The organism is Rhodococcus sp. P1Y (assembly GCF_003641205.1).
Classification (GTDB): Bacteria; Actinomycetota; Actinomycetes; order Mycobacteriales; family Mycobacteriaceae; genus Rhodococcoides.
This window is the reverse complement of sequence record NZ_CP032762.1, coordinates 3,275,632-3,333,302: the sequence shown is the minus strand read 5'-3', so window position 1 is coordinate 3,333,302 and position 57,671 is coordinate 3,275,632. Positions and strand designations below refer to the sequence as shown.

Below are 57,671 nucleotides of genomic sequence, written 5' to 3'. Positions count from 1 at the left end.
AGCGCAAACCGAAGTGTTTCCGCTGACGATGTTCGCGTTGGGAGGGCTCCTGCTGTTCCCTGCCTCGAACGACCTGCTCACGATGTTCGTTGCGCTCGAGGTGTTCTCGCTTCCGCTGTACCTGTTGTGTGGCCTTGCGCGACGACGACGGCTGCTGTCGCAGGAAGCTGCGATGAAGTACTTCCTCCTCGGCGCATTCTCGTCAGCGTTCTTCTTGTTCGGAACCGCGATGCTCTACGGCTACTCGGGCTCACTCGAACTGGGTGTCATCGGGGATGCAGTTGCGCGCGGATCCGGATCCGATGTGCTGGCGGTGCTCGGTACTGCACTCGTCGGCGTCGGACTTCTGTTCAAGGTAGGTGCCGTTCCGTTCCACTCATGGATCCCGGACGTGTACCAGGGCGCACCGACTCCGATCACGGCGTTCATGGCAGCGGCGACCAAGATCGCCGCGTTCGGAGCGATGCTGAGGCTGTTCTACGTCGCACTGGACGGTCTCGACGAATACTGGCGCCCCGCGCTGTGGGCGGTCGCCATCGCCACGATGCTGTTCGGTGCCGTTCTTGCTGTCTCCCAAACCGACATCAAGCGGATGCTCGCGTATTCGTCGATCACCCACACCGGATTCATTCTGACCGGGCTCGTTGCGCTGGACGGCGATGGTCTTGCGGCGACGCTCTTCTATCTGTTCGTGTACGGCTTTGCCACCGTATCGGCATTCGCGATCGTCACGCTCGTACGCGACGACGATGGCGAAGTGACCGATGTCGCCCGATGGGCAGGCATCGGCCGGACGTCGCCCCTCGTCGCGGCGTCGTTCGCTCTTCTCCTGCTGTCCTTCGCCGGCATCCCTCTGACGAGTGGGTTCATCGGCAAGTTCGCCGTATTCCGAGCCGCAGCAGAGGGCGGCGCGACCCCACTGGTCATCGTCGGGGTGCTCAGCAGCGCGATCGCAGCCGTCTTCTACGTGCGGGTGATCGTCGTGATGTTCTTCTCCGACGCCGCCGACACACCCCGGGTCGTGCGCCCCGGATGGGCGACATCGACGGCCGTGGCCGTCGGGGTCGTGACGACGATCGCGTTCGGCATCTTCCCCGGACCGCTGCTCGATCTGGTCGGCGACGCCGCGGTGTTCGTTCGGTGATCTGCGTCCACCGGACGGCATGAACGTTTCCGACCGAACAGTCTCATCGTCTGGTTGAATGAGCTATCAACACACTGCGTGTCAGCATTTTCGGGGAGTTCAGAGGACCAACCATGAATGCGCTGCGGGAGTGGTGGTCACAGCAGACCGACTACTCCTGGAACGTGAGGTACGCACAGTCGCATCCGGTCCTTCGACACAGTCGGATCGCCGTCGGACTGTGCTGTTGGGCCTACGGCTTGATCTGCGTGGTGGCCTTGGCGACGCCGGTGATGCCGCAAGGCTGGGCGTACCGGATCGTCGTCGGAGTATTCGCACTGACGACGGTTGCCGTCGGATACGCATGGGTGAAGGGTCCATGGCCCGGACACAAGCGGTCACTGTTGTTCATCGCGTACGGAGAAATCGGTGTCTCCTGCGTATTGTTCTGCCTGGACGATCCCTCTGTTGCGTTGCTGTGCGCCTCACTCCTCGGCGTGATGGGCAACTACGTCGCGGCGTTCCACGACTCCAAGGCGTTCGTTGCGCATCAGTTGTGGGCGCTGGGGACCTGCGGATACCTGTACGTCGAATCGCTGACCGACACCGACATTCCCTTCACCCAAGCCACGGCGTACCTCATCGTCTTGATCATGGTCCTCGTGGCGTCGCCGGTTCTGACGCAGGCCTACCTCACTTTCCTGCGACGCGATGCGGCCGTCGCGCACTTCGATCCCCTGACGGGGCTTCGTAATCGTCGCGGCCTGGAGTCGGCGATCGACACGATTCCCGGTGAGACGCACATGGTCACGGTGCTCGTAGCTGATCTCGACAATTTCAAGTCCGTCAACGACAACCACGGACACAGTTACGGCGACGATGTCTTGCGACGAACTGCTGTGACGCTCAACCGCACCTTTCCGGCACCTGCAGTGACAGCTCGAACGGGCGGTGAAGAATTCGTGGTGGTGACAACTGCCTCCCTGTCCTCGGCGTCCACGGATGCCGAGAGACTGCGGACAGCCATACCGGGGTGCAATCCCGTCGGACGAACGACGACCAGCATCGGCGTGGTGCACCGCCGACTGGATTGCGGAACCATCCGCGACGTCCTGGACGAGATGCTCGACGATGCCGATGCTGCAATGTACGAAGCGAAACGCCGGGGCGGGGATTCGGTCGTGATCGAGAGCGTCGACGACGCCCCTGTGCATCCCCCTCGACGCGATAGCCCATGATGATGGAATGAGTTCGAACGATCTATTCGGTGGTCCGAAAAAGCTGCTGACCGTAGTCGCCGTGATCGTCGCCGTCGCGATCCTCGCTGCGCTCGCCACACTCCTGGTCAGGCACCTCCTCGGTCCACCCGAGGGACCGTCACCCTACGAGACCACCTCGACGTCGCTGCCGTCGACCGCCCCCACTCCGACGCCCTGAACTTCGACCCCAACGGCCCCGAATATATATGACGTACACAACACCGAAGAACACGGTGGGCTGCTCACGAGCTGGGAAAGCTCGCTTCGTTGTGTCCGTTATTTGGTTCTAACGACTCCGATCACGGATCATACGAACGTGACTTATCCCAGCGGCGCTCCGAAGACGACCGTTGTCGTGCCTACGTACAACGAACGCGAGAACCTACCGAAGTTGGTGGGCTTGCTCTCAGACCTGAAGGTACCGAACCTTCACGTACTCGTCGTGGACGACAATTCGCCCGACGGCACCGGAAAGATCGCCGACGAGTTGGCCGAGACAGGCCCGATCCCGGTGACGGTTCTGCACCGCACCGAGAAGAACGGGCTGGGTCGTGCGTACGTCGCGGGAATGACCCGCGCGCTGGACGAGGGGGCCGACATCGTCGTTCAGATGGACGCCGACCTTTCCCATCCGGCCGACGTCATCCCGGTCATGATCACGGCACTCACCGAAACCGACGCCGCTGTCGTGCTCGGTTCTCGGTACGTAACCGGCGGTGCAGTCGCAAGCGACTGGCCGTGGCACCGCAAGGCCCTGTCGGCTTGGGCAAACTTCTACGTCAACACCATTCTTCGCCTGCGGGTGAAGGACGCCACCGCCGGCTTCAAGGCGTGGCACGCATCGACACTGCGGGCGATCGACGTCGGATCGGTCGAGAGCAACGGCTACGCATTCCAGGTCGAAATGAATCACCGCACGGTTCGCCGTGGTTTGACCATCGCCGAGGTCCCCATTCGCTTCGAGGAACGAAACGACGGCGAGTCAAAGATGAGCCTGTCCGTCCAACTCGAATCCGCAGCGGTTCCATGGAAGCTGCTGTTCGGCCGTCGGCGCTGATTCATCTCAGGTGAGGTGGGTGCCGAGACGGGTGTGAAGGTCTCTATGCGGCCTTGATCGACGCCGCATAGATGTCCACGTACTCCTGGCCCGACAACTCCATCAGCGCGTACATGACCTCGTCGGTGGCAGATCGCACGACCGCGCGGGAAGACGCGTGCTCGTGATACCTCGAAAAATCGATCGGCTCGCCGAACTTCACGACTATCTTGGCCGGCCGCCACATCCTGGTGCCGACGGGGTTGAACTTCTCGGTTCCGAACATCACCACCGGAACGACAGGGGCACCGGTCTCGAGCGCAACGCGAGCCATACCCGTCTTGCCCTTGTACAGTCGGCCGTCGGGCGACCGAGTCCCCTCGGGGTAGATCGCCCAGATCCCGTTGTCGGCGAGTATCTTCCGTGCGGCGTCGAGGGCCGAGTCACCCGCACCACCACCCGACCGGTCCACAGGAACCTGGCCTGCGCTGGAGTAGAACCACCGGATCAGTGCGCCCTTGAGCCCGCCGCCGGAGAAGTATTCACTCTTTGCGATGAATGTGACGCGTCGTTTGGCCACCAACACGAGAAAGAACGAGTCGACGACGGTGAGGTGGTTACCGGCGATGATGACCGGCCCGGTAGCAGGCAGATGTTCGGCACCCTCCACCCGAGGACGCCCCATGAGAGCAAGAATCGGGCCGATCAACACGTATTTGAAGATCCAGTACCACATGGCGCGATACTAGCCGACCAGCGACTTCACCGACGCCGGCAGTTGACGCGCGCTCTTGTACGGACCGACTACCGCAGCCCCGAACGGTCGGGTCAACAGAACCCGCGCTACCTCACGGACATCCTCGACAGCCACCTGGTCGATCCGAGTCAACGTGTCGGAGATGTCCCGATGATTGGCATAATTCAGTTCGCTTCGCCCGATGCGATTCATCCGTGAACCCGAATCCTCCAATCCCAGAACGAGACCGCCCCGCAGCGATCCCTTTGCTCTCGCACATTCGTCCTCGGTGATGCCATCGGAGGCGACCTGTGCGAGTACCTCGCGGATCACGGTCGTGACCTCGGCAAGGTTCTCCGGCTGGCACCCCGCGTACACCGAGAAAGCACCGGAGTCGGCAAACGTGTCGACCGAGGAATACACCGAATAGGCCAACCCTCGCTCTTCACGAATTTCCTGGAAAAGCCGTGAAGACAATCCTCCGCCGACAGCCGCGTTGAGAATCGACAGGGCCTGGCGATGTCCCTCGTGCCGACCGAACGCGCGGACACCGAGCGACAGGTGCGCCTGTTCACTGTCCCGCGACACGAATCTGAGCTCCGGTCGGTCGCGAAGTGCCACAGCGCCTTCGCGCCTCGGGACCGGGTGGACACCCTTACGAAGATGTCCAGCGAACGCACGTTTGACCAGTGCAACGACGTGTTTGTGATCGATGTTGCCGGCAACCGCGACAACCATGCGTTCGGGTGTGTATCTACGGTTGTGAAACGACCGCAGTTGAGCGCGCGTCATCGACTCGATCGAATCGACCGTGCCGATGATCGGCCTACCGATGGGGTGGTCGCCGAACATGGCTTCGAGGAACAGGTCTCCGAGAAGATCCTCCGGGTCGTCGTCGCGCATCGATATTTCTTCGAGCACCACCTGACGCTCGACGTCCACGTCACCGGTACGGCATCGACCGCGAAGGACGACGTCGCTGACCAGATCGACGGCCAGGTCCAGATCTTCGTCGAGAACGTGGGCGTAGAAGCAGGTGCTCTCCTTGGATGTGAAGGCATTCAGTTCACCGCCGACGCCGTCCATCACCTGAGCGATCTCGAGAGCGCTTCGTGTCGGCGTCGATTTGAAGAGCAGATGCTCGAGAAAATGCGCAGCACCCGCGACACTGGGCCCCTCGTCACGAGATCCCACTCCAACCCAGACACCGACCGAGGCCGATCGGACACCGGGAACGAACTCGGTAACCACGCGAAGACCACCGGGCAGAGTGGTGCGCTGAACGCCCAGATTCTGCCCGGTGGGATCCGAAACAGCAGAACGGTACGTTCCGTAGGAACGTACCGTTCTGCCTTGATTCTTCTTATTCAGCGGTGGCCTCGACAGGTGCATCGGCAGAGTCGGAAGAACCTGCGGCAGCAGCACTCTCGTCCTCGACCGGGACAAGGCTGATCTTGCCGCGGTTGTCGATGTCGGCGATTTCGACGCGCAACTTGGATCCGACGCTGACTACGTCTTCGACCTTGTTGATGCGCTTGCCGTTCCCGAGCTTGGAGATGTGCACCAGTCCGTCGCGACCGGGGAGAAGCGAGACGAATGCACCGAAAGCCGTTGTCTTGACGACGGTTCCGAGGAAACGCTCGCCGACCTTGGGCAGCTGCGGGTTGGCGATGGCGTTGATCATGTCGATCGCGGCCTGTGCGGACGGGCCGTCCGCTGCACCGACGTAGACAGTGCCGTCATCTTCGATCGAGATGTTGGCACCGGTCTGCTCGGTGATGGAGTTGATCATCTTGCCCTTGGGTCCGATGACCTCGCCGATCTTGTCGACCGGCACCTTGATCGCGGTGACGCGAGGAGCGTAGGGGCTCATCTCGTCGGGGGTGTCGATGGCCTCGGCCATGACCTCGAGGATCGTGGTGCGTGCGTCCTTGGCCTGAGCCAGAGCGCCCGCAAGAACCTTGGAGGGAATGCCGTCGAGCTTCGTGTCGAGCTGCAGAGCCGTGACGAAGTCCTTGGTGCCCGCAACCTTGAAGTCCATGTCGCCGAATGCATCCTCGGCACCGAGGATATCGGTGAGTGCAACGTAACGGGTCTCACCGTCGATCTCGTCGGAGACGAGGCCCATCGCGATACCAGCGACTGGAGCACGCAGCGGCACACCGGCATTGAGCAGGGACAGCGTCGATGCGCAGACCGAGCCCATCGAGGTGGAGCCGTTCGAGCTCAATGCCTCGGAGACCTGTCGGATCGCGTACGGGAACTCGGCCTGGCTCGGCAGAACAGGCAGCAGGGCGCGCTCGGCGAGTGCGCCGTGGCCGATCTCGCGACGCTTCGGCGAACCGACGCGGCCCGTCTCACCGGTGGAGTACGGCGGGAAGTTGTAATGGTGCATGTAGCGCTTGGACGTCTCGGGTCCGAGCGAGTCGACCTGCTGCGCCATCTTGACCATGTCGAGCGTCGTGACACCGAGGATCTGGGTCTCGCCACGCTCGAACAATGCAGAGCCGTGGGTGCGCGGGATGATCGCGACCTCGGCCGACAGCGAACGGATGTCGGTAACACCGCGCCCGTCGATACGGAAGTGGTCGGTCAGGATGCGCTGGCGAACGGACTTCTTGGTCAGAGCGCGGAACGCAGCTCCGATCTCCTTCTCGCGTCCGGTGAACTGGTCTGCGACCTGTTCGAGCACCTGAGCCTTGACCTCGTCGAGCTTGCTCTCGCGCTCGGCCTTGCCTGCGATCGTCAGTGCTTCGTTCAGCGGGATCTTCGCGGCATTCTCGACAGCCTCGAAGACATCCGTCTGGTACGCCGGAAACACCGGGTAGTCACCGGTGGGCTTGGCGGCCTTGGCTGCCAACTCCTGCTGAGCAGTGCACAGTGCTGCGATGAAGGGCTTCGACGCTTCGAGGCCCTCGGCGACGATGGACTCGTTGGGGGCCTGAGCACCGTTCTCGATGAGCTCGATGACGTTCTCGGTTGCTTCTGCCTCGACCATCATGATCGCGACATCCGCGTCGGCACCCGAACCGGAGACGATGCGGCCTGCGACGACCATGTTGAACACAGCCTTCTCGAGCTGCTCGACGGTGGGGAACGCAACCCACTGCTTGTCGATGAGCGCGACGCGAACGCCACCGATCGGGCCCGAGAACGGAAGTCCCGCAATCTGGGTCGAAGCCGATGCAGCGTTGATCGCAACGACGTCGTACAGATCGGCCGGGTTGAGGCTGAGGACCGTGATGACGACCTGGATCTCGTTGCGGAGTCCGTCGACGAACGTCGGGCGCAGCGGCCGGTCGATGAGGCGGCACGTCAGGATGGCGTCGGTGGACGGGCGACCTTCGCGGCGAAAGAACGATCCGGGGATGCGTCCTGCTGCGTACATACGCTCTTCGACGTCGACCGTCAGCGGAAAGAAGTCGAATCCCTCGCGGGGGTGCTTGCCTGCGGTCGTAGCCGACAGCAACATGGTGTCTTCGTCGAGATAGGCGGCGACTGCGCCTGCGGCCTGCTGAGCAAGGCGACCGGTCTCGAACCGGATGCTGCGCTTGCCGTAGGTGCCGTTGTCGATCACGGCTGTTGCTTCGTAGACGCCTTCTTCGGCTTCTACGGTTGTGGTTTCGGTCATTCTTTTTTTCTCGTCCTCTCGTCTTTGCCACCCTCGCCGATGATTCCGCGCGCTGGCGAGCAGCGGCCTACGATCGAAGCCCTACGGACGCTCGTGCGTTCTCGTAGAGCCACTACCGAAGACCGACACCGCGACAGCGTCGGCGAGTGCGGCGATGTGCGAGCACCCATGTGCTCGCATGTCTTGCTGACTGTCCAAACACAGAAAGCCAACGAGGAACAGTCTAAGCACTGCCTCGTTGGCTACTGCACTATTTCGTCGACCGCCCGGGGTGCGGGCGCGTCGGCACCGCTACTAGCGACGCAGTCCCAGACGCTCGATGAGCGAACGGTACCGAGTGACGTCCACCTTGGCGATGTACTTCAGCAGGCGGCGACGACGTCCGACCAGCAGCAGCAGGCCGCGGCGGGAGTGGTGGTCGTGCTTGTGCTTCTTGAGGTGCTCGGTGAGGTCCACGATGCGCTTGGTGAGCATCGCAACCTGAGCCTCGGGTGAACCGGTGTCGGTCGGGTGCAAGCCGTACTCGCCGAGAACGGTCTTCTTCTGTTCGGTGGTCAATGCCACTGGTACTACTCCTGATCACTGACGTCCGCGGGAAAGGAAAGCGGTGCAGCCACCACGGACCGCAGCGTGCACCGAGGAGTCAGCCTATCAGGAAGGTAGATCGGCGAGAACCGCGCGTGCGCGCTCCGAGTCTCGACCCATTTCCTCGATCAGCGCGTCGATCGAGTCGAACTTCTCCATGCCGCGAAGCCGTTCTACGAAATCGACGGCAACGTGCTGCCCGTACAGATCGCCGTCACTGTCGAGTACGAATGCTTCGACCGTTCGGGTGCGTCCCGAGAATGTCGGGTTGGTACCGACCGACACCGCGGCGCGGTGCCGCTCCCCCGGCGTGACGGTTCCCATGATCGGGCCAGGGCCCAGCACCGTGAACCATGCTGCGTACACACCGTCCGCCGGAATCGCGGAGTACATCGGCGGCGCTACGTTCGCCGTCGGATAGCCGAGCTGGCGCCCCCTGCCGTCCCCATGGACGACGACGCCTTCCACACGATGCGGGCGCCCGAGCGCGGCATCGGCTGCCGCGACGTCGCCCGCGTCGACACACGAGCGGATGTACGTGGAGGAGAACGTCACCGCGTGCTCCGCGAGCAAGTTGACGCCATCGACAGCGAAGCCGGCACGATCACCGATCTTGCGGAGGAGATCGACGTTACCGAGGGCCTTCTTGCCGTAGGTGAAGTTCTCGCCGACGACCACTTCGGCTACGTGCAACCGCTCGACCAAGATCTCGTGGACGTAGCGCTCCGGCGTCAGCTTCATCAATTCGGGCGTGAACGGCATCACACAGAACACGTCGATGCCGAGTTCCTCGGCCAGTTCGGCTCGGCGGGTCAGCGTGGTCAGCTGGGCCGGATGCGTCCCGGGGCGCACGACCTCCATCGGGTGCGGGTCGAACGTCATCAACACGCTCGGTATCCCGCGCTCCTTCGCCGATGTCACCGCACGGGTGATCAGCTGGGCATGACCGCGGTGCACACCATCGAATACGCCGATCGTGAGAACACAACGACCCCAGTCGGCAGGCACATCGTCGAGACCTCGCCATCTCTGCACGAGAGGAAGCCTACGGCCCACGCGCGCGGCGGTCACTTCCGGATCGGTGTGTCATGACGAACAGCTGTGGACAAACCTCCGAACACTCTGCCAATATTTCGGGGTGCCTAACTTATTTTTTCGCTTCATCGTAGTAGTGCTGGTCGGCGCTGCAACGGTGAGCGGATGCGCGAGGGCGGTCGGTGACGACGAACCGGACCTCGTCGACGACGGGCGACCACTCGTTCTCACCACGTTCACGGTTCTCGCGGATATGGCACGCAACGTCGCGGGCGATCACCTCCGGGTCGAATCGATCACCAAGGTCGGCGCCGAAATTCACGGGTACGAACCGACTCCCGGTGACCTGCGCACAGCAGAACAGGCCGAACTGATCCTCGACAACGGTCTCGGTCTCGAAGCCTGGTTCGAGAAGTTCGTCGAGCGGGTGCCTGCACCTCACGCCGTTGTCAGCGACGGCGTCGAGCCAGTCTTCATTCGGGGCGACGCCTATGCGGGCAAGACCAATCCGCACGCGTGGATGTCGCCCGCGGTTGCCGAGACCTACGTCGACAACATCGCCTCCGCGTTCGCGCGCCTCGATCCGAACAACGCCGGAAGCTACCGCTCCAACGCCGACGAGTACAAAGCCCGGATCACGGCAGTAGGAGCCGGCTTGAAAGCCGACCTCGACAGGTTGCCCGCCAACCAACGGGCTCTTGTGTCGTGTGAGGGCGCGTTCAGTTACCTGGCACGCGACTTCGATCTGCAGGAGGCATACCTGTGGCCGGTCAACGCCGAACAGGAAGGAACACCGAAACAGGTCGTCGCAGCCATCGACTTCGTGAAACAGAACGACGTCCCCGCGGTCTTCTGTGAATCCACCGTCTCGGACAAGGCACAGCGGCAGGTTGCCGAGGACACCGGCGCCCGGTTCGGTGGCACGCTGTTCGTCGATTCGCTGAGCGATGCGAACGGCCCTGTTCCGACGTATCTCGACCTGCTGACCTACGACGCCCGAACCATCGCCGACGCACTCCTGGGAGAGCACAGATGAACACGAGAATTCCCGCTTTGGAAGTCTCAGGTGTAGGCGTTGCCTACCGCGACGTCACAGCATTGATCGACGCCTCGCTGACCCTGGAATCCGGTCGAGTGTGCGGCCTCGTCGGCATGAACGGATCGGGAAAGTCGACGCTGTTCAAAGCGATCATGGGCGAGGTCCGACCGGACTCGGGATCGATCCGAATCTTCGGCGGCCCGTCGGCGGCGGCCCGCAAGCACGGCACGGTGAGTTACGTTCCGCAGAGCGAGTCCGTCGATTGGACCTTTCCGGTCAGCGTCCGCGACGTGGTGATGATGGGCCGATACGGAAAACAGAACTGGATGCGAACCCCACGCGCCTCCGACCGTGACGCCGTCGCCCGCGCGCTGGACCGCGTCGACCTCACCGAACTGGCCGATCGGCAGATCGGTCAGTTGTCCGGCGGCCAGCGCAAACGAGCATTCGTCGCACGAGCGATTGCCCAGGAAGCGTCGTTGCTTCTGCTGGACGAGCCGTTCGCCGGAGTCGACAAACGAACAGAAGCGACGATCACCAGGTTGCTTCGCGAACTGACTGCAGCGGGCGCGTCGGTCCTGGTCTCCACACATGATCTGCACGCGCTGCCCGACCTGTGCGACGAAGCAGTCCTTCTCCAGCAGCGAGTATTGATGCACGGCAGTCCCGCCGACGTCCTGCGGCCCGAGAACCTGGCGCTCGCCTTCGGTATCGACCCACTACGAACTACTGAAGCGAGCTGACCGATGTACATCGTCGACTTCTTCGTCGAACCACTGCAGTACACATTCATCCAGCGAGCCCTGCTCGTCACAGTCGTCGCCTCTGTCGTGTGCGCCGTGCTCAGTTGCTGGCTCGTGCTCATCGGCTGGTCACTGATGGGTGACGCCGTGTCGCACGCCGTCCTGCCGGGTGTCGCACTGTCCTACTTGCTCGGTGCACCGTTCGCGATCGGCGCGCTGCTGTTCGCACTGGTTGCGGTCGGTGCGATCGGGGTCGTGCGCAACACCACACTCGTCAAGGAGGACGCCGCCATCGGCGTGGTGTTCACGACGCTGTTCGCGCTGGGAGTGGTCCTGATCTCGAAGTTTCCGAGCCAGATCGATCTCAACCACATTCTGTTCGGGAATCTGCTCGGTGTCTCCCAGAGCGACATGTGGCAGGTCGTCGCACTCGGTGGCCTCGCACTTCTGATCATGATCGCGAAGCGACGCGACTTCACTTTGTTCGCATTCGATCGCACCCAGGCGCGAGCAGTCGGCATCTCGCCGACGTTCTTGTCCGGCCTCATGCTGACGCTGCTGGCTCTGACCACGGTGGTTGCGTTGCAGGCCGTAGGCGTGATTCTCGTTGTGGCCATGTTGATCACCCCGGGAGCGACGGCCTACCTTCTCACCCAACGATTCGGGCGCATGCTCGTCCTCGCCCCCGCAATCGGCGTCGGGTGCGCCGTGGTGGGGATCTACGTGAGCTTCTACCTCGACGTCTCCTCGGGAGGAACCGTCGTGCTGTCGCAGGGTCTGGTGTTCACGCTCGCCTATCTGTTCAGCCCCACTCAGGGCATCGTGACGCGCGCAGTGCGCAGGCGCGACAGAGCAGCCGTGTGACGACGAGCTGACGTGTCATTTCCGGTTGGATTGCCTAAGCTATCGGCGTGGTGGAACGTACAGACGACCGATCGGCGGCGGAGGTCTCCTTGTCGGCCGTTGCGCAGGACTACCTGAAGGTCATCTGGACCGCGAGCGAGTGGAGCGAGGACTCGGTCAGTACCAAGATGCTCTCCGAACGCATAGGCGTGTCCGCGTCGACCGTGTCCGAGGCCATCCGCAAACTCGCCGATCAGGGCATGGTCGACCACGCACGGTACGGCGCGATCTCCCTGACCGATCGCGGGCGCAGCGCCGCCATCGCCATGGTGCGACGCCACCGTCTCATCGAGACGTTCCTCGTCCGCGAACTCGGCTACGGCTGGGACGAGGTCCACGACGAAGCCGAGATCCTCGAGCACGCCGTGTCGGACCTCATGATGTCAAGGATCGACGCCAAACTGGGCTTCCCCGAACGCGATCCGCACGGGGATCCCATTCCTTCGGTCGATGGCGACATCACCTCACCCGAGGCGACCCGGCTCAGTGACTACGTCGACGGCCAGTGCGGACGCATCGCGCGCATCTCTGATTCCGACCCGGCAATGCTTCGGTACTTCGATTCGGTGGGCATTGCGCTCGACCTGAATATCACGGTGCTGGAAAGACGCGATTACGCTGGGACCGTCGCCATCGAACTCGGCCACTCCGAGCGCAGTTCGCTCGATCTCGGCCAGCGTGCAGCGGAAGCCATTTGGATGGTGCCCTCGCGCGTCACAGGCCTCGAAGTGTCGCAGGCCTGACCACCATCACCGAACTTGCGCGCTTTCCCTTCTCCTGGAGAAGGGCAATCGTATGGCCCGTGGGATCGATCGCCGCGTACACGCCTGGTAAACCGACCGGGTCCAGCCACCGTCCCTGACTGATCGCCTCGGCCTCGTCTGCGTCCACTTGCCTGTGCGCGAACGCCGTACGAGCGGCCTCGTCGATGTCGAGACTCACGGCGGGGTCGTCAGCCAACTCCGCGAGCGTACGGGCATGCTCCAGCGTGAACGGACCGACCCGGGTACGGCGCAACACGGTCAGGTGCCCGCCGACGCCGAGCGCTGCTCCCAGATCCCGGGCAAGTGCGCGAATGTAGGTGCCGGACGAACAGTCGACCTCCACGTCGAGATCCACGAATCCGGGATCCGTCACGTCGCGACGCGCGGTCACGTCGAATCGGGTGACGGTCACGCGGCGCGCAGGGATCGTGAATTCCTCACCGGCCCGGACCAAGCGGTGCGCGCGCTGACCGTCCACCTTGATGGCGCTGACGCTGGAGGGAACCTGCTCGATGTCCCCGGTGAGGAGAGCCACCTGCTGGGCGATCGCCGCGTCGTCGACGCCGAGTGCCGAATGGTCGGCCACCGTCTCGCCGTCGGCGTCGTCAGTGGTGGTAGTACGCCCCAGCCGAATCGTCGCGGTGTACGCCTTGGTGGTGAGGGCGAGCAACCCCAGCATCTTGGTGGCCCGCTCGATCCCCAGAACCAGAACGCCGGTGGCCATCGGATCGAGAGTTCCTGCGTGACCCACCTTGCGAGTCCCGAGGAGTTTGCGGCACGACGCTACAACATCGTGACTCGTCACCCCGGAGTCCTTGTCGACGATCAGCAACCCGGCGCCGACGAGGCCGGAGGACAACTTTCCACGTGCAGACACGAAAGGTCATTCTGCCTGAAACCGCTACGTCACTGCGATGGCGGTGACGATCAAACCGTCCGATACGAGCCAGCGACCGTCGAACGAGGACAACGGCGACCCCGACACGACATCACCCGGCACCAGAAGTTCGGAGTGAAAAGTTCCAGAGATGTCGGCGCCCGTTCCCGTCCGCTCGAACGTGATGTGGGCATCCTCGAACCCGAGCCATCTTCCCGTCAACGGCTCCCACGCCTTGTACGTCGCCTCTTTGGCACAGAACAAGAGTCGGTCGTAGTGCACGTCCGAGCCTGCGGTCGCAAGCCAGTCGCGTTCGGCCTGCAGGCTCACGGCGTCGAGCACGCCATCCGGCAGTGCGCCGTGCGGTTCCGCGTCGATACCGACCGATCTGACCTGCATCGCATACCCGAGAACGGCACCTCGGTAGCCGTCGCAATGTGTCAGCGAACCGACGACTCCCTTGGGCCACTGCGGGGCGCCGGATGTGCCACGCATGATCGGGGCCTGCTCGACGCCCAGTTTGTCCATGGCGATGCGCGCACAGTGCCGGGCCGACGTGAATTCTCGCTTACGCTTGTCCACCGCTTTGGCCACGAGGGGTGCCTCGAGTGGATGCGGCTGCAAACCGGGCGGATCCTCGAACAGTTCCGCAGCCACCACTCCATTCGGCAGAATCGACTCGATCACTTGTCCGCCCTCATCTTCTCGACTTCGGCTTCCATCTCGGGTGTGACGGTGAAGTGGCCACCCCATTTGTTCAACGTTCCTTCGGGGTACTCCGGAACGGGAAGAATCTGGCGAAGAACGTTAGCCGGCAATCCTCGCCGCTGCCATTCCCGGGGATATCCGACGGACACTTCCTCGAAGCGAACACCGTCGTAATAGGTGGTTCGAGGAATGTGAAGGTGACCGTAGACCGAGCAGATCGCGTTGTACTTGGTGTGCCAGTCGGCCGTCTTCGTCGAGCCGCACCACAGCGCGAACTCGGGGTAGAACAGGACGTCGGTCGGCTGACGAACCATCGGGAAGTGGTTGATCAACACCGTCGGTATCGACAAGTCGAGGGCATCGAGCCGTGTTTTCGTGCTGTCGATCCGTGCGTTACACCAAGCGTCACGGGTGGCGTAGGGCTGCGGCGACAGGAGGAACTCGTCGGTCGCGACGACATTCTTGTCCCTGGCAATCTTCAGGCCATGCTCCTTGTCGATCGCACCCCGGGGAAGAAACGAGTAGTCGTAGAGCAAGAACATCGGAACGAGCGTTGCCGGCCCGCCTTCGCCCTCCCAGAGAAGGTAGGGGTCTTCCGGGGTCACGACGTCGATCTCGCGACACAGGTTCACCAGGTACTCGTATCTGGGTACACCGTGAATCTGCACCGGGTCCTTGGCAGTCGTCCACAGTTCGTGATTTCCCGGCACCCAGATGACCCGTTCGAAACGGGTTCGCAGCAGCTCGAGCGCCCACTTGATGTCGTCCGTCTTCTCCGAGACGTCACCGGCGACAATGAGCCAGTCTTCGGGCGATTCGGGATGGATATCCTCGGTGACCGGTCGGTTGCCTCGGTGCCCGACGTGAATATCGCTGACTGCCCAGAGCTTGGCTGACACTCGCTGCCGTCCTTCCGTTCGATTGTTTTCCGGTCCAACTGTCATCCCAACGCCCCATCTTCTCCCGCGATTCCCCGGGCTGCATTCGCAGGGTGGGCCACAGGCAGTGCACAATCGAAAAGATGAGCAACCTCTCGGCCTCCGACAGAAACGGGTTGCGCGCAGGCGCAGTCATCACCGTGATGGCCGCCTTCCTGGCCGGCATAGCTTCGGACAATTTCTGGTCTGGCTTCGTGATCACCGCAATCGTCTGCGCAGTCGCTCTACTGGCCGCGCATGTTCTCTCGCGCGCGGTCATCTCGCGCAGAAATCGTTGAGTCGCACACAACGTCCGTATCTGCTGGTCTAGAGTCACCGATGTGCCGCATTCACGGATTCGCGTCAAGGACGCCGCCGCTCTCCTCGGTGTGAGTGACGACACGGTTCGACGCTGGATCGACAGCGGCGCGCTGCCTGCAGACAAGGACGACGCAGGCAGGAAAGTCATCGACGGTGCCGAACTCGCACAGTTCGCCCGCGCGCACGCCTCCCCACCCCCCGACCCGACCGGCAGCGGCAGCTCAGCACGCAACCGGCTCGTGGGTCTGGTCACCAAGGTCACCTCGGACACGGTCATGAGCGAGGTCGAGATGCAGTGCGGACCGTTCACCGTCGTGTCGCTGATGAGCACCGAATCCGTCCGCAATCTCGGCCTGGAGCCGGGGACAATCTCCGTCGCTGTTGTGAAAGCAACCACCGTCATCGTCGAGGCACCCTGATGCCCGGCATCGTGAATCTGTGAGGACCGCCCTTGAAACGATCACTCGCCCCGGCCCTCGTCGCACTGGTAGCACCTGCTGCTCTCCTGGCCGGATGTTCCAGCCCGGAGAATCCCACCAGTTCGACCGATACGGCTGCTACCGCCGCACACTCGGACGTCACCGGTTCCATCACAGTGTTCGCGGCCGCTTCCCTGAAGGCGACATTCACCGAACTCGCGGAAAGCTTCGAGGCCGAGAACCCCGGCACCTCGGTCGAATTCAACTTCGCGAGTTCCTCCGACCTCGTCACGCAGCTCGCCCAGGGGGCGCCTGCGGATGTCTTCGCGTCCGCCGACACCAACAACATGACCAAGGCAGTCGACGGTGACCTCATCGAGGGCGAACCCGTGAACTTCGCGACCAACACACTGACGATCGTCACTGCGCCGGGCAATCCCAAGAACATCGGCTCCTTCGCCGATCTCGCAAACCCCGACGTCCTGACGGTGATCTGTGCGCCGCAGGTGCCGTGCGGTAGCGCGACCAAGAAGGTCGAAGAGTCGACCGCTGTCACGATTCCGGCGGTCAGCGAGGAGTCCGCAGTCACCGACGTTTTAGGCAAGGTCACCTCGGGCCAGGCCGACGCGGGACTCGTCTACGTGACCGACGCAGCAGGCGTCGGCGACCAGGTGACGGCCGTGCCGTTCACCGAGTCGTCCACGGCCGTCAACACCTATCCGATCGCAGTGTTGAAAAGCAGCGAAAATGCAGCTACCGCATCGGCGTTCGAGACCCTCGTCACCAGCGACGCCGGTCGTCGGGTACTGGCGGACGCCGGATTCGCTGCGCCGTGACCTTGTCTCGTACCGGGAACGACGTCCGAATCGGCTTGCCGACCTGGATGTTCGTTCCCGCGGCGATCGGAGCATTGTTCGTCGTTCTCCCCCTCGTCGCGATTCTCCTGAAAATCGATTGGTCCAACTTCGTTTCGCTCGTCACCTCCGAATCTTCGCGAACAGCATTGCTGTTGAGTCTGAAGACAGCTGCGACGAGCACTGTTCTGTGCGTGATCTTCGGAGTCCCGATGGCGCTGGTGCTCGCACGCACAGAGTTCCCCGGACTGTCCGTTCTCCGTGCACTTGTACTGCTCCCCCTCGTTCTGCCGCCGGTAGTCGGCGGAATCGCGTTGCTCTACACATTCGGTCGACTCGGATTGCTCGGCGAATACCTCGACGCATGGGGAATCTCGATTGCATTCTCGACGACAGCGGTCGTACTTGCGCAGACCTTCGTCTCGATCCCCTTCCTCGTCGTCAGTCTCGAGGGCGCGCTGCGCACCTCGGGCCGCGACTACGAGACGATTGCCGCGACTCTCGGAGCCAGACCCACCACCGTCCTGCGGCGGATCACCATTCCATTGGTACTTCCCGGTCTCGTCTCCGGCGCTGTGCTCGCATTCGCCCGCGCTCTCGGTGAATTCGGCGCAACCCTGACATTCGCGGGATCGTTGGAAGGCAAGACTCGCACGCTACCGCTGGAGATCTACCTGCAACGCGAAACCGATGCCGATGCCGCTGTTGCGCTGTCGCTGCTTCTCATCGTGGTCGCCGCGATCATCGTCGTCGCGGCGCGAGGTCGACGGGTCGGCGGCGCCCTGTGAGTTCGATATCTCTCCGTGCCGAAATCACGCAGCGTGGAGTGAATTTCGAGTTCGAGGCGGCGGACGGCGAAACGGTTGCCGTTCTCGGTCCGAACGGCACCGGAAAGACGACTCTTCTCTCGCTTGTTGCGGGCCTGCTCAGGCCGGACACCGGACGCGTCGTCCTCGGACACGACGTCGTCACCGACACCGCCACAGGAACTTTCGTTCCGCCTCACGCACGCGGCGTCGCCAGTCTGACGCAGAAGGCACTGCTGTTTCCTCACCTGTCCGCCGAGGCGAACGTCTCGTTCGCACCGCGCAGCCGCGGAATCGGCAGGCGTGACGCCCGCACTGCGGCACGGACGTGGCTCGAGGCGGTGGGCGCTCTCGAGCTCGCCGACCGGCGGCCGAACAAACTGTCGGGCGGACAAGCGCAGCGCGTCGCCATCGCTCGAGCTTTGGCGGCCGACCCGCGAGTCCTTCTGCTCGACGAACCGATGGCCGCACTCGACATCGACACCGCACCCGCGGTACGACGCCTTCTGCGCACGGTGCTGCGTGAACAGCGACGCACAGCCGTCATCGTCACCCACGACCTGCTCGACGCTCTCGCTCTGGCGGACACCGTCATCGTCGTCGACGAAGGCAGAATCGTCGAGCGCGGCCCGACGACCGAGGTTCTCACCGCGCCGCGCAGTGCATTCGCCGCACGAATCGCAGGCGTCAACCTCGTCGCCGGGACCGCGGACGGCGCCTGCTCGGTGACAACGAGCTGGGACACGATGGTGCACGGCCACGGCGAACCCGTCACAGGCAGCGCGGTCGCTGTGTTCGCACCGTCCTCGGTCGCGGTCCACCTCGACGCCCCGCACGCCAGCCCACGCAACATCTTTTCCGTCACGATCGCCGAGATGGACGTACAGGGCGCAACCGTTCGTCTACGCGCGGCGAAGAATCCGGACGGCAGCCCGGGTATCGCAGCCGACGTCACTCCTGCCGCTGTCGCCGACCTGTTACTCGAACCGGGCATGGAGGTGTACTTCGTCGTCAAGAGTCAGGAGGTGACGATTCACCCGTCTTCGAGATGACGGATGCGCGTGGATCAGACGGTCCCACGCTGAATGTCAGCACCGACGAGAGCCCATTTTCCCGACAGCGTCCGTGCGACGACAGCGATCATGCGCAGTGCGACGAAGATGCCGAGTCCGAACCAGATTCCGCGCAGACCCCAGTCGAACGCAAGGGCCATCCAAATCGACGGAAGAAATCCGACCAACGCGCATACCAGCGTGGCAGTGCGGAGGAACGCGGCGTCGCCGGCTCCGAGCAGTACACCATCGAGTGCGAAGACGACACCCGCGATGGGAACGATCGCCACGAACACCCACCAGATCGAGTGCATGGCCTCGATTACCGACTGGTCCGTGTTGAACAGACCAGGAATCACCGAGTAGCCACCTGCGAACACCGCGGCGATAACGACAGCGAACACCGTCGACCAGATCGTCAGGCGCCACCCGAGGCGCGTCGCACCGCCGACGTCGGATCTACCGAGCGCTGCCCCCACCAGTGTTTGTGCCGCGATCGCGAGCGAGTCGAGGGTGAGCGACACAAGGTTCCACATATGCAGCACTACTTGGTTCGCCGCCACCGACGCAGCACCGAATCTCGAGGCCACGGCCGCCGCGGAGAGGAAGCACGCTTGAAATGCAAGACTGCGTAGGACGAGGTCGCGGCCGAGCACCAGCTGCGCACGCATCACCGTCCACGAAGGCCGCAGAGGTACACCTGCTCGAACAACTGCACCGACGAAGAACGCGCCCGCGACACACTGCCCGACTACGTTCGCGATTGCCGAACCCACCAGCCCTAGGTCGGGAAAGCCGACGAGGCCGTGCACGAGTACCGGACAGAGCAGCGCCGAAAGGCCAAGTCCTGTCAGCACGTAACGCAAAGGTCTGACCGTGTCCTGAACCCCTCGCATCCACCCGTTACCTGCAAGAGAGATCAGAATGAACGGGACGCCGACGACTGCAACACGGAACCACTCGGTTGCCGCGTCCGCGATGTCTCCCCCGCCACCGATCAACGACAGGATGGGCCCGCACAGGATCTGCATGACGCCGATGATCACGACACCGATCCCGAGGGCCAGCCATGTGGCCTGTACGCCTTCCCGCACTGCGTCCCGTTCCCGGCCTGCCCCATGTAGCCGAGCAGCTCGCGCGGTCGTACCGTACGACAGGAATGTCAGCTGAGTGCTGACCTGGGCCAGAACCAGACCTCCGACAGCCAGCCCGGCGAGCGGTAGTGCACCGAGGCGACCTACGACCGCAGCATCGAACAGTAGGTAGAGCGGTTCCGCCGCGAGAACGCCGAGAGCGGGCAGCGCAAGTCCGACTATCCGGCGTGGCGACGCCTCCTCGGTTGCGCTCGTCTCAGCCGAGGGCATCGATCAGGGCATCGACGACATCGGCTTTCGTTCCGTGAGCGGTGTATCCGGCGGCATTGCGGTGACCGCCGCCATCGAGACGCGATGCCACCGCCGCTACGTCGACGGCGGTCTTGGACCGAAGGGACACTGTCCACTCGTCACCGGATTGTTGTTTGAACACAGCAGCAATCTCTGCCTCGGACGTAGTGCGAACGATATCGATCACGCTCTCGATCTCCTCCGAACGCAACCCGGCCGAGTCCCCTCTGAGGATCGCTGCGTAGACGAGCCCGCGGCCGCCAACAGCTTCCGGGACGAGCGTCGCCGAACCGAGTACGGACCCGAGCATCGGCAACCATCCGAAGGGATGATTGTCCAGTAGCTTGCGCGCGATTGCGGCACCGTCGATACCGGTCGCGAGGAGCCTTTCGGCGAGAAGGTGTGATCCGGGGCGTACCCACCGGAACGAACCGGTGTCGGTGACCAACCCAGCGAACAGACAATGTGCAAGATCGGCGTCCACCGGAACATTCCAGGCGTCGAGCAACCGCACGATGACCGCGGTTGTCGACTCCGCATCGGCATCGACGATGTTCAGGGTGCCGAAATGTGTGTTCGAACGATGGTGATCGATCACGAGGCACGCATCGGCCGCGTCGATGCGGTCCGCAAGGGTGCCGAGTCGACCGCGACTTCCGGCGTCGACCGTCACCACCAGGTCTACGACGCCCCGAACGTCGTCCGGGGCAGCGAGTAGATCCCGGCCCGGCAGCTCGTTCATCGACTCCGGGAGTTCACGGGGACTCGCGAACGCGACCTGCACCGACACCCCGCGTCGTCGAAGGACGAGAGCAATTGCCAGGCCGCTGCCGATGGTGTCGGCATCCGGTTGCACGTGGCACAGAACGGTCGCCGTCCTGGCCGACTCCAGAAGTTCGATCGCAGCCGCGAACGCGTCGTTCACGGAAGTCGGCGCCGTCGTCGTCACGTCGATCAGTCCACGTCGGTGGACTCGGAGTCCGAAACCGTCTCGCGCGGCGCCTTGTACGGATCCGGATCTCCCGCAGGCTTTGCCGAGGCGGCCACGCGTGCGACCTCACTGTCTGCCTGGCGAGCACGTTCGAGCAGTTCCTCCATATGACGAGCCGTGTCGGGCACGGTATCGGTCACGAACGTCAACGTCGGCGTGAACCGAACGCCCGTTCCCGCGCCGACCTTGGACCGCAACACTCCCTTGGCCTTCTCCAGACCGGCAGCCGCTGCCTGCAGGTCGGGTGCAGTATCGAGGTCCTCGCCCATCACGGTGTAGAACACCGTTGCATCGTGAAGGTCCGCTGTGACCTTGCAGTCGGTGACTGTCACGAACGCCAGCCGCGGATCCTTGATCTCGTGATCGATGGCCGTCGCAACGATGGCGGCAATTCTCTTGGAGAGTCTGCGAGCTCTCGCCTGGTCCACCATGAACTTCACCCTCCTCACACGCGGTGCCGAGTCAGTCCTCGGGACCGAAAATTCGTCTTCTTACTGCCAACAATTCCAGATCATGCCGCTCGGCGACGTGCCGCTCGCATTCGTCGAGCTTGTCGTGTAGGCCGTCGACGTCCGATCCCACCGCGGCAATACCGAACAACGACCGACGAAAGCGGCTCTGCTCACCCGTCTCGGCAGCCGATACACCGAACCGCGCAAGCGCAGACAGGACGGGCTCGACGGTGGAACGCTTGTCGGCGAGCGATCGAACGTCACCCAGCAACACATCGAGCTCGAGGGCACCCAGGTACACGAGACCATCCTTCGCATCGGTGAGGATCGAACACCTCGACGGCGGCGGTACCGATCGGTACCGCCGCCGTCGATGAGTTCGAACAGCAACTACTCAGTCGCGCGGCTTCTCACGGAGCTCGTACGCCTCGATGACGTCGCCGACCTTGATATCCGAGTACGTGACGGTGAGACCGCACTCGTATCCTTCGCGAACCTCGACCGCGTCGTCCTTCTCGCGGCGAAGCGAGGAGATCGTGACGGTCTCGGCAACCACTGTGTTGTCACGCAGTAGTCGCGCCTTGGCATTGCGACGGATCGTACCGGAGGTGACGAGGCAACCGGCGATGTTTCCGACCTTGGAGGAACGGAACAGAGCACGGATCTCGGCCTGGCCGAGAGCGACCTCTTCGTAGACCGGCTTGAGCATGCCCTTGAGGGCCTTCTCGATCTCGTCGATCGCCTGGTAGATCACCGAGTAGTACCGGATGTCGACGCCCTCGCGGTTGGCGAGCTCGGTGGCTTTGCCCTCCGCGCGAACGTTGAAGCCGATGATGATCGCATTGGATGCCGACGCCAGGTTGACGTTGGTCTCCGTGACGCCACCGACACCGCGGTCGATGACGCGCAACTCGACCTCGTCGTCGATCTGGATACCGAGCAGAGCCTCTTCGAGCGCTTCGACGGTTCCCGAGTTGTCACCCTTGAGGATCAAGTTCAGCTGCGAAGTCTCCTTCAGAGCTGCATCGAGATCATCGAGGCTGATGCGCTTGCGACTCTTCGCGGCGAGCGCGTTGCGCTTGCGTGCGTTGCGTCGATCGGCGATCTGGCGGGCGATCCGGTCCTCGTCGACCACGAGCAGGTTGTCGCCTGCACCCGGTACCGAAGTGAAACCGATGACCTGCACCGGACGCGACGGCAGCGCTTCGGTGACGTCTTCGCCATGCTCGTCGACCATTCGACGAACTCGTCCGTAGGCGTCTCCGGCGACGATCGAGTCACCGACTCGCAGCGTTCCGCGGGCGATGAGCACAGTGGCCACTGGTCCACGACCGCGGTCGAGGTGAGCCTCGATGGCAACACCCTGAGCGTCCATGTCCGGGTTGGCGCGCAGATCCAACGAGGCATCCGCGGTCAACAGCACCGCTTCGAGAAGGGCATCGATGTTGGTGCCCTGCTTGGCGGAGATGTCGACGAACATCGTGTCGCCGCCGTACTCCTCGGCCACGAGACCGTATTCGGTCAGCTGCTGCCGGATCTTGTCCGGGTTCGCGCCTTCCTTGTCGATCTTGTTGACCGCAACCACGATCGGAACGTCAGCTGCCTGAGCGTGGTTGATCGCTTCCACCGTCTGCGGCATGACGCCGTCGTCCGCGGCAACGACCAGGATCGCGAGGTCGGTGGCCTTGGCACCACGAGCACGCATGGCCGTGAAGGCCTCGTGACCGGGGGTGTCGATGAACGTCACGAGACGCTCATTGCCCTCGAGCTCGGTCAGCACCTGGTAAGCACCGATGTGCTGGGTGATGCCACCTGCTTCGCCTTCGCGAACTGCAGTGTTGCGGATCGAGTCCAGCAATCTGGTCTTGCCGTGGTCGACGTGACCCATGACCGTGACCACAGGCGGGCGCTGTTCGAGGTCTTCCTCGCCGCCTGCGTCCTCGCCGTAGGTGAGATCGAAGCTGTCGAGCAGCTCGCGATCCTCGTCCTCGGGACTGACGACCTGCACGACGTAGTTCATCTCGCCGCCGAGCAGTTCCAGCGTCTCGTCGTTGACCGACTGAGTTGCCGTCACCATCTCGCCGAGATTGAACAGTGCCTGAACGAGTGCAGCCGGGTTGGCGTCGATCTTGTCCGCGAAGTCCGACAGCGATGCGCCGCGAGCGAGACGGATGGTCTCACCGTTGCCGCGGGGCAGCCTGACGCCGCCGACTGCGGGAGCCTGCATGCTTTCGTACTCGGCGCGTTTCGCCCGCTTCGACTTGCGGCCACGACGGACAGCGCCGCCGGGACGACCGAATGCACCTGCCGCTGCGCCGCGCTGGCCCGGACGGCCACCGCCGCCGGGACGACCGCGGAATCCACCTGCGGGTGCGCCGCCTGCCGGTGCTCCACCTGGAGCTCCCGGGGCACCGCCACCGCGGTAGCCTCCGCCACCACCGGCGCCGCCACCTGGGCGTCCACCCGGTGCGCCGCCTGGGCGACCGGGGCGACCTGCAGCCGGTCCCGGGCGCGCCGAACGAGTCGGCATTGCACCTGGGTTCGGACGAGGAGGCATCGAGCCGGGGCTCGGACGAGGTCCACCCTGACCCGGAGCCGGGCGAGGGCCGCCCTGACCCGGAGCCGGACGACCGGTACCGCCCTGAGCCGCTGCCGGACGTGCTCCGCTTTGGCCTGGAGCCGGACGACCGGCACCGCCTGGGCGGGGGCTGCCCGGTGCCGGACGCGGAGCGGGACGCTCGGTCGGGGCCGAGGAGTATGGATTGTTGCCGACACGAGGCGCCTTGGGACCGGGCTTCGGTCCTGGTGCGCCTGGCTTGGGGCCTGCGGGTGCAGGCGAAGCAGATGCGGCCGGCTGTGCCGGAGTTGCTTCGTCCGCAGCAGGCTCTGCTGGTGCAGCCGGGCGAGCCGGTGCAGGAGTCGGACGCGACGGTGCCGGCGCCTCAGCGGCGGGCGCCACAGGCTCCGCGGGTGCTGCCGGTGCCGGTGCTGCGGGTTCCACCGGAGTGGTCGCGGCCGGGGCTGCCGGGGTGGGGCGCGCAGCAGGCTTGGGGCCTGGTCGCGGTCCACCGGGCTTGGCACCCGTGCTCGGCTTGGGTGTGCTGTCGCTCGGACGGCCGTTGTCGGATCCGGAGTCCGACTTCTCGGACGGGAACGATTCACGCAGTCGACGCGCTACCGGCGCTTCGACGGTGGACGATGCTGATTTGACGAACTCGCCTTGCTCTTTGAGCCGTGCGAGTAGTTCCTTACTGGTGACACCGAGTTCTTTTGCCAACTCGTGCACGCGGGCCTTGCCTGCCACTGCTCTCCTCACTGAGAGGCCGAGCGAGGCATTGGTGCCTGCACGACCTCGGGTTAACTCCGATGGACGTTCATCGTTGGTGCTTCACGGTGTGCTCATCAGTGCTGGTGCCTGTTCTTCTCGTCGGGTACGGCGCTGCGCCCAGTGTGTGACTGTGCGCTGGATGTACTGCGCTCGGGTCCGTCGCCGACCGCTTCCACACCGGCGATATAGGTGTGAACCGCGGACAGATCGACCGTTCCGGGTACTCGTAACGCTCTGCCGAAAGCTCGGCGCCGAACTGCATTGTCCAGACAACTCGGGTCGAGATGCAACCATGCACCCCTGCCCGGTAGTCGACGGCGAACGTCGGGAATTACACCCGTCCGTCCCACCACGACACGCAGCAGATCGACGGTCGGAACTCGCTTCTTGCACCCGACACACGTTCGCACCGGCGGACGCGACTGCGTCGAACCGGTGTTCTCATGACGCGGGGACATGGAGGTCATTTCCGAACCACCGACCACTCTACCGCTGTATTGCTCCGAACTCCGCATTCCGCCTTTACCCGCTGGTCGACTCGGGTGCCGCAGCCGCGTCGCTTCGAATATCGATCCGCCAACCGGTCAGACGAGCGGCAAGCCTTGCATTTTGACCCTCCTTGCCGATGGCCAAAGACAGCTGGTAGTCCGGCACGATGACCCTCGCGGCACGAGCAGCCGCATCGACCACCGTGACCGACACAACCTTCGACGGCGACAGGGCATTCCCGACAAAGGTGGCGGGGTCTTCGTCGAAGTCGATGATGTCGATTTTCTCGCCGGCCAGTTCACTCATCACGTTGCGCACACGCTGGCCCATCGGGCCGATGCAGGCACCCTTGGCGTTCAGGCCGGACACCGTGGACTGCACGGCGATCTTCGATCGGTGCCCGGACTCACGCGCGACGGCGATGATCTCGACCGACCCATCGGCGATCTCGGGCACCTCCAACGCGAACAGCTTTCGAACCAGATTGGGATGCGTCCGAGACAACGTGATCTGCGGTCCACGCTGCCCGCGCGCGACACCCACTACGTAGCACTTGATTCGCTCGCCGTGCTCGTAGCTCTCCCCGGGCACCTGTTCCGCCGGCGGTAGCAGGCCGTCGGCGCCGTTCGCATCGCTTCCGATACGCACGATGACGGTGCCCTTGGCATTCGCCCTCGTATCCCGCTGGATGACGCCGTTGACGATTTCGCCCTCGTGCGTCGAGTACTCCCCGAAAGAACGTTCGTGCTCGGCGTCGCGGAGACGCTGCAGAATTACCTGCCGCGCGGTTGTCGCTGCGATGCGCCCGAAGCCCTCCGGCGTGTCGTCCCATTGCGAGACAGTGTTTCCGTCGGCGTCGATTTCCTTCGCCATCACCTTGACCGAGCCACTCTTGCGGTCGACGTCGATCCACGCGTGCTGCTGGTGACCCTCGGTGTGCCGATACGCCGTCAACAGGGCGGTCTGGATCGTCGAGATGACCGTCTCGATCGAAACACCCTTCTCGGCCTCGATCGCGCGCAGCGCGGCAATGTCGATATTCACTTGTCGACCCCTTCTTCTGGTTCTTCCACATTCACGATCGCATCGGAATCGGCGGGCGCAGGCCGTCCGTCGACGACACCGCCGGCCAACTCCATCTCATCGGCCTTGGGCCGCGAAAACTCCACCTGGACAACGGCCTTGACTACGTCGGTCAGAGCGACGGATCGAGTGGCCAGCACGCCTTTGGTGCGCGTCACCAGGGTGAGCACACCGTCGGCGAGCACACCGACCCGCCCATCGACCTTCTCGTCGGCCAACTCGATTCGGACAGCACGCCCACGGGCACGACGCCAATGGCGCTCCTCGGTGAGCGGACGGTCTATCCCGGGCGTGGTCACTTCGAGGATGTACGGCGCCTCTCCGAAATCGGACACACCGTCGAACACTTCCGAGATGTCGCGGCTGAGCGCCGGCAGCGCGTCGAGATCGATTCCCTCTTCACGGTCGACCATGACCTTGACCGCACTGTGCTTACCTGCCGAGACGACGTTCACGTCTTCCAGGTCGAATCCCTTGGCGTGGATCAGATCGGACAGGAGGGCGATGACCCTCTCCTTGGACGGAACAGGCATCGTGGCGTGCACTCCTCGTGAAGTTGTGGGCGAATCAAGGGCCGAACGGTGAACGTACAGCCTAACGCCATCGCGGGGCGTTCGTGACCAGGTGCGGGTGCACCCTCGTTCGACCCAACCTGGCACCATGGATCCGTGCCGATGCTCGCGACCCCCCGCTCGCTGTCTCGCCGTTCGGTTTTTCGACTCACAGCGACCGCTGCACTCACCGCCGCAGGGCTCGCGGCAGCCGCAGGATGCAGCTCGGGCGAGGACACGGCTGCGACGGTGGACGCTCTGACGACACATCTGCGACTCGCCCGAACCGACGCTGCCACCGCTGGGGCTTTGATCGCCGTCCTTCCGGACCGTGCCGGTGCCCTCGGGGTGGTTCAGGCGGAGCGATCCGCCCATGCCGACGCCCTCGCAGCGGAGATAGACCGGGTTTCGGGCGCGCCGTCGACCACTGCATCGATTGCCGCGACACCTCCCGCTGTGACCGCGCCGACCTTGGACGGACTGAGGTCGAGCCTGAACGACTCCGCTCGCGGTGCAGCGTCGTCGGCACGAGACGAATCCGGCTATCGCGCCGGCCTCCTCGGCTCGATCAGCGCTGCATGCACGGTCCAGACGACGGTGGTGCTGGCATGAACGAATTGGGAGAGGAACAGCAGGCGCTCGTCGACGCACTGAATGCCGAGTACGCGGCGGTGTTCGCGTACGGCATCGTCGGCGCGTTCTCCAACCCCGCGCGCGCCGACCTGGTGGCGACCTACGCTGCGAGCCATCGGGCTCGTCGAGATGCGACCATCGACGCACTGAAGGCAGCCAGCGTCACAGCGCCGCAACCCGCCACGGCATATACGACGCCGTTCCCGGTCACGGACCCGATTACCGCCGCGCAGTTGGCCGCGCAGGCCGAGGAGGACACGACCGTCGCGTGGCGATCTGTCGTCGAACGCAGCAATTCCGGCCCCACGAGGGAGACCGGAATCACCGCGCTCACCGAAGCGGCATTGAGACTGGCGAATTGGCGGGAGATTCTGGGCGTAGTTCCGTCGACGGTGGCGTTTCCCGGTCGACCGTGACTCGAGTCGACTCGAACAGGATTTGCTCGTCGCTGAAGACCGCGCGCTAGGGATTCATCTCGTACACACCGTCGTAGGCGACGACGTCTGCCCACACCGCGTCGAAACGAACCCGGTCGACAACAGGCTTACGAACCGCCCCGAGCGCCCACTGCTGCTGCGCGTCGGTCGACGACGGCTTACCGTGCAGCGCAATGGCATACGCCGAGAAGTCTCGAATCTGAAAGTCGAAGATCTGGTCCAACTGTTGGGCGGACACCGCGTCTGCATTCTCGAGAATCAGATGTCCGTAGACCACCAACGAAAACAGATGACCGACCTGGAGCAGAAAATCGAGGTCCTTCTGCTGGTTTTCGTCCGGCGCAGCGTCGGTGAGAAATGTTTTGAACGCCAACACCTGTTCGTAGAAGCGGGCTACATTCGGTACACCGGAGTACTTCTCGTACACCGGCGCCCAGTCGTGAAACCGAACCTTTCCCGCGCCACGAGCGGGTCCTTGGGCGAAGAAGAACGCGTCGTCCGTTGCGTCGTCACGAAGGCCGACGTTCGGGTACTCCGTGGGCGCGAACATATATGCGGGCATGAACTTCAACATCAGCGCGACATTGACGTGGACCGTGCCCTCGAGCTTGGGCAACGTACCGATCAGTTGGGCAGCTTCGCGGAAGTACGTGTCCTTCTCGTACCCCTTCGCGGCGATGACATCGTGCAGCGCCCGCACCACGGTCTCACCCTCCGACGTCACCTTGGCCTTGGTCATCGGGTTGAACAGAAGGTAGCGGCGATCCTCGGAGTTCGCCGACCTGAAGTAGTCGACCGCACGCGCACTGAACAGCTTCATGGCAATCAAACGTGAATAGGCGTCGACGAAACTCGCTCGCACGTGCGGAAATTCGGTAACTTTGTTGCCGTACAGAATCCGATTGTGCGCGTGCGTGATCGCCTCGTGGAATGCGTGCTCGGCGATGCCGATCGATCCGGTGCAGAGATTGAACTTGCCGACGTTCACGGTGTTCAACGCCGCCGAGAAGGCATCGGCACCGGTGTGCAGGATGTCCTGGGCCCGCACCGGGTAGTTCTCGAGCACGAATGTACTGACGAACATCTGGCCGTGAACGACGTTGTCGCGCAACGAATAGGTCGCATGAGCGCTGTCCGCAACGAAGAACACGTATGCGTCGGGACCCTCGATGTCGGTGCGGCGCCCGAAGACGGACACGGCACCCGCCACGTTTCCGTTGCCGATGTAGTACTTCTCCCCCGACGCCGTGAACTCGACCCCCTCGTCGGCACTGGGCTCGAGCAGCATGTCGGTGGAGTAGACATCTGCGCCGTGTGCGCGCTCGGACAGGCCGAATGCTGCGACGGCGCCGTTGTCCAACAGTTCCGCGGCGCGGCGCTTGGCCGAGTCGTTGTCGCTCATCCAGATCGGCCCGAGGCCGAGGACAGTGACCTGCCACGCGTACCAGTAGGACAACCCGTAGAACCCGAGAATTTCGCTGAGCACCGCGTTGCGGGAGGCGTCCCATCGCTTGTTCGGATCACCGTCCGCGTATGCAGCTGGTGTACAGAACGTCGCGAAGAGCTTCTCCTTTGCCACAAACTCCAGGAAGTCGGCAGTCCAGACCGCGTCGAGATCCTCGGAAAGCAACCTCGCCTTGCCTCGATCCTCGAACCAATCGATCAAAGCCTGGAGTTGTCGGGCTGTCTCGTCGTCGAGCCTCGACGTATCGAGCTTTGTGGGATTGAACAGAGAAACCTGCGACACCGTTGTCACCTCTCCTAGTCGGTCACTCGAAGCTACCAGCGAGTAACCGACCAGGGTGGAGAATCAGTCCCTCCGACAAACTGCCTTCACGATCTCGGCAGTTGCCGTGTCCTTGTCGAGTTCGACGCTCTCGCCGGTGAACCGGTCGCGAAGCTCGACCTTGCCGTCGGCCCACCCACGCCCGACGACTACGACGAGCGGCATTCCCAACAGCTCCGAATCCTTGAACTTCACGCCAGGAGAGGCCTTGCGATCGTCGAACAGCACGTCGAGACCCTGGATATCGAGTTCCGACGCGATCTCCTCCGCACCTGCACGGGCCTCGTCGTCCTTGTTCGCGATGACGAGGTGCACGTCGAACGGTGCGATTTCCGCGGGCCAACGCAAGCCCTTGTCGTCGTGCTTCTGCTCAGCGACCACGGCGACCAAGCGCGAGATACCGACACCGTACGAGCCCTGGGTCAGGCGCACGGGCTTACCGCTTTCGCCCAGGACGTCGACGGCGAAGGCATCGGTGTACTTGCGGCCGAGCTGGAAGATGTGCCCGATCTCGATGCCCCGGGCACTGACCAGAGGTCCACGGCCGTCCGGAGATGGATCTCCGTCGCGAATCTCTGCAGCTTCGATCGTTCCGTCGGGTGTGAAATCGCGGCCTGCGACGAGGTTCACCACATGCTTGCCCTTGATGTCGGCACCGGTGATCCAGGACGTCCCGTCGACGACGCGGGGATCGACGAGGTACCGAACGCCGCCTGCCTGAAGGCCTCGAGGTCCGATGTAGCCCTTGACCAGGAATGGATTCGCCTCGAAATCCGCGTCGGTCAGCAGTTCGAACTCAGCGGGTTCCAGCGACGCCCCCAGACGCTTCTCGTCGACCTCGCGGTCTCCCGGTACACCGATCGCGAGGAGTTCCCACTCGCCTTCGATGTTGCGGACCTTGAGCAGGATGTTCTTCAGCGTGTCTGCGGCCGTGACCGAACGGCCGAGCCCTGCCGAGTTGGCCCAGTCGACGAGGGTCGCGATGGTCGGGGTGTTGCCGGTCTCGTAGTCGACCGCCGCAGGCTGTCCTTCGATCGGCAATGCGTCGGGGGCCGGCGTGGTGACTGCCTCGACGTTGGCTGCGTAACCCGACTCGATACAGCGCACGTACGTGTCCTCACCGATGTCACTCTCGGCGAGAAATTCCTCCGATGCGCTACCGCCCATGGCGCCGGATGTCGCGGCGACGATGACGTACTTGACGCCGAGTCGAGCGAATATTCTCTGATATGCCTCACGATGGGCCTCGTAGGACTTCTTCAGTCCGTCATCGTCCATGTCGAACGAGTACGAATCCTTCATGACGAACTCGCGCCCACGCAGAATGCCGGCGCGGGGACGCTCTTCGTCGCGGTACTTGGTCTGAATTTGATACAGCGTGACCGGCAGATCCTTGTACGAGTTGTATTCGCCCTTCACGGTGAGCGCGAACAACTCCTCGTGCGTCGGACCGAGCAGCATGTCGTTGCCCTTGCGGTCTTGCAGGCGGAACAACGCATCACCGTATTCGGTCCAGCGGTTCGTCGTTTCGTACGGTTCACGCGGCAACAGCGCGGGGAGCGAGATCTCCTGCGCGCCGATCGCGTTCATCTCTTCACGAACGACGTTCTCGATCTGTCGGAGCACCTTCAGACCCAGCGGCAACCACGAGTAGACGCCAGGCGCGATGCGTCGGACGTATCCGGCACGAACCAACAACTTGTGGCTGTCGACTTCGGCGTCGGCGGGGTCGTCGCGAAGGGTGCGGAGGAACAGCTGCGAAAGACGGGTGATCACGGGGTACGAGAGTAGTCGGTACCCGCCAAGTGGGTAACGTTGCTCCCCGTGCTCATCCTGCTTCCGCCCTCCGAAACGAAGTCAGACGGCGGCGAGGGATCTCCGCTCGATCTGGAGAAACTGTCGCTGCCGGGGTTGAACCCGCTTCGTCAGAAGCTGGCGGACGCCCTTGTCGAACTCGCCGACGACGTCGACGCCTCGAGCAAAGCTCTCGGCCTCGGTCCGACCCAGACAGGCGAAATCGAGCGGAACCTCGCCCTGTGGAGTTCGCCGACCGCGCCGGCGCTCGATCGCTACACGGGAGTTCTCTACGACGCGTTGAACGCACGCATGTTCACCAAGGCAGGCCGCGCCCGCGCCGCCGCACGACTGTGGATCGGCTCTGCTCTCTTCGGCGCGGTACGCGCGTACGACCCCGTCCCGTCGTATCGGTTGTCCGGTGGTTCGACCTTGCCTGGTTTTGGCACACTGCGATCACATTGGAAACCGGAATTGAGCGACGCGCTCGCCGCCGAAGCGGACGGACTCGTCGTCGACCTGCGGTCGGGAACCTATCAGCAGCACGGCCCGGTGCCAGGAGCTGTGACCGCGACTGTGCTGACCGAAAAGCCGGACGGCAGCAGATCGGTGGTCAGTCATTTCAACAAGCACCACAAAGGTCTGCTCGCCCGAGCTCTGACACTCACCACGGCCGAACCGAAAGACGTCAGATCGTTGGCACGCGTCGCATCGAAAGCAGGCCTGCGTGTCGAGGTCGCCTCGCCCACCGAGCTGATCGTGCTGACCGAATGAACCCGGTCCCGGGATTGTTGCGCCGAGGCGCGGACGCCTCGTTCGGCCGAGACAAAGACCTCCGAACCGTCGACGAGGTCACGGATCGGTTGATTGCGTCGGAGGAGTACGACGCTCTCGCTCTCGGATCGCTCGCCCTGACCAACATGATCCAGACCATGTACGAGGGTGGCTGGCAACCGCTCGACCTACTGCACATCGTTCGACGCGGTTCGACCGTCGCGGTGTCCTCCCTCGCCGCAGCCGCCATCCTGCACCAATCGGACTTGACGAACGCCGCCGAACGCGCCCCCGAGAGCTGGATCGAGCAGTTGTCGGAAATCTGCACTGCCTATCCGAAGGCAGCATCGCGCGTGGACGCGTCGCCCAGTTTTCTCGCGGCACTGCTGAGCGCGAGTGGAAAGTCGGACTACATCGGCGCCAGCGACCAGTGGACAGCCGTCCTCTCGCTGCTCGGACAATGGCAGCGACTGCCGCGTTGGCCGAAGATCGGTCCATTTCCATCCCAGTGGCCGAATCGGCGCATGCAGAGTTCGTCACGTCCTGCCGCGCCGGCCGAATCACCGAATGCGAAGGTGCTCAGTAGGATTCGCGGACTGCTCGCCAAGGCCGATGCCACAGATTTCGAGGAGGAGGCGGATACCCTCACCGCGAAAGCGCAGGAATTGATGACGCGGTATTCGATAGATTCTCTGTTGCTCACCGAGGGCAACGTCGACGTCGAGTCGAGGCGCCTGCACGTCGACAATCCACATGCGCCCGCGAAAGCGCAGTTGCTGCATGCCGTCAGTACCGTGAACCGCGTCAAGAGCATCTGGGATCCGGAGTTCGCCATCGCTACTCTGGTGGGCTCCCCCGTCGACGTGGAGAACACCGAGATCCTGTTCACGTCGCTGCTGATCCAAGCGACTCGCGCATTGTCCCGTTCACCGAAAGCGAAGCGCCGCAAAGGCTCCGCGTCGGCTGCCTTCGGCAAGGCGTTTCTGTTCGCATACGCCGTGCGGATCGGCGAACGCCTCGCTGACGCCGACGCCGACACCCTCGACGTGGCAGCCGAACGGTCCGGCGATCTCCTCCCCATGCTCGCTGCACAAACCGTCGCCGTCGAGGAAGAATTCGACCGGCTCTTTCCTCGCGTGCGGACCATGCGCGGACCGCGACTCGACGCCGAAGGGTGGGAGTCCGGTCACGCGGCGGCTGATGAGGCCCAACTGCATTAGTTTCCCGACAGGTTATTCATTTGCCAACCGGACCTGGTGCGCAAACAAATAATTCGTCGGAAGACTCACCTCCGCCGCTCCGCCCGTAGCCGGGCCCGGTCGAATTTGTCTCGAACCCGTCCGAAATCCCACAAATCCTTCCATCCCCAACGGATCACCTCGAGGCCGTGATCACGCATGTCGTCCTCCCGAATCTTCTCCTTCGTGACCACTGCGCGATCGTCGTACTTACCCATCCCGTCGAACTCGCCCGCAATCCGCCATCGCCTCCAGTAGAAGTCCACCCGAGCAAGAAACCTCTCACCGCTCCTGAGCACCTGCTGGAGAACAGGTTCCGGCATACCGAACTCCGCCATTCTCAGTCTGCTGATCGACTCACCCGGGCTCTCACTGAGCCCGTTCATCCTGTCCACCGCCCGCCTTGCGGCTCCGATCCCCCCGAGTCGCGCGGACGCCTCGACTGCAGCACGCAGATGGTCCATCGACACATTTTTCGACCGCAGTGCCGAATCTCCGAGCACAACAGCATGATCGAGATCCAGAATGCGCGCGCAATCGCACACCGTCCGGTCCAACGTCGTCATTCGAATGTCGTCCGCCGTCGTCACGAGGTTTTCGGGCAACGCCGTGGTGTGAACGTGCAGGCCCGCATTCGTTCTGCCGTGGCCTCCGGGAATTGTAAGATGCACCCGGTCGAGGCGTGTGTCCCACATGTCGAGTCCGTGCAGAACGGCAGCCGACACATGACTGGCGACGGCATCCGCGGCATTTACCCGCAGCGTCGCAATCGTCGCGAGTCGGTGCTTCTGCCGCGCGTCCAGGGAATCGAGCAGCTCACGCTTCACATAGATTCCCGGCATCATCCGATTCAATTCTTCAGCCGCACACAATCGTTGCAGGTCGGTGTCCGTATATCCCATTGCCAGGAGCGCAGCGCGTGTCATCAATCCATCGGAGTCGGGGTGCATGACTCGAATATCCACCGAAGCGCAGGCAAATTCGGCCCCGAAGCAAATCTGGGGATGGACACGCCCCCTGTGGATGAATACCCGTACGGTCGTGCCACTCGTTTGCCGACGAGCTGTTCGTTTGCCGACCGGGCATGGTGCGCAAACGAACAATTCGTCGGCAAACTCAGCCTGAACCGCAGGGCACAATGGGAACCGTGCACCACACTCTCGACGACACGATCGCCCGCGCAACAGAACTGCTCCAGAACAAGGATCTGGCTGGTATGTCCGATCTGGTCGCAGGATTGTCTCCTGCCGACGCCGCGCGAATACTCGGGCGGGCGGACTCCGCCGAGCGTGCCGTGCTGTATCGACTGCTCCCCAAAGACCAAGCCCTGGAGGTGTTCGAACAGTTCGACGCGTCGGTTCGGGGCGAGCTCTTCGAGAGCCTGCGTGACGACGACGTCATCACATTGTTCGAGGATTTGGATCCCGACGACAGAGTCGAACTCGTCGACGAGTTGCCGTCGAATGTCGCTCGCCGCCTGATGCAGGGGTTGTCGGCAACCGAACGCGCCTTGACCGCTCCCATGCTGGGGTATGCGAAGGGATCCACCGGACGTCGAATGAGCCCGGAGTACATCGGCGTCAGTGCAGACACGACCGCATCCCAGGCTCTCGCTCGGGTCCGGGCAACGGGGGCCGACGCCGAATCGGTCTACCTCCTGCCGATCACCGACGAGAGCCGACGCCTGGTAGGGGTCGCGACACTTGCCGATGTGGCGATGGCCGATCCTTCGACCCTCATCGGGGACCTCGCGACAACCAGACCTGTCGTCACCGCCGACGTCGACGCCGAGGCTGCCGCTCGTATGTGCCTTGAAAATCGAAGTCCCGCAGTGGTTGTAGTCGATTCGGAATATCGGTTGATCGGAATTCTCACCATAGAGCAGGCGTCGCGCATCATCGAGGAAGCCGAGGACGAAGACGCGGCGAGGGCGGGTGGAAGCGAGCCCCTGCGCAGGCCGTATCTCTCGACGCCTGTGCTGGCTATCGTCCGATCGCGAGTGGTCTGGCTTCTCGTGCTGGCGCTGTCGGCGATTCTGACGGTTCAGGTCCTCGAGATTTTCGAACATGCACTCGCCGCGGTGGTGACGCTTGCGCTGTTCATTCCGTTGCTCACCGGAACCGGCGGAAACACCGGGTCTCAGGCTGCGACCACCGTCACCCGCGCGCTCGCCGTCGGCGACGTACGCCCGCGCGATATTGCAGCTGTTCTGTTCCGCGAGGTACGCGTGGGCGCGACGATGGGCCTGATGCTCGGCTCACTCGGGTTCGTCATTGCCGGTCTCGTCTACGACTGGCGACTGGGGACCGTCATCGGCTCGACGTTGCTCGCGATCTGCACGCTCGCCGCCACAGTCGGCGGCGCTATGCCCCTGTTGGCCAAAAGGATCGGCGTCGATCCCGCGGTGTTCTCGACTCCGTTCATCTCGACCTTCTGCGATGCAACGGGTCTGATCGTCTACTTTGCAATCGCAAAGCTCGTTCTCGGCGTCTAAGCCGATTGAGCGTCTTCTTGTGCGGCCTGGGCCTGAGCAACCTGCGACGCCGTGAACCTGATGAAGAAGGCCGCGATTCCCGCCACCACGGCGAGTATTGCGCAGCAGAACAGCGCGAACATGTATCCCGAACTCAGGGCGTCGAGCTGGGTGTCGTTCATCAACGTCGCCGGCCCCGTCGTCCCGCCGAGCGACAGCGTGCGCGAGGTGACGAGTGCTCCGACGATTGCCAGTGCGACCGGACCGCCCAGGGTTTGCGCAACGAGTGAAATTGCAGTCAACGGCCCGATCTCGGTCGCCGGAACCCCCGCGATCGCGCACAGAGGCAGCGGAATCGACGCCATCCCCACACCGAAGCCGATTCCGATGACCGGGAAGAAAATCCCGGGGAAGTACGACGAATCCGCGTCCATCGTCGCGACCGAGAACAACAGCCAACCGAACATGATGACCGCACCGGCCATGACCAGCCAGCGGGGTTGAATCCGAACCACCAGCTGCGATGTGATGAATGCCGCTGCCCCGAGTCCGAAGGCGAACGGGACGAAGGCAAGACCCGCCGCGAGCGGGCTGTATCCCAGAATGTCCTGGACGAACAGCGCGACGAAGGCTGCAAGACAGAACATCACACCGCCCGCGAAGAAAATCGCCACGAACGTTGCGACACGATCTCTGCTGGAGAACAGCGAGAACGGGAGCAGCGGATTCTCGGCCCTGCGCTCGACGACCAGGAACAACCCGAGCAGCACGAGACCTGCGACGAGTGAGCCGATGACCAGTGGGCTGAGCCATCCCAGTTCGGTTCCCTCGCTCAACGCGAGGACGACGCCCGTGCATCCGAGGGTGCCCAGTATCGCTCCGGGAAAGTCGAGCGCGAGTCGAACGCCTGCCGTTTCCTTCAGCGACACCACCGCCAGAATGACGATCACGATGCCAATAGGCACGTTGATGAGGAAGATCCACCGCCAGGAGACCTGCGTCAAAGCACCGCCGATGATCAACCCGGCAATCGAACCGACCCCTGTCATCGCGGCGTAGATCGCGATTGCCTGGTTTCTGACCGGGCCCGGCGCGAACGTCGTTGCGACGAGGGCAAACGCCGTCGGCGACGCCACCGCGGCACCGACGCCTTGCAGAGCGCGTGCAGCTACCAGCGTGGCTTCGTTGACTGCGAGACCGCACAGCAGCGACGCAACCGTGAACAGCACTACCCCGCCGAGGAACATCTTCTTTCGTCCGAACGCGTCGCCCAGCCTGCCCCCGAGCAGCATCAGTCCGCCGAATGCCAACGCGTACGACGTGAGCACCCAGTTGCGCCCAGCGTCGCTCAATCCCAGATCGGCCTGCAGAGGTGCGAGCGCCAGGTTGGCGACGGTGCCGTCGAGCACCACCATCAGCTGCAATCCGCTGAGAACGATGATGGCGAGACCGAACGCCCTGGTCGTCACCGGATAGACGATCTGGGTTGACGCCGCTGTGGGCTGCGTGGAATCAGGCACGGGAGTTAACGTTACCGAGAGTCCACAGAAAAACCAGCAACGGTTCCGATTACGACGATCGCTGGTGGACGGATTCCCTCATCCTTGACCTTCTGCGCAACCGTGGACAGATCTGCCCGAACCTCGCGCTGCGTGCGCAGCGTCCCCTCCTGGACGACCAGCACCGGCGTCGAGGCCGGTCGGCCACCGTCGACGAGGACCTTCGCGAACTTGTCGATTCGTTCCACCGCCATCAGCAACACGATCGTGCCGGTCAGCCGCGCGAGCGCGCTCCAGTCGACGAGCGAGTCCGGATGATCGGGCGCTACGTGCCCGCTCACGACGACGAACTCGTGTGTCACGCCGCGATGAGTCACCGGCACGCCCGCAGCGGACGGAACCGAGATAGCACTCGTGATTCCCGGAACAACCGTCACCGGCACGCCGGCCTCGGCGAGCGCTTCGAGTTCTTCGTAGCCACGTCCGAACACGTACGGGTCGCCGCCCTTGAGTCGCACGACGAATTTTCCGGCCTTCGCCCGGTCGATCAGCGCAGAGTTGATCGCCTCTTGCGCCATCGCGCGACCGTACGGGATCTTCGATGCGTCGATCACCTCGACGTGCGGGCCGAGTTCGGCGAGCAGCTCCGGCGGCGCCAGACGATCGGTGACGACGACATCGGCATAGGCCAACAGTCGTCTTCCCCGGACGGTGATGAGATCCGGGTCTCCTGGACCACCGCCGACGAGAGCCACACCTGTGTGCGGCGCGTGCGCGGAGTCGGTGATCACACCGGATTGCAGGGCCTCGACGACGGCATTGCGAACGGCGGCAGATCGTCGGTGCTCGCCGCCGGCAAGCACCCCCAGGGTGAGCCCGTCGTAGTCTGCCGACGCCGGAGTGACCGCGGTGCCGTCGCGCGCGATGTCGGCGCGGACGCAAAAAATTCGGGAACGCTCGGCTTCGGCGACGATTGCGGCGTTCGTGTCGGCCTCGTCGGTGCACGCAATGGCATACCAGGCGTCTCCCACGTCACCGTCTCGGTAGTCGCGCAGTTCCATTGTCGCCTGACCTGCGGTAACCCAGCCCTCCACGGCAGGGGTGGCCTCACGCGTGATGACGTGTACGAGCGCACCCGAGGAAATCAACAGCGGAAGCCGACGCTGCGCCACAGTGCCGCCACCGAACACGACGACGCGTTTGCCGGACAGATTCAGGCCAACCAGGTAGGGAGAATCTGTCGCGTCGGATTCGTTCGCATGCACGGGTAGAGACGCTACCGTGCACGCAAGATCGGGTCACTCCGCAGGCTCCGCTCGTGCTATTTCGGGTCACTCCGCAGGCTCCGCTCGCGCTATTTCGGGTCACTCCGCAGGCTCCGCTCGTGCTATTTCGGGTCACTCCGCAGGCTCCGCTCGCGCAATTTCGGGTCACTCCGCCCGCTCCGCTCGCGCCTGACGCGGTTTTCGTCCCATACCGGCTCAGCCGATTCGTAGACCTGTCCGTCCGATCCGAATACGAGAAACCGGTCGAAACTGCGCGCGAACCAACGGTCGTGGGTGACCGCGACGACGGTTCCCTCGAATGCCGCGATCGCGTCCTGCAAGGCGTCAGCGGACAGCAGGTCCAGGTTGTCGGTGGGCTCGTCGAGAAGAAGCAACGTTGCACCGGACAGTTCGAGCAGGAGGATCTGAAGACGAGCCTGCTGTCCGCCGGACAGATTGTCGTAGACCTGCTCCGCCGACAAGGACAGCCCATAACGATCGAGAGCTCGGCTTGCTGCTTCGCGGCCCATGCCGTCCCGGTGCTCGTTACCGAGGTGAAGAATGTCGAGCAGCGTCTTACCGTTGAGGTCGGGACGAGTATGGGTCTGCGCGAACAACCCCGGGCGCACACGCGCCCCCAATACCGCCTTGCCGCCATGCGGGACCGGGTCGATCGCGAGTTCCTGTACGGGCTGGTGTTCACGTTCGGGGTCGGTTCCGCCTCCCGCGAGCAGCCTGAGGAAATGCGATTTCCCCGAACCGTTGGATCCGAGGACCGCGACGCGGTCGCCGAACCAGATTTCGGTGCCGAAGGGCTTCATCAAACCGGTCAGCTCCAGCTCCGTGCACACGAGCGCCCGCTTGGCGGTGCGTCCGCCGTGCAGGCGAACCGTCACGTTCTGCGTCAGCGGTACGGCCTCGGGCGGTCCCACGTCCTCGAATCGCGCGAGACGGGTTTGTGCTGCGTGATAGCGCGCTGCGACACCGTCGTTGAACTTCGCCTTCTCGCGAAGTCGCAGCACGAGCGCGCGCAACTTGACGCGCTCCTCGTCCCATCGACGTCGCAGTTCGTCCAGGCGAGCGTTGCGATCGGACCGTGCGTCGTAGTAGGTGTCGAACGCAGCTCCGTGCACCCAGGACGTAGCTCCACTGGCACCTGGTTCGAGGGTCACGATGCGGGTAGCCGCATTGGCAATGAGTTCGCGGTCGTGGCTGATGAACAGCACCGATTTGTCGGACTCGCGAATGGTCTTCTCCAGCCAACGCTTTCCGGGGACGTCGAGGTAGTTGTCGGGCTCGTCCAGAAGGAGCAGTTGGTCCGTGCCTGCGAACAGCGCTTCGAGCACCACCCGCTTCTGTTCACCACCGCTCAACGTTGCTGCAGCACGCCATTTTGCGGTGTCGAACGGCATTCCAAGCGCTGACATCGTCACCTTGTCCCAGAACGGTTCGAGGTCGTATCCGCCGATGTCTCCCCAGTCCGACAGTGCCGCTGCATACCCGAGCTGCGTCTTTTCGTCGTCCGCCTCGATCATTGCATTTTCGGCCTCGTCGAGAGCCTTCGCGGCAGTGCGTACCGCGGGTGAGGACACCGACAGTAGAAGGTCGAGGACCGTCGAATCGTCACGTAATTGCCCCACGAACTGGCGCATCACCCCAAGCTGACCGGACCGTGTGACGGCACCGTCGTCGGGAGTGATATCGCCCGCGACGATCCGCGTGAGGGTCGTCTTTCCGGTCCCGTTCGGCCCGATCAGCGCGGCCTTGGCACCGTCACCGACACGGAATCCGACCCCGCTGAGAAGCTGCCTACCGTCGGGAAGGAAGTAGTCGATATCGGTCAGTTCGAGGTGGGCCACACAGACGAATCTATGTCAGGGTGTCAACGCCATTTTCGCAGTGGTGGTCAGAGTCTGAGTGCCCGCCTCGTCGACGTGGGCATGTTCGACGCGTAGGCGGGCCGAATTACCTTCCGTAGTCAGGAGCATCACGCCGTTGTCGAACCACGGCCCAGCCTCTGCATCCCAGGTCACCTCCGACGGCCCAACTTTCGCGGCACTGGCGAGTCGGCGGAGTCCGCGCGCGACGGGCTTCTTGATGGCCAGTCGATTGACCGCCCGAATGGGCAGGTTCAACGGATTGCGAAACGGTGACATGGTCAGCTGATAGGTGGCGGGCACCTCACCGCCTACACCGAATTCGGCTCGCGCAACGTACGAGCAATGAACGTCACCCGAAAGCCACATGATGCTGGCGGGCGCAGCATCACCTCGCGAGAGTTCCCGCGTGAGAGTAGCCATGTCGGCGAACGACTTTCCGAATGCGGCCCAATGTTCCAAGTCGAGTTCGATTCGAAGTTTCTCACCGACCTTGCCCGCCAGTTTGCCCCAACTCCCCTGCGCCACGGCTTCGTTCCACTGCTCCAGGTGATGCAGCGCCGGCAACATCAGGTAAGGAAGCGAGGAGCCGAACAGCAGGTGCCGCGGCGACGACTCGAGGGCGCGCTCGCGAACCCAGGCCCATTCGACGTCGTCGACCATCGCTCGGTTCTTCGGATCGAGATTCCGCGAGCACCTCGAATCGATCATGATGAGGCGAGTGTCCCCGAAATCTCGATAGAAGCTCCACCGCCCGGTGTCGGGGACCTCGTCGACTCGGAGCGAGAATTCGGCGAGCAACCGCTCCCGGTCGGCATCGGACGGCGCTGACCGTACCTTCTCGTACAGTTCGTCCTTCGCAAGTTCGTTGGGCGACAGATTGCCGAGGTGCTGATACACCCAGTACGACGAGAACGCACCGACGACACGGTCTTTCCACCACGGTCGGGTCTCGATGTCAGCTCGCCACGACGCCGAGGAATTCCAGTCGTCACGAAGGTCGTGGTCGTCGAGAATCATGCACGACGGCACGCTCGCAAGGAGAGTGCGTACCGGCTCGGCACCCCAGGACTCGTGGTAGAGCCACGAATACTCCTCGAAATCGCAGATCTCGTCCTCGGCATCGGTCCCTCGTGCACTCTTGGGTCCTGCTCCCGACTCTCTCCGTGCACGCAAACGCTCGATGATTTCGGGCGAAGGATCGTCGGCGTAGACCTGATCGCCGAGGAGCAGCAGCGCCTGTGGCCATTCGCCCGGATCCTGATTCGCCATTCTATTGCCTAGCCCCGCCAGCGCGTCCGCTCCGATCCTCTGCAGGGACTCATCGCTGTAATTGTCTCCGCGTCTACACGATCCGAACGCGAACGTGACCGGCCCGTCGCGGTCCACCGTGTGGACCGACGCCGTCTTACCTGCCTCCGGCCAGACCACCCGGGCGTCGAAGGTCACGTCGTAGGTGACCGCCGAGTTCCCGGGCAGGTCCGTCAGGGCGACGAGCGCGTAGTGATGTCCGTGTATCCCCCACGTCGGAGCCTCACCGTGCACCCCGGCATCGGTGGTCACACGCACGGTCCCCGGGGTGTCGAATTCGAACCAGAAGGTTGCGTCGTGCGCGCCGACATAGCGCACGAGCGGACCGAGAACCAGTGGTGACAACGTCATGGTTCACACGATGCCCTGCCTGGGTCTTACGCGCTACTGTGGCCGGTCACAGCGGGTGTGAACAGCTTCCCCGCCAGTCGGTCGAGATACGCGAGCACCTCGGCCTCGGATTTGTCCGGCATCCCGTAGACCACTTCGGACACGCCGAGCTCACGCCACCGGTCCAGCCTTGCGGCGTTCGGCTTGAAGTCCAACACTACGATCTCTGGTTCTCCGGCTCGGCCTGCTTCTCGCCAGAGTTGCTGCAGCTTCACGACTCTGGCCTCGATATCGCTTTCGCCGGGAGTCGAGATCCACCCATCTGCCGACCGGACGATCCACGCGAAGTTCTTCTCCGTTCCCGCCGCGCCGACGAGAACGGGAACGCCTGCACCCTGAGCGGGTTTGGGCCAAGCCCAGCTGGCACCGAAGTTCACGAACTCGCCCTCGTACTGCGCCTCCTCGTCGCGCCACAGACTCCGCATCGCCTCCAGATACTCCCGCAGCATCGTCCTTCGACGAGCCGAGGGAACTCCGTGGTCGGCCAATTCATCGGTATTCCAACCGAATCCGACACCGAGGTTCACCCGACCGCCGCTGAGGTGGTCGAGCGAGGCAATCGACTTGGCCAGCGTGATCGGGTCGTGCTCGACGGGGATCGCCACGGCGGTACCGAGCCGGATCGTCGACGTCACCGCCGCTGCCATGGACAGCGATACCCACGGGTCGAGCGTTCTCGCGTACCGATCGTCGGGCAGTGAGGCGTCGCCGGTCATGGGATGAGCAGCCTCGCGTTTCACCGGGATGTGCGTGTGCTCGGGAACGTAGAACGACGCAAATCCCAACTTCTCACCGGCAGCCGCGGCCGCAGCGGGGGTGATACCGCGATCAGAAGTGAACAGAACGAGCCCGAAGCGCATGCATTATTAGAACGTGTTCCAGTCTTGGACGCAAGCAACCGCGACGGTCACCCCGTGCCACGCTGCCTTGTTCCGAACCAGCCGACCTCCGCCTGCGGCGAGGATCGCCGCGGCCTCGGCAACGCTGGGCGTCCCGGTTTCGGCGGCCACCCTCGTCGATGGAGTAGGAACCGTCACCCGACGCAGATCCTCGGCCGACCACACCAGCAGCGGAACTCCGAGCTGGTCGGCGACGCCGCGGGCCACGGCCTGCTTCGTCCCGAGCGTCGAGACCGCGAGCACGACCCAATCCGGCGAGAGAATCCTCGAAAGTGCCTCCGAGCAATCCGACAAGGTCGCGGTCGTCGTCATCCCGAGTCCGAGCACGACCCGTTCAGGCATGTGCAGACGAGAATCGCGAGCTCGCTTCCACGAAGCGTCGAACCGACTGCGGACTACCCGCGGGGTGGGTGTGCAGGTACGACGCATGGACGCCACCCTGCACGAACCCCTCGCGGACAACGGCCTGCTGGGGGTTTCGCCAACCCCATGCCGGCCTCGGATTCACTGCCCCTGTGTCCACCAACATGGTGCGGTGGAACTCGTGACCGGTGACCCGCCACCCGGCTTCGAAGAGAACCGAACTCTCCACTGCGACCGCGTCGCGATAGCCGAGCGTCAGAGTGCTGCCGAACCGCGCGTCGACGTCGACCACGCCCGCCATGGCGTGACCGTCCAACGTTCGGCACAGGTACAGCAAACCCGCACACTCGGCGTGAATTGCGATCCCCTGCGCAGCAGCTCCGCGGATATCACCCAACAGTGCTGTGTTCGAGGCCAGTTGCTCGGCGTGCTCCTCGGGGAAACCTCCAGGAATGACTACCCCCGCTGCGCGTTCGGGCAGTCTGTCGGTCAGCGGATCGAACACGATCACCTCGGCGCCCGATGCGCGCAACAGTTCGGTGTGCTCGGCGTAGCCGAACGTGAATGCCGGTCCCCCCGCGATCGCGACGACGGGCGAGGACGACGACCGCACCTCGACCTCTGCGGCAGCGTCCCAGGACTCTGCGTGGACCGAAGACCGGGCGAGCGCCTCGACTGCACCGAGGTCGACGTGAGTCCGAACGAGTTCCGCCATGGCATCGACGGCATCGCGGGCTCGTCCACCGTGTTCGAGCGCAGTGATCAGACCGAGATGCCGAGACGGTACGGCGAGTTCGGTCATGCGGGGAAGCGACCCGAGAACGGGTACTCCCACGCGGTCGCAAGCCTGCCGGAGAACTTCCTCGTGCCGAGGGCTGCCGACCCGGTTGAGAATGACGCCGCCGATACGCACCGACGAATCGAACGTCGAGAAACCGTGCAGCACAGCGGCTAGAGATTGACTGTGCCCGCGTGCATCGACGACGAGCACGACCGGCGCGCCCAGCATCGATGCCACCGCAGCCGTCGACCCCTCCGCTGCTGCGTCCCCGGTGCCGGACATGTCGATCTTGCCGTCGAAGAGGCCCATCACGCCTTCGACTATTGCGACATCACATCCTGCGCTCCCGTGCCGAAAGAGCGGCCCGATGCGGTCCCGGCCGACCATCACCGCGTCGAGGTTGCGCCCGGGGCGACCCGTTGCGAGAGCGTGATATCCGGGATCGATGTAGTCCGGACCCACCTTGAACGGCGCGACCCTGCGGCCGGCTGCGCACAGGGCACCCATCAAACCTGTTGCCACCGTGGTCTTTCCGCTACCCGACGAGGGAGCGGCGATCACGACGGCCGGGACGGAGGTCACCATTCTATGCCGCGTTGGCCCTTACGGCCTGCGTCCATCGGATGCTTCACTTTGCTCATCTCCGTGACCAGATCCGCGGCGTCGATCAGAGCCTGTGGCGCGTCGCGACCGGTTACTACGACGTGTTGGTTGCCCGGCCGATTCCTCAGAACCTCCACCACCTCGCCCACATCGACCCATCCCCACTTGAGCGGATAGGTGAACTCGTCCAGCACATAGAAGCGATGCGTCTCCTCGGACAGGCGACGCGCAATCTCGGACCACCCTTCGGCTGCAGCGGCCGCATGGTCGACGTCGGAGCCCTTCTTCCTCGTCCACGACCAGCCTTCGCCCATCTTGTGCCACTCGACGGAGCCCCCTGCGCCTGTCGAGTCGTGCAAATCGCCGAGCAGTCTGAACGTCGCCTCTTCCCCGACCTTCCATTTGGCACTCTTGACGAACTGGAACACCCCGACGTCGAATCCTTGATTCCACGCGCGCATCGCCATTCCGAATGCGGCTGTCGACTTACCTTTGCCCGGGCCCGTGTGGACCGCGAGAACAGGCTGATTGCGGCGCTGGCGCGTCGTCAGACCGTCCGCAGGCACCGAACCGGGTAGTGGCACTCCCTGTGGCATGTCCTGTCCCTACGCTGCTGCGCGAACGACGGCGGCGACCTGCTCGGCCGACAGGTCGGCCAGGCGAACGTAACCGCCCTGCAGGTGCTGGGCGAAGTCGGCAGCGAGCCCGAGTCGAACCATCCCCGATTCGCAGTCGACGACCACCGACGCGATGCCGTCACCGGCAATTCGAGTGGCCGCAATACGGGCGCGGCCGACAGGGTCTGTTCCGCCCGTGGCCCGGCCGTCGGTCATCGCAACGACGAGTGCTCGACGCAGCGGGTCACGAACCTTCTCACGCAGCACTACCTCGCGGGCCTTCAGAAAACCCTGCGCCAGTGGCGATTTCCCGCCCGTCTTCATCCGGCGCAGCCTGGTGACCGCGACGTCGACGCTCGACGTCGGAGGCAGAATCAACTCTGCCTCGCGTCCGCGAACCGTGACGACCGCGACCTTGTCCCGTCGTTGATAGGCATCCCTGAGTAAAGACAGGACCGCCCCGGTCACCGCCGACAGCCGATCACGAGCGGCCATCGAACCGGACGCATCGACGACGAAGACGATCAAGTTTCCCTCGCGCCCTTCGCGCAACGCCCCTCGCAGGTCCGCAGGCCGGAGCACGAACCGACCCGATGTTCGGCCGCGCTCCACCTGTTCCTCGGCCGCGGCGAACAGCGTTCCGACGAGGTGAAGTCCCTTCCCTCGCTCCGTGGTCGGACGCACTGCGCGTCCCTGCGACGAACGGGACCGCGATCGCCTGCCCGGCGCACCTTCTCCGACGCCGGGAACCTCCATCAGGCGCGCACGGAACTGGGCCCCTGGCGCAGCTGCATTGCGTTCCTGGGAACCGTTGCTGCTCTGCGGTTGTGGCGGCTGCTCGGTACCGCCGCAACCCGGCGGCGTGCCACCGTCGTCTGGACCGGCATCGTCAGGACCGGCATCGTCAGGACCGGCATCGTCAGGACCGGCATCGTCGGGATCCGGCCTGTTCGGGCCCGGACCGTCCGGATCGGGCTCCGGTTCTGGTTTCCCTGCGTCGGCTTGTTCCGCAGCATCGCGCATCGCGTCGTCCAGCGCCTGGTCGTCGATACCTGGCTCGTCGAAGGGATCGCGCCGACGCCGATGTGGCAGAGCGAGTTCCGCCGCGACTCGCACGTCGGCTTCCTCCACGACGACCGATCCACGCCACGCGGCGTGGGCAGTAGCGGTTCGTGCAACGACGAGATCGGCACGCATGCCGTCGACATCGAAGGACGCGCACAGCGCGGCGATTCGACGGAGTTCGGTGTCGTCGAGCACGACGTCGTCGAGCACACTACGAGCATCGACGATTTTGCGGGCGATCTCGGCGTCGCTGTCTGCATAGCCTGCAGCGAAAGACTCCGGATCGCGCTCGTAGTTCAGTCGGCGACGCACGACGTCCATGCGGGTGTCGACATCTCGGGACGCGGTGACCTCGACGGCGAGACCGAAACGGTCCAGCAGCTGAGGCCGAAGTTCCCCCTCTTCCGGATTCATCGTGCCGACGAGTACGAACTGCGCTGCGTGCGAGTGCGAGACGCCGTCGCGTTCGACGTGGACCCGGCCCATCGCAGCCGCGTCGAGAAGTACGTCGACGAGATGATCGTGAAGCAGGTTGACCTCGTCGACGTACAACACGCCGCGGTGGGCCGCCGCCAGCAGACCCGGCTGGAATGCGCGCTCACCGTCACGCAGTACCTTCTCGAGATCGAGAGATCCGACAACTCGATCCTCGGTGGCTCCCACCGGCAGTTCGACCAGTCGTGCCGGGCGAGCGATTCCTTCGTCGATCACCTCGGGAAGGAGCGCTGCGAGGGCGCGCACGACCGTCGACTTCGCTGTCCCCTTCTCACCTCGTACCAGTACGCCTCCGATGCCGGGGTGGACCGCGCACAGCACGAGGGACAAGCGCAGCTGATCCTGGCCCACGATCGCACTGAACGGAAAACCGGACTGCTGCACGAGAGATCTCCTTCGTACCCCGGACTCCGCGCCGGGGATGTGGACGTCCGCCGAAGCGGCGGACACGAACTTACGAAGTTGTGCGGCGATCTGACTTCGGAATCAACACCTGGGCACCGATTCCTACACAGTGGCGGGACCGCGCCTGATTCGCACAGGACTTCCCCGCATCAACTTCGACTTCTCGAACACTACTGCTCGCGCGCTACGACTCACCCCACGGCGTACCGCCACCGCGACGCATCGGAGTGTGCGGAATACCGTCTTCCAGGACCTCTTCGCCGTCCGGGAGGAATCCGTGCTTGGCGTACATGTCCACGAGGTAGCTCTGTGCGTTGATGCGACACGGCGCAGAGCCGACTTCGGCGAGGGCCGCCCGCAGGATGCGCGTCGTGTGACCCTGTCCGCGCGCTGAGCGCTGCGTGCACAGTCGCCCGATGCGGAAGGCCTTCTCCCCGTCGTCGTGCTCTTCGAGCAGACGCAAGGTGCAGACGACCTCGCCGTCGCGCTCCAACCAGAAGTGCCGCGTTTCGGTGAGCAGGTCTCGGCCGTCGAGCTCAGGGTAGGCGCAGGCCTGCTCGACGACGAATACCTCGACACGCAGCTTCAACAGGTCGTACAGAGTGTTGTTGGACAGGTCCAAAGCCCATGATCGTTTGAGGGCAGCTGCTTGCGTAGTCATCAGGTGTTGCTATCACACGCCACTGGGCTGTGCGAGTCGAGATGGCTCCTGGAGCTGCAACCCACGTGCGGTCCAATCGAAAATTTCGCGGAACAATGCCGGATCCTCGGCCAGTTTCTTGCCGAGCGAGGGCACCATGTCCTTGAGTTTCGGCTGCCATGCGTCGTAGCGGTCGCCAAAGCACCGTTGCAGGACGTCGAGCATTGCAGGAACTGCTGTCGAAGCACCCGGTGATGCCCCCAGAAGGCCGGCGATGGTGCCGTCGGCGGAATTGATGACGGCCGTGCCGAACTCGAGCACTCCGCCCCGGCCCTTCTTGCGGATGACCTGGACGCGCTGGCCTGCGGTGACGAGCTCCCAGTCGGTGCCGATGACTTCGGGTGCGAATTCACGCAGGGTCTCGACGCGGTCGGCTTCCGACTGCGCGAGCTCACTGACGAGGTACTTCACCAGTCCTAGCTCGGTGACGCCGACCCCGAGCATCGACATGAGGTTTCCTGGCTTGACGGAACTGGGCAGGTCGGTGAGCTTGCCCTGCTTGAGGAACTTCGGGGACCATCCTGCGTACGGACCGAACAGCAGACCGGGTTTGCCGCCGATGACGCGGGTGTCGAGGTGAGGCACCGACATCGGAGGTGCGCCCACGGACGCCTTCCCGTAGACCTTTGCCGAATGCTGTGAAATCAGATCGGGATTGGTGCAGCGCAGCCATTCACCGCTGACCGGGAACCCACCGAAGCCGTTGATCTCGCTGATTCCCGACTTCTGCAGCAGATGCAGCGCGCCTCCGCCCGCGCCGACGAACACGAACTTGGCGTTGACGGTCTTCTTGGTGCCGGTGCGGAGGTTGGCGATCTTGAGATTCCACGTGCCGTCGGACTGCTTGGTTATGTTGCGCACATCGCTACCGAAGTGGACGGTGCCGCCGGAACCGGAGATGTAGTTGAGGAGCTGGCGCGTCAATGCGCCGAAGTCGACATCGGTGCCCGCGTCACTCCAGTTGAGGGCTACGGGATCGGAGAAGTCTCGACCCTCGCCCATGAGGGGCAACCGCTTGGCGAACTCGTCCGGGCTGTCGATGTACTCCATGCCTTCGAACAACGGGTTCGACGCCAAGGCCTCGTACCGCGCACGTAGGTACTTCACGTTCGACTCGCCGTGCACGAAGCTCACGTGCGGGATCGGATTGATGAAGTTCTTCGGGTCGCTGAGAACCCCGGACTCGACGCTGTGTGCCCAGAACTGGCGCGAGACCTGGAACTGCTCGTTGACGTTGAGAGCCTTCGAGATGTCGACCGAGCCATCTTTGTTCTGCGGGGTGTAGTTGAGCTCACACAAAGCGGAATGGCCGGTTCCGGCGTTGTTCCATGCGTCACTGCTTTCGGCAGCAGCGGCATCGAGTCGCTCGTAGACGTCGATCGTCCATTCCGGTTCGAGCTGTTTGAGCAGCGCACCCAGAGTGGCGCTCATGATCCCGGCGCCGACGAGAACCACGTCGGTCTTGCTGTGCTTGACCTGCTCTTCGTTCGACCGCTGTTCTTTTGACACTGGAGAATCGACTTCCTTGTCCGTGAGTTCTACTGACGACACTCTGCTTCAGGTGGCGGTTACGTTACCTGCCCGTACTTACCCGCTATGACGCGTGCGAAAAGCCCTGACTCGATTGTGCTCCTCGTGCTCGTTGATCAGGGCCAACTACAGTTGTGATCTGTGACTACCTGGGTGCCCGACATTCTCGGCGACGGCTACGAGCAGACCACGATCCCGCTCGGTGCGGATCCTGACGGCGAAGGGACGGTGGAGGCGACCCTGGTTCGCTTCGCCCCGGCTGACGACAAGCCGGCAGATCGAGCCGTCATCTACGTGCACGGGTTCACCGACTACTTCTTCCAGAGCCATCTCGCCGAACACTTCGCCGCAAAAGGGTTCGCGTTCTACGCGTTGGACCTGCGCAAATGCGGTCGATCGCTGCGCGAGGGCCAAACACCGCACTTCGTCACCGATCTGGCGTTCTACGACGCGGAACTGAACGAGGCGCTGTCGTTGGTGCGTGCGGACACGTCCGGCTCGGTGGTTCTCACGGCACACTCCACAGGCGGGCTGATCCTGCCACTGTGGCTGGACCGACTGAACCGCCAGGAAGGCGGGACCGCGGGCCTCGGCATCGACGGAGTCATCCTCAACAGCCCATGGTTCGATCTGCAGGGTCCGGCTGCCATCCGCAGTGTGGGTACCGCAGCGATCGACGTGATCGGCAAAGTGAAGTCCAAGACCCCGGTCCCCGGACAAGGCCTCGACACATACGGGCTCTCGCTCGCCAAAGACCACCACGGAGAGTGGGACTACAACCTCGATTGGAAGCCTCTGGCCGGCTTCCCGATCACCTTCGGGTGGATCCGCGCGGTTCGTCATGGCCACGCAAAGCTGCACCGAGGCCTCGATATCGGGGTGCCGTCGCTGATCCTGCGGTCCAAGGTCACGCATTTCTCACGCAAGTACAGCTCCGCGACGGACGTCGCCGACGCCGTACTCGATGTCCGGCAGATCGCACGGTGGGCAGGATGCCTGGGAGACCGCACGACGGTCGTGCCGATCGAAGGTGCTCGGCACGACGTATTTCTGTCCCAGGAGAAGGCTCGAACGCGCGCATTCGAGGAGGTCGACGAGTGGATCGACTGGCTCTACCGCAGTGCCCACATCGACCGTGAATCCGGCAAGAACCACAGCGAGATCGGAACCATTTCATGACCGAGCATTTCGATATTGCGATAATCGGATCCGGATCGGGCAACTCGATTGCCGACGACCGCTTCGCAGATCTGAAGATTGCGCTGTTCGAGGAGCACACGCCGTTCGGTGGGACGTGCCTCAACGTCGGTTGCATCCCGACCAAGATGTTCGTCTACGCCGCGGAAGTCGCCCAGACGATCCGCGACTCCGCTCGATACGGAATCGACTCCACCCTCGACAAGGTCCGGTGGTCGGATATCGTCGGGCGCGTTTTCGGTCGCATCGATCCCATCTCGGCCGGTGGTAAGCACTATCGCGAAAGCGGCAGTCCCAACGTGACACTGTTTTCCAGCCACGCGACATTCGTCGGACCACGGACGATCGACGCGGGCAACGGTGTCATCATCACAGCCGACCAAATCGTGGTGGCGGCGGGTTCGCGCCCCGTGATTCCTCAGCAGGTACGAGATTCGGGGGTGAAGTTCCACACCAACGACGACATCATGCGGCTGCCGGAGCTGCCTGAGCACCTGGTTGTTCTCGGATCCGGTTACATCGCAGCGGAATTCGCGCACGTGTTCGGCGCGCTCGGCTCGAAGGTCTCGATAGTCGCACGCAAGGACAAGCTCTTGCGCGGCCTCGACGGCGACCTGTCCGATCGCTTCACCGAACTCGCACAGAAGCACTGGAACGTACATCTGAATTCAGGCGAAGCGACAGCGATCGCCGATGGTGATCGCGTCGGGATCGAGCTCGAAGGCGGAACCCGAGTTCTGGGCGACGCGTTGCTCGTCGCCGTCGGTCGCGAGCCGAACGGAGACCTACTGGGAGCCGAAGCCGGCGGAATCGAACTCGACGACGAGGGCAGAATTGTCGTCGACGAATTCGGCAGGACCACGGCCGATGGGGTGTTCGCGCTCGGTGACGTCTCCTCGGAGTATCAGCTCAAGCACGTGGCCAACCACGAGGCTCGCGTGGTCGCGCACAACCTTCTGCAGCACGCATGGGAGGACACGTCGAGCTTCCAGGCGTTCGATCACCGGTTCGTACCAGCAGCTGTGTTCACGCACCCGCAGATCGCCGAGGTCGGACTGACCGAGGAGCAGGCACGCGAGGCCGGTTTGGACATCGCGGTGAAGATCCAGAACTACGGCGACGTCGCGTACGGCTGGGCGATGGAGGACCGTGAGGGCTTCTGCAAGATCATCGCCGAGAAGAAAACCGGCCGGATTCTCGGCGCACACGTGATCGGGGCTCAGGCCCCGACGGTGATTCAGCCACTGATCCAGGCGATGAGTTTCGGCACCACCGTCGCCGAGATGGCACGCGGCCAGTACTGGATCCACCCTGGGCTCCCCGAGGTCGTCGAGAACGCGCTACTCGGTCTCGACATCTGACCGGCTTCACCGCGCATCACCAGGGACTGGTTCTCAGGACGATCTCGGTCGCGAGTGCCGCCGATGCATCGGCTGGGATGTTCTCGACTCCGTCGAGTTGAACGACGCGGAAGTCACCGTAGACGACTCTGCCGGTGCCGTCCGCGCTCGCCCGACGTAGCGAACTGCCGACCACTACGGTCGTCGGAAGTTCGACGGGTGGGCAGTCGGGCGCGGCGATGCTTCCGTTCTCGTCTGCTATCGCGGGGTGAGGGCGATCGCACACCGTCAAGCTCTGGAATTTGCCGAACGTTCGTGCGGCCAGGCCCCACGCCAACTCTGCGCCTTCTCTGCTGCCGACCAGGTGTGCCCACGGTAGAGATATCTCGTCGAGTATCTCGAGCACAGCCTCATGATCGAGCCCGTCGATGTCTTCTACCACAACAGTTTTCAGATCCGAGTTGTGTAGGCGCTCAGCCACAGCGTCGTAGACGTCCGGGCTGTCACCCGCTCCGGGAAGGAGCAGCACAACGTGCCTCGTCTCGGGCCCGGCAATTCGCAACGAACAGCTCCCACCACGGGCCGCCACTTGCTTGTAATCCATGCATACGACGCTACTGCACGTCCCGACTCGCGCGAATGACTGCGAGGCATTGCGCAGAGAACACTTTGGTTCTATGGTTCATTACATGAGTAACGAACCAGTTGACCAACCAAGCACATGGGGCTTGCGCTGATGGACGAGGGCCGGCCGCTCTTCGTCCAGATTGCCGAGATGATCGAGAATTCGATCATCGACGGCACCTTCGCCGAGGAGAGCCAGGTGCCCTCGACGAACGAGCTGGCGGCCTTCCACCGCATCAACCCGGCAACCGCAGGCAAGGGTCTGGCGAAACTCGTCGCCGACGGAATTCTCTACAAGAAACGAGGCATCGGAATGTTCGTCACCTCGGGCGCGCAGGACGCACTCCGCTTCCGCCGCCGCGACGATTTCGCGCGGCAGTACATCGAACCCCTGATCACCGAGGCAGGAAAGCTCGGAATGAGCGTCGACGAACTCAAGACCATGCTCGACAAATGGGAGGTAGCACCATGAACGACGCCCCGGTCATCGCTACGGCCAGAAACCTGACAAAGACGTACGGCGACTTCACCGCGGTCGACGACGCCAGCTTCGATCTCAAGGCCAACACGATCTACGGACTCCTCGGTCGAAACGGCGCCGGCAAGACCACCGTCATGCAGATGCTGACCGCCCAGAGCCTCCAATCTGCCGGGGAGATCCAAGTATTCGGCCAACGGCCATACGAGAACAGTTCCGCACTCGCAAACATCTGCTTCGTGAAGGAAAGCCAGAAATATCCGGACGATTTCAAAGTTCGTCATGTGATCTCCTGTGCCGCGAGGCTCCTCCCCCATTGGGACCAGGAGTTCGCCTCGGAGCTCATTCGTGATTTCGACCTACCCGAGGGACGGAAGGTCAAAAAGCTCTCCCGCGGCATGACGTCGGCTCTGGGCATCGTGATCGGTCTGGCCGCACGTGCACCGCTCACCTTCTTCGACGAGCCATACCTCGGGCTGGATGCGGTTGCCCGGCATATGTTCTACGACAGGTTGCTGGCCGACTACGCCGAGAACCCGCGCACGGTGGTCCTGTCGACACATCTGATCGACGAGGTCAGCGATCTCATCGAACACGTGATCCTGATCGATCGGGGTCGGATCATCATCGACTCGGAAGCAGACGATCTCCGCGACCGCGGATTCGTCGTATCCGGCGCCTCCGATCATGTCGATACATTCGTAGCGGGACGAAAGGTCCTACATCGGGACGCTCTCGGCTCCGTGTCTCGTGTCAGCGTCGACGCACGGCTGTCTCCCGACGAGCGAGCCCGCGCACAATCGCTCGGACTCGACACCGAGCCACTGTCACTGCAGCAGTTGGTCATTCGTAACACCACGGAACTCATCAGCAAGGAGACAGTAGCGTGAAACGCACACTGGACGTCGCCAGACTGCATACCGTCGCGTGGCCACTGATCATCGGTTGGCCGATCGGAGTGCTCGTCATCGCTTTCGTCATCAGCTACACGATCTTTGCGGTGATACCGACAACCGACGCCGAGTTCAACTTCACCGGTGCTGTGTTCTCGATGTACGGCTTCGCTGTCGGCTTCTATCTTCAGGCCGTGACTCAAACATTTCCGTTCGCAATGGGCATTTCCGTCAGCAGACGGGAATTCTTCACCGCGACTGCATTGGTCGGCATCGTCCAATCGGCGTTCCTGGCGACCCTGGTGTACGTGATGTCCGTCGTCGAAGTGGCTACCAGCGGGTTCGGCATCAAATTGCGAATGTTCGGAGTCGTTCGCTACGCGACCGATACCCCCGCATTGCAGTGGCTCGGGATCTTCACCACTCTGTTGCTCGTCGCTGCGATCGGCTTGTTCATCGGTGTTGCCTACCAGCGCTACCGGGTGACGGGCTTCCTCACGATCAGCGTTGTGGCGATCGTACTGTTCGGCGGCGGCGCGATCCTCGTCACCTGGCAGCAGTGGTGGCCAGCGGTTGGTCGCTTCTTCGTCGATACTCCGTCGGTTGTCCTGCTGGGCGTCATACCACTCGCATTGGCCGCGTTGTTCGCGACGGCAGGGTGGGTCGGATTGCGCCGAGCCACTCCGTGATCGGTATCTCTCACACGTCGACGCCGCGCTCGATCACCTCGAGCACGGTGTCGATGTCGAGGTTGTCCTCCACCAGGTCGGCTAGAAGGTCGAGTTGCTGCTCGCGCATCGCTCGAACCGAGGTATCGATCGAGACCTCGAACCCGCGACGCCCCGCATGGTCGGCAGCCCACCGAAGTAGTTCTCGTCGGAACGCATCCGATTCGAGCAGTCCGTGCCAGTGAGTACCGACAACGCAGTCACGGGCACTGCCCTCGTCCCTACCGTCTGCATGTCTCAACAATGGCGGGTCACCGTTGCGGACCACACGCCCGTGGTGAATCTCGTATCCCGATGCGTCGACGTCGGAGAACAGCGAAGACGACCCCTCGACCTGCGCCAGCACCTTCTCCGGCCCGAATTCGACGTCGAGGTCGAGGACACCCAATCCTGGCGCCGACTCGGTGTCGGATTCGATCCCGTCGGTTATCGACCGACCCAGCATCTGATATCCGCCGCACACTCCGAGCACCGGCCTGCCTTCGTGGACGCGATCGACGATGGCGTCGGCAAGGCCGGTTCGCCTGAGCCACTGCAGATCCGACACCGTCGCCTTGCTACCCGGGATTACGACGAGGTCCGCATCGGTGAGTCTCGACGGCTCGGTCACCCAGTTCACCGAGACCCCGGGCTCGCACGCCAGCGCCTCGACGTCCGTTGTGTTCGATATCCGGGGCAACCGAATTGCTGCAACTCGCAACCATTGTGACCCGACGGGGCGGCCGGGCCTGCCCACCGCTGTGTCCGCGGTGGTTCCGAGCGAATCCTCTGCGTCCATCCACAGCTCGTCCGAGAACGGGATGACGCCGAAAGTCGGCCTACCGGTGAGCTTTTCGAGATCGACGAGACCGGGCGCCAGCAGGGACGGGTCCCCTCTGAACTTGTTGATCACGAAGCCTTTGATCAACGCTTGATCGTCCGGCGACAGCACTGCGACCGTTCCGTAGAGGTGCGCGAGGACTCCCCCACGATCGATGTCGCCGACGATGATCACCGGAAGCGACGCCGCGGTTGCCAAACCCATGTTTGCGAGATCGGTTGCACGAAGATTGATCTCGGCCGGGGAACCCGCTCCCTCGCAGATCACCACATCGAAATCCTCGCGCAGCGACGCCAGCTCCTCGGCCACCACCGCCCGTAGCGCTCGGCGGTGTTCGATGTAGTTCGTCGCGGACACCTGAGCTACCGCTCGTCCCCGCACCACCAGCTGCGACGTACGATCGCTTCCTGGTTTGAGCAGCACAGGATTGAATCGAACGCTCGGTTCGAGACCACACGCCCTCGCCTGCAACGCCTGCGCGCGACCGATCTCCCCACCGTCGAGGGTGACCACCGAATTGTTGGACATGTTCTGGGCCTTGAACGGCGCCACCGCAACACCCCGCCGGTGAAGCATCCGGCACAACCCGGCAACCAGCACACTCTTGCCCGCATCCGACGTCGTACCTGCGACGAGAAGCGCTCCGCTCATGACATATGCACCGGATTCACTCCGCAGGCTCCGCTCATGACAAAACCGGATTCACTCCGCAGGCTCCGCTCATGACATAACTGAATTCACTCCGCAGGCTCCGCTCATGGGAGGGTGAGGATCTCGCTGCCGGTCTCGGTGACAACGAGCGTGTGCTCGAACTGCGCAGTCCATTTCCGATCGTGGGTGACGACCGTCCACCCGTCGTCCCACATCTCGGCTTCGATGCCGCCGAGATTGATCATCGGTTCGATCGTGAACGTCATTCCCGGTTCGATGATCGTCTCCACCGACGGCTGGTCGTAGTGGAGGACGACAAGACCATTGTGAAAAGTCGTGCCGATACCGTGGCCGGTGAAGTCCTCGACCACCCCGTACCCGAACCGATGAGCGTACGACTGGATGACCCTTCCGATGACATTGAGCGCGCGGCCCGGTTTGACGGCCTTGATCGCGCGCATCGTCGCCTCGTGTGTGCGCTCGACGAGCAGCCGGGCCTCCTCCGATACGTCGCCCGCGAGGAATGTCGCGTTGGTGTCACCGTGCACACCGTCGATGTACGCGGTGACGTCGATGTTGACGATGTCACCGTCCTCGATGACCGTCGAATCCGGGATGCCGTGGCAGATGACCTCGTTGAGCGAGGTGCAGCACGACTTGGTGAACCCCTTGTAGCCCAGTGTCGACGGGTACGCACCGTTGTCGATCATGTACTCGTGCGCAATGCGATCGAGTTCATCGGTCGTGACCCCCGGCGCGACCGCCTTTCCCGCTTCCTGCAGAGCCCTCGCCGCGATCTTCGAGGCAACACGCATCTTCTCGATGACCTCGGGGCTCTGAACCCACGGCTCGTGGCCTTCGTTCGCCGTCGACTTCCACGCGTACTCGGGGCGCTCGATCGACTTCGGCACAGCGCGT

Annotated in this window: 56 protein-coding genes and 1 riboswitch (2 of these 57 only partly in view); of the genes, 23 read left to right on the top strand and 33 right to left on the bottom strand. The window is 63.5% G+C overall.

The genetic code is table 11. The annotated features are described in order from the left end of the window. The 4 genes from nuoN to D8W71_RS15415 all read left to right on the top strand — a co-directional run. Positions 1-1,144, top strand: the 3' portion of a protein-coding gene (nuoN, locus tag D8W71_RS15430; RefSeq protein ID WP_121114501.1) for an NADH-quinone oxidoreductase subunit NuoN. Its footprint begins 413 nt before the window's first position; 1,144 of the gene's 1,557 nt are visible here — the last part of the coding sequence; its start codon lies beyond the left edge, outside the window; the stop codon is at positions 1,142-1,144. A gap of 113 nt (positions 1,145-1,257) precedes the next feature. Beyond that, positions 1,258-2,361, top strand: coding sequence for a GGDEF domain-containing protein (locus tag D8W71_RS15425; protein ID WP_121114499.1), 1,104 nt, complete (start codon positions 1,258-1,260; stop codon positions 2,359-2,361). Between the two features lie 7 nt (positions 2,362-2,368). Then, positions 2,369-2,560 (top strand): hypothetical protein, encoded by a 192-nt coding sequence (locus tag D8W71_RS15420; RefSeq protein ID WP_121114497.1) that lies wholly within the window; start codon positions 2,369-2,371, stop codon positions 2,558-2,560. A gap of 138 nt (positions 2,561-2,698) precedes the next feature. Then, positions 2,699-3,439 (top strand): polyprenol monophosphomannose synthase, encoded by a 741-nt coding sequence (locus tag D8W71_RS15415; RefSeq protein WP_121114495.1) that lies wholly within the window; start codon positions 2,699-2,701, stop codon positions 3,437-3,439. A gap of 43 nt (positions 3,440-3,482) precedes the next feature. Here the strand turns inward: D8W71_RS15415 and D8W71_RS15410 are convergent, their stop codons facing one another. From D8W71_RS15410 to D8W71_RS15390, 5 genes are all read right to left on the bottom strand, one after another. Next, a complete protein-coding gene (locus D8W71_RS15410) occupies positions 3,483-4,154 on the bottom strand; it encodes a lysophospholipid acyltransferase family protein (protein WP_121114493.1) in 672 nt (223 codons plus the stop codon). Between the two features lie 9 nt (positions 4,155-4,163). Beyond that, the gene (locus tag D8W71_RS15405; RefSeq protein WP_121119287.1) at positions 4,164-5,546 is read right to left on the bottom strand and encodes a M16 family metallopeptidase; all 1,383 of its coding nucleotides are present in this window, start codon (positions 5,544-5,546) and stop codon (positions 4,164-4,166) included. Then, positions 5,518-7,785 carry a polyribonucleotide nucleotidyltransferase gene (locus tag D8W71_RS15400; protein ID WP_121114491.1) on the bottom strand — a complete coding sequence of 756 codons (2,268 nt, stop codon included), beginning with the start codon at positions 7,783-7,785 and terminating at the stop codon, positions 5,518-5,520. Before D8W71_RS15400 ends, D8W71_RS15405 begins: the two co-directional genes overlap by 29 nt. Before the next feature lie 294 nt (positions 7,786-8,079). Then, positions 8,080-8,349: a 30S ribosomal protein S15 gene (rpsO, locus tag D8W71_RS15395; protein ID WP_068375622.1), complete on the bottom strand. Its 270-nt coding sequence runs from the start codon at positions 8,347-8,349 to the stop codon at positions 8,080-8,082. A gap of 87 nt (positions 8,350-8,436) precedes the next feature. Further along, a complete protein-coding gene (locus D8W71_RS15390; RefSeq protein ID WP_201265093.1) occupies positions 8,437-9,405 on the bottom strand; it encodes a bifunctional riboflavin kinase/FAD synthetase in 969 nt (322 codons plus the stop codon). Positions 9,406-9,508: 103 nt separating this feature from the next. Here D8W71_RS15390 and D8W71_RS15385 point away from each other — a divergent pair, with 103 nt between their 5' ends. From D8W71_RS15385 to D8W71_RS15370, 4 genes are read left to right on the top strand one after another with little or no spacing between them, the layout of a single operon-like run. Continuing rightward, the gene (locus D8W71_RS15385; RefSeq protein WP_121114487.1) at positions 9,509-10,441 is read left to right on the top strand and encodes a metal ABC transporter substrate-binding protein; all 933 of its coding nucleotides are present in this window, start codon (positions 9,509-9,511) and stop codon (positions 10,439-10,441) included. Continuing rightward, positions 10,438-11,187, top strand: a complete 750-nt coding sequence (locus tag D8W71_RS15380; RefSeq protein WP_121114485.1) for a metal ABC transporter ATP-binding protein — start codon at positions 10,438-10,440, stop codon at positions 11,185-11,187. Before D8W71_RS15385 ends, D8W71_RS15380 begins: the two co-directional genes overlap by 4 nt. Positions 11,188-11,190: 3 nt before the next feature. Then, positions 11,191-12,051, top strand: coding sequence for a metal ABC transporter permease (locus D8W71_RS15375; protein ID WP_121114483.1), 861 nt, complete (start codon positions 11,191-11,193; stop codon positions 12,049-12,051). Between the two features lie 47 nt (positions 12,052-12,098). Then, complete coding sequence (locus tag D8W71_RS15370; RefSeq protein WP_121114481.1) at positions 12,099-12,833, top strand: metal-dependent transcriptional regulator; 735 nt, start codon at positions 12,099-12,101, stop codon at positions 12,831-12,833. On the opposite strand, the gene truB is transcribed toward D8W71_RS15370, so the two are convergent. Genes truB through D8W71_RS15355 form a run of 3 tightly spaced genes read right to left on the bottom strand, consistent with a single transcriptional unit; the run spans position 12,805 to position 15,338 of the window. Beyond that, complete coding sequence (truB, locus tag D8W71_RS15365) at positions 12,805-13,731, bottom strand: tRNA pseudouridine(55) synthase TruB (protein WP_121114479.1); 927 nt, start codon at positions 13,729-13,731, stop codon at positions 12,805-12,807. The two genes, D8W71_RS15370 and truB, sit on opposite strands and share 29 nt — an antisense overlap. Before the next feature lie 24 nt (positions 13,732-13,755). Next, positions 13,756-14,418 carry a 4'-phosphopantetheinyl transferase Npt gene (npt, locus tag D8W71_RS15360; protein ID WP_121114477.1) on the bottom strand — a complete coding sequence of 221 codons (663 nt, stop codon included), beginning with the start codon at positions 14,416-14,418 and terminating at the stop codon, positions 13,756-13,758. Further along, the gene (locus D8W71_RS15355; RefSeq protein ID WP_121114475.1) at positions 14,415-15,338 is read right to left on the bottom strand and encodes a metallophosphoesterase family protein; all 924 of its coding nucleotides are present in this window, start codon (positions 15,336-15,338) and stop codon (positions 14,415-14,417) included. The genes npt and D8W71_RS15355 overlap by 4 nt, the downstream gene beginning before the upstream one ends. Positions 15,339-15,460: 122 nt before the next feature. Between D8W71_RS15355 and D8W71_RS15350 the strand changes: the two genes are divergently transcribed. From D8W71_RS15350 to D8W71_RS15330, 5 genes are read left to right on the top strand one after another with little or no spacing between them, the layout of a single operon-like run. Further along, on the top strand, positions 15,461-15,655 hold the full coding sequence (locus D8W71_RS15350; RefSeq protein ID WP_121114473.1) for a hypothetical protein: 195 nt from the start codon (positions 15,461-15,463) through the stop codon (positions 15,653-15,655). A 42-nt stretch (positions 15,656-15,697) separates the two neighbouring features. Further along, positions 15,698-16,096 (top strand): TOBE domain-containing protein, encoded by a 399-nt coding sequence (locus D8W71_RS15345; RefSeq protein ID WP_201265091.1) that lies wholly within the window; start codon positions 15,698-15,700, stop codon positions 16,094-16,096. Positions 16,097-16,128: 32 nt separating this feature from the next. Next, positions 16,129-16,932, top strand: coding sequence for a molybdate ABC transporter substrate-binding protein (modA, locus tag D8W71_RS15340; RefSeq protein WP_121114471.1), 804 nt, complete (start codon positions 16,129-16,131; stop codon positions 16,930-16,932). A gap of 47 nt (positions 16,933-16,979) precedes the next feature. Next, a complete protein-coding gene (locus D8W71_RS15335) occupies positions 16,980-17,738 on the top strand; it encodes an ABC transporter permease (RefSeq protein ID WP_121119281.1) in 759 nt (252 codons plus the stop codon). Then, positions 17,735-18,808, top strand: a complete 1,074-nt coding sequence (locus D8W71_RS15330; protein ID WP_201265090.1) for a sulfate/molybdate ABC transporter ATP-binding protein — start codon at positions 17,735-17,737, stop codon at positions 18,806-18,808. The genes D8W71_RS15335 and D8W71_RS15330 overlap by 4 nt, the downstream gene beginning before the upstream one ends. A 14-nt stretch (positions 18,809-18,822) precedes the next feature. Here the strand turns inward: D8W71_RS15330 and D8W71_RS15325 are convergent, their stop codons facing one another. The 8 genes from D8W71_RS15325 to rimP all read right to left on the bottom strand — a co-directional run bounded on the left by D8W71_RS15325 (position 18,823) and on the right by rimP (position 27,069). Beyond that, positions 18,823-20,172: an MATE family efflux transporter gene (locus D8W71_RS15325; RefSeq protein ID WP_121114469.1), complete on the bottom strand. Its 1,350-nt coding sequence runs from the start codon at positions 20,170-20,172 to the stop codon at positions 18,823-18,825. Beyond that, complete coding sequence (locus D8W71_RS15320) at positions 20,159-21,142, bottom strand: DHH family phosphoesterase (RefSeq protein WP_121114467.1); 984 nt, start codon at positions 21,140-21,142, stop codon at positions 20,159-20,161. The genes D8W71_RS15325 and D8W71_RS15320 overlap by 14 nt, the downstream gene beginning before the upstream one ends. Positions 21,143-21,147: 5 nt before the next feature. After that, the gene (gene rbfA / locus D8W71_RS15315) at positions 21,148-21,615 is read right to left on the bottom strand and encodes a 30S ribosome-binding factor RbfA (RefSeq protein ID WP_121119279.1); all 468 of its coding nucleotides are present in this window, start codon (positions 21,613-21,615) and stop codon (positions 21,148-21,150) included. Positions 21,616-21,646: 31 nt separating this feature from the next. Beyond that, positions 21,647-21,937 (bottom strand): DUF503 domain-containing protein, encoded by a 291-nt coding sequence (locus D8W71_RS15310; protein ID WP_121114465.1) that lies wholly within the window; start codon positions 21,935-21,937, stop codon positions 21,647-21,649. A 93-nt stretch (positions 21,938-22,030) separates the two neighbouring features. Continuing rightward, positions 22,031-24,940 carry a translation initiation factor IF-2 gene (gene infB / locus D8W71_RS15305; RefSeq protein ID WP_121114463.1) on the bottom strand — a complete coding sequence of 970 codons (2,910 nt, stop codon included), beginning with the start codon at positions 24,938-24,940 and terminating at the stop codon, positions 22,031-22,033. Positions 24,941-25,038: 98 nt separating this feature from the next. Continuing rightward, a complete protein-coding gene (locus D8W71_RS15300; RefSeq protein ID WP_442971975.1) occupies positions 25,039-25,431 on the bottom strand; it encodes a YlxR family protein in 393 nt (130 codons plus the stop codon). 55 nt (positions 25,432-25,486) lie between these two features. Then, on the bottom strand, positions 25,487-26,497 hold the full coding sequence (gene nusA / locus D8W71_RS15295; RefSeq protein WP_121114461.1) for a transcription termination factor NusA: 1,011 nt from the start codon (positions 26,495-26,497) through the stop codon (positions 25,487-25,489). Next, the gene (gene rimP / locus D8W71_RS15290) at positions 26,494-27,069 is read right to left on the bottom strand and encodes a ribosome maturation factor RimP (protein ID WP_201265089.1); all 576 of its coding nucleotides are present in this window, start codon (positions 27,067-27,069) and stop codon (positions 26,494-26,496) included. The genes nusA and rimP overlap by 4 nt, the downstream gene beginning before the upstream one ends. A 141-nt stretch (positions 27,070-27,210) precedes the next feature. Between rimP and D8W71_RS15285 the strand changes: the two genes are divergently transcribed. Further along, entirely contained in the window at positions 27,211-27,699 is a 489-nt protein-coding gene (locus D8W71_RS15285) for a hypothetical protein (protein WP_121114457.1), read from the top strand. Beyond that, the gene (locus D8W71_RS15280) at positions 27,696-28,136 is read left to right on the top strand and encodes a ferritin-like domain-containing protein (protein WP_121119275.1); all 441 of its coding nucleotides are present in this window, start codon (positions 27,696-27,698) and stop codon (positions 28,134-28,136) included. Before D8W71_RS15285 ends, D8W71_RS15280 begins: the two co-directional genes overlap by 4 nt. 46 nt (positions 28,137-28,182) lie before the next feature. Here D8W71_RS15280 and D8W71_RS15275 read toward each other — a convergent pair whose 3' ends face one another. Together D8W71_RS15275 and D8W71_RS15270 are read right to left on the bottom strand one after the other, a co-directional pair. Continuing rightward, positions 28,183-29,904, bottom strand: a complete 1,722-nt coding sequence (locus tag D8W71_RS15275; RefSeq protein ID WP_121119273.1) for an acyl-CoA dehydrogenase — start codon at positions 29,902-29,904, stop codon at positions 28,183-28,185. A gap of 63 nt (positions 29,905-29,967) precedes the next feature. Continuing rightward, complete coding sequence (locus D8W71_RS15270) at positions 29,968-31,719, bottom strand: proline--tRNA ligase (protein ID WP_121114455.1); 1,752 nt, start codon at positions 31,717-31,719, stop codon at positions 29,968-29,970. 48 nt (positions 31,720-31,767) lie between these two features. Here D8W71_RS15270 and yaaA point away from each other — a divergent pair, with 48 nt between their 5' ends. Both yaaA and D8W71_RS15260 read left to right on the top strand, forming a co-directional pair. Then, positions 31,768-32,511: a peroxide stress protein YaaA gene (gene yaaA, locus D8W71_RS15265; protein WP_121114453.1), complete on the top strand. Its 744-nt coding sequence runs from the start codon at positions 31,768-31,770 to the stop codon at positions 32,509-32,511. Further along, on the top strand, positions 32,508-33,731 hold the full coding sequence (locus D8W71_RS15260; protein ID WP_121114451.1) for a DUF2786 domain-containing protein: 1,224 nt from the start codon (positions 32,508-32,510) through the stop codon (positions 33,729-33,731). The genes yaaA and D8W71_RS15260 overlap by 4 nt, the downstream gene beginning before the upstream one ends. Before the next feature lie 65 nt (positions 33,732-33,796). Here the strand turns inward: D8W71_RS15260 and D8W71_RS15255 are convergent, their stop codons facing one another. Beyond that, complete coding sequence (locus D8W71_RS15255) at positions 33,797-34,699, bottom strand: hypothetical protein (protein WP_121114449.1); 903 nt, start codon at positions 34,697-34,699, stop codon at positions 33,797-33,799. 197 nt (positions 34,700-34,896) lie between these two features. On the opposite strand from D8W71_RS15255, the gene mgtE reads away from it, so the two are divergent. Further along, positions 34,897-36,243 carry a magnesium transporter gene (mgtE, locus tag D8W71_RS15250; RefSeq protein ID WP_121119271.1) on the top strand — a complete coding sequence of 449 codons (1,347 nt, stop codon included), beginning with the start codon at positions 34,897-34,899 and terminating at the stop codon, positions 36,241-36,243. Here mgtE and D8W71_RS15245 read toward each other — a convergent pair. The 11 genes from D8W71_RS15245 to mqo all read right to left on the bottom strand — a co-directional run bounded on the left by D8W71_RS15245 (position 36,240) and on the right by mqo (position 50,001). Continuing rightward, a complete protein-coding gene (locus D8W71_RS15245) occupies positions 36,240-37,742 on the bottom strand; it encodes an MFS transporter (RefSeq protein ID WP_121114447.1) in 1,503 nt (500 codons plus the stop codon). The two genes, mgtE and D8W71_RS15245, sit on opposite strands and share 4 nt — an antisense overlap. Positions 37,743-37,753: 11 nt before the next feature. Next, entirely contained in the window at positions 37,754-38,986 is a 1,233-nt protein-coding gene (gene cobA / locus D8W71_RS15240) for a uroporphyrinogen-III C-methyltransferase (protein WP_121114445.1), read from the bottom strand. Positions 38,987-39,108: 122 nt separating this feature from the next. Further along, positions 39,109-40,845, bottom strand: coding sequence for an ABC-F family ATP-binding cassette domain-containing protein (locus tag D8W71_RS15230; protein ID WP_121114443.1), 1,737 nt, complete (start codon positions 40,843-40,845; stop codon positions 39,109-39,111). A gap of 15 nt (positions 40,846-40,860) precedes the next feature. After that, on the bottom strand, positions 40,861-42,525 hold the full coding sequence (locus D8W71_RS15225) for a DUF7800 domain-containing protein (RefSeq protein ID WP_121114441.1): 1,665 nt from the start codon (positions 42,523-42,525) through the stop codon (positions 40,861-40,863). A 26-nt stretch (positions 42,526-42,551) separates the two neighbouring features. After that, positions 42,552-43,424 (bottom strand): LLM class F420-dependent oxidoreductase, encoded by an 873-nt coding sequence (locus D8W71_RS15220; RefSeq protein ID WP_121114439.1) that lies wholly within the window; start codon positions 43,422-43,424, stop codon positions 42,552-42,554. Positions 43,425-43,430: 6 nt separating this feature from the next. After that, positions 43,431-43,805 (bottom strand): cobalamin biosynthesis protein, encoded by a 375-nt coding sequence (locus tag D8W71_RS15215; RefSeq protein ID WP_201265088.1) that lies wholly within the window; start codon positions 43,803-43,805, stop codon positions 43,431-43,433. Then, positions 43,798-45,192 carry a cobyrinate a,c-diamide synthase gene (locus tag D8W71_RS15210; RefSeq protein WP_121114437.1) on the bottom strand — a complete coding sequence of 465 codons (1,395 nt, stop codon included), beginning with the start codon at positions 45,190-45,192 and terminating at the stop codon, positions 43,798-43,800. The genes D8W71_RS15215 and D8W71_RS15210 overlap by 8 nt, the downstream gene beginning before the upstream one ends. Then, positions 45,186-45,806: a cob(I)yrinic acid a,c-diamide adenosyltransferase gene (cobO, locus tag D8W71_RS15205; protein ID WP_121114435.1), complete on the bottom strand. Its 621-nt coding sequence runs from the start codon at positions 45,804-45,806 to the stop codon at positions 45,186-45,188. The genes D8W71_RS15210 and cobO overlap by 7 nt, the downstream gene beginning before the upstream one ends. 9 nt (positions 45,807-45,815) lie before the next feature. Next, entirely contained in the window at positions 45,816-47,771 is a 1,956-nt protein-coding gene (locus tag D8W71_RS15200) for a magnesium chelatase subunit D family protein (protein WP_121119267.1), read from the bottom strand. Between the two features lie 37 nt (positions 47,772-47,808). Beyond that, positions 47,809-47,961, bottom strand: a riboswitch (adenosylcobalamin (AdoCbl) riboswitch). Positions 47,962-47,976: 15 nt separating this feature from the next. Then, the gene (locus D8W71_RS15195; protein WP_121114433.1) at positions 47,977-48,453 is read right to left on the bottom strand and encodes a GNAT family N-acetyltransferase; all 477 of its coding nucleotides are present in this window, start codon (positions 48,451-48,453) and stop codon (positions 47,977-47,979) included. 12 nt (positions 48,454-48,465) lie between these two features. Further along, entirely contained in the window at positions 48,466-50,001 is a 1,536-nt protein-coding gene (gene mqo, locus D8W71_RS15190; protein WP_121119265.1) for a malate dehydrogenase (quinone), read from the bottom strand. Positions 50,002-50,163: 162 nt separating this feature from the next. On the opposite strand from mqo, the gene D8W71_RS15185 reads away from it, so the two are divergent. Both D8W71_RS15185 and mtr read left to right on the top strand, forming a co-directional pair. After that, entirely contained in the window at positions 50,164-51,201 is a 1,038-nt protein-coding gene (locus tag D8W71_RS15185) for an alpha/beta hydrolase (RefSeq protein ID WP_201265087.1), read from the top strand. Next, positions 51,198-52,580, top strand: coding sequence for a mycothione reductase (gene mtr / locus D8W71_RS15180; protein WP_121114431.1), 1,383 nt, complete (start codon positions 51,198-51,200; stop codon positions 52,578-52,580). The genes D8W71_RS15185 and mtr overlap by 4 nt, the downstream gene beginning before the upstream one ends. 16 nt (positions 52,581-52,596) lie before the next feature. Here mtr and D8W71_RS15175 read toward each other — a convergent pair whose 3' ends face one another. Beyond that, the gene (locus D8W71_RS15175) at positions 52,597-53,163 is read right to left on the bottom strand and encodes an alpha/beta hydrolase (RefSeq protein ID WP_121114429.1); all 567 of its coding nucleotides are present in this window, start codon (positions 53,161-53,163) and stop codon (positions 52,597-52,599) included. Positions 53,164-53,292: 129 nt separating this feature from the next. On the opposite strand from D8W71_RS15175, the gene D8W71_RS15170 reads away from it, so the two are divergent. From D8W71_RS15170 to D8W71_RS15160, 3 genes are read left to right on the top strand one after another with little or no spacing between them, the layout of a single operon-like run. After that, positions 53,293-53,655: a GntR family transcriptional regulator gene (locus D8W71_RS15170; protein WP_201265402.1), complete on the top strand. Its 363-nt coding sequence runs from the start codon at positions 53,293-53,295 to the stop codon at positions 53,653-53,655. After that, positions 53,652-54,551: an ABC transporter ATP-binding protein gene (locus D8W71_RS15165; RefSeq protein WP_236077448.1), complete on the top strand. Its 900-nt coding sequence runs from the start codon at positions 53,652-53,654 to the stop codon at positions 54,549-54,551. Before D8W71_RS15170 ends, D8W71_RS15165 begins: the two co-directional genes overlap by 4 nt. After that, the gene (locus tag D8W71_RS15160; protein WP_121114423.1) at positions 54,548-55,243 is read left to right on the top strand and encodes an ABC transporter permease; all 696 of its coding nucleotides are present in this window, start codon (positions 54,548-54,550) and stop codon (positions 55,241-55,243) included. Before D8W71_RS15165 ends, D8W71_RS15160 begins: the two co-directional genes overlap by 4 nt. A gap of 10 nt (positions 55,244-55,253) precedes the next feature. Here the strand turns inward: D8W71_RS15160 and D8W71_RS15155 are convergent, their stop codons facing one another. Together D8W71_RS15155 and map are read right to left on the bottom strand one after the other, a co-directional pair. Further along, complete coding sequence (locus tag D8W71_RS15155; RefSeq protein ID WP_121114421.1) at positions 55,254-56,753, bottom strand: cobyric acid synthase; 1,500 nt, start codon at positions 56,751-56,753, stop codon at positions 55,254-55,256. Between the two features lie 104 nt (positions 56,754-56,857). Further along, a protein-coding gene (gene map, locus D8W71_RS15150; RefSeq protein WP_121114419.1) for a type I methionyl aminopeptidase crosses the window boundary here: on the bottom strand, positions 56,858-57,671 show its 3' portion. The gene runs 62 nt beyond the window's last position; only the last 814 of its 876 coding nucleotides appear in the window; its start codon lies off the right edge, out of view; it ends in the stop codon at positions 56,858-56,860.

Excerpts from the sequence above, each read along its gene's own strand:
- D8W71_RS15425 (WP_121114499.1), top strand. The coding sequence starts at position 1,258 with ATGAATGCGCTGCGGGAGTGGTGGTCACAGCAGACCGACTACTCCTGG.
- D8W71_RS15420 (WP_121114497.1), top strand. The coding sequence starts at position 2,369 with ATGAGTTCGAACGATCTATTCGGTGGTCCGAAAAAGCTGCTGACCGTA.
- D8W71_RS15410 (WP_121114493.1), bottom strand. The coding sequence starts at position 4,154 with ATGTGGTACTGGATCTTCAAATACGTGTTGATCGGCCCGATTCTTGCT.
- D8W71_RS15405 (WP_121119287.1), bottom strand. The coding sequence starts at position 5,546 with ATGCACCTGTCGAGGCCACCGCTGAATAAGAAGAATCAAGGCAGAACG.
- D8W71_RS15400 (WP_121114491.1), bottom strand. The coding sequence starts at position 7,785 with ATGACCGAAACCACAACCGTAGAAGCCGAAGAAGGCGTCTACGAAGCA.
- D8W71_RS15380 (WP_121114485.1), top strand. The coding sequence starts at position 10,438 with ATGAACACGAGAATTCCCGCTTTGGAAGTCTCAGGTGTAGGCGTTGCC.
- D8W71_RS15375 (WP_121114483.1), top strand. The coding sequence starts at position 11,191 with ATGTACATCGTCGACTTCTTCGTCGAACCACTGCAGTACACATTCATC.
- D8W71_RS15350 (WP_121114473.1), top strand. The coding sequence starts at position 15,461 with ATGAGCAACCTCTCGGCCTCCGACAGAAACGGGTTGCGCGCAGGCGCA.
- D8W71_RS15335 (WP_121119281.1), top strand. The coding sequence starts at position 16,980 with ATGTTCGTTCCCGCGGCGATCGGAGCATTGTTCGTCGTTCTCCCCCTC.
- D8W71_RS15325 (WP_121114469.1), bottom strand. The coding sequence starts at position 20,172 with ATGCCCTCGGCTGAGACGAGCGCAACCGAGGAGGCGTCGCCACGCCGG.
- rbfA (WP_121119279.1), bottom strand. The coding sequence starts at position 21,615 with ATGGTGGACCAGGCGAGAGCTCGCAGACTCTCCAAGAGAATTGCCGCC.
- D8W71_RS15300 (WP_442971975.1), bottom strand. The coding sequence starts at position 25,431 with ATGACCTCCATGTCCCCGCGTCATGAGAACACCGGTTCGACGCAGTCG.
- rimP (WP_201265089.1), bottom strand. The coding sequence starts at position 27,069 with ATGCCTGTTCCGTCCAAGGAGAGGGTCATCGCCCTCCTGTCCGATCTG.
- D8W71_RS15285 (WP_121114457.1), top strand. The coding sequence starts at position 27,211 with ATGCTCGCGACCCCCCGCTCGCTGTCTCGCCGTTCGGTTTTTCGACTC.
- D8W71_RS15280 (WP_121119275.1), top strand. The coding sequence starts at position 27,696 with ATGAACGAATTGGGAGAGGAACAGCAGGCGCTCGTCGACGCACTGAAT.
- D8W71_RS15260 (WP_121114451.1), top strand. The coding sequence starts at position 32,508 with ATGAACCCGGTCCCGGGATTGTTGCGCCGAGGCGCGGACGCCTCGTTC.
- D8W71_RS15255 (WP_121114449.1), bottom strand. The coding sequence starts at position 34,699 with ATGCACCCCGACTCCGATGGATTGATGACACGCGCTGCGCTCCTGGCA.
- D8W71_RS15225 (WP_121114441.1), bottom strand. The coding sequence starts at position 42,525 with ATGACGTTGTCACCACTGGTTCTCGGTCCGCTCGTGCGCTATGTCGGC.
- D8W71_RS15220 (WP_121114439.1), bottom strand. The coding sequence starts at position 43,424 with ATGCGCTTCGGGCTCGTTCTGTTCACTTCTGATCGCGGTATCACCCCC.
- D8W71_RS15215 (WP_201265088.1), bottom strand. The coding sequence starts at position 43,805 with ATGCCTGAACGGGTCGTGCTCGGACTCGGGATGACGACGACCGCGACC.
- D8W71_RS15210 (WP_121114437.1), bottom strand. The coding sequence starts at position 45,192 with ATGGTGACCTCCGTCCCGGCCGTCGTGATCGCCGCTCCCTCGTCGGGT.
- cobO (WP_121114435.1), bottom strand. The coding sequence starts at position 45,806 with ATGCCACAGGGAGTGCCACTACCCGGTTCGGTGCCTGCGGACGGTCTG.
- D8W71_RS15195 (WP_121114433.1), bottom strand. The coding sequence starts at position 48,453 with ATGACTACGCAAGCAGCTGCCCTCAAACGATCATGGGCTTTGGACCTG.
- mtr (WP_121114431.1), top strand. The coding sequence starts at position 51,198 with ATGACCGAGCATTTCGATATTGCGATAATCGGATCCGGATCGGGCAAC.
- D8W71_RS15175 (WP_121114429.1), bottom strand. The coding sequence starts at position 53,163 with ATGGATTACAAGCAAGTGGCGGCCCGTGGTGGGAGCTGTTCGTTGCGA.
- D8W71_RS15165 (WP_236077448.1), top strand. The coding sequence starts at position 53,652 with ATGAACGACGCCCCGGTCATCGCTACGGCCAGAAACCTGACAAAGACG.
- D8W71_RS15155 (WP_121114421.1), bottom strand. The coding sequence starts at position 56,753 with ATGAGCGGAGCGCTTCTCGTCGCAGGTACGACGTCGGATGCGGGCAAG.